The following is a 57,671-nucleotide window of genomic DNA, read 5'->3' as shown; positions in this document are numbered from 1 at the left end:
TCACCTGATCCCGCTGGAAGCTCCGGCCGACCTCGTCGACGCGATCACGGCCTTCGCGCCGACGGTCTCACTCCCTGCCTGACGACTGGCTTACCGTTTCAGGCGTCGTCCAGCTCCGCGGCGACGCGCAAGGCGGCGTGCCTGAGCCAGATGTGGGTGGAGTCGTGCGTGTGGAGGGGGTGCCACCACAAGGCTTCCTGGAGCGGCACGGCCTCGTAGGGCGGTGGCAGGAGGCGTACTGCCGAGAGGTCGTGCATCAGCTCGGCCAGGCGCCTTTGGACCAGGGCGATCCGATGGGTGCCGGCCACCATGAAGGGCAGCATGGCGAAGCTGTCGACCGAGACCTCCACGCGGGGTTCGATGCCGAGCATGCTCAACTGCCGTACGGCGGGCGCGTCGTAGGTGCGCTGGTAGGTGACCCAGGGCAGCTCGGCCAGCTGGGTCCGGGTGAGGTGGTCGCCCACTTCGGTGTTGGATTCCGCGACCAGGAAGACCCACTCGTCGCGGAAGAGGTCGGTGCGGGGCACGTCGCCGACCACGCCGTGAGGCATCAACAGGCCGTCGGTCGTGCTGAGCAGGACACCGAGGTCCTCCACGACGGTCGTCGGTGTCTGGGTGAAGCGGAGTCTGACGTGGGGGGCCTCGGCATGTACGAGGCGGCCGAGGGCGGCACCGAAGACGGCCACCGCGTAGTCGGAGGCCATCAGCGTGAAGGTGCGGCTCTCGGTCGCCGGGTCGAAGTCGGCCTGGCTGCTGAACAGGCGCTCCAGGAGGTCGCAGGCGGTGGAGGTGCGTTCCAGGAGGATCTGCCCCAGGGCGGTCAGTTCGTAGTGGCCGCCGGTGCGGGCCAGCAGGTCGTCGTCGAAGTGGCGGCGCAGGCGGGACAGCGCGGCGCTCATCGCGGGCTGGGACAGGCCCACGCGCTGGCCGGCGCGGGTGACGTTGCGTTCTTCGAGCAGGGCGCGCAGGGCGACGACGAGGTTGAGGTCGAGGCTGGAGAGGTTCACGGGGCCTTCTTCGGCGGTTCTTCGGGCACGGCACCAGTGGTATTCGTCTGCTGGATGAAGACTATCCACAGAATCGATTTCCCTGATCAGGGGTGTGGGGGCCAGATTGGTCACACCGCAATCAGGAGGACTTGTTCGTGAAACCTGAAGCCGTGCCCGCGCACTTCTCCGGCACCGACCTCTCCAGCCCCCACCTCTTCTCCGGCCCATACGCCCTGGCAACCGTCTCGGCCCCCGGCCAGGACGCGTTTCCCGCGCTGGTCCGCCGTGACGGATCCGTGGTCGATCTGCGCCGGGCCCTCGGCGACGCGGGGCTGACGATGCTCGGCGCCTTGGAGGACTGGGACCGACTGTCGGCCACCTTCGCCGAGTTGGCCGACCGCCCCTCCGGTGGTGACCCGCTCGTGAGCGAGTTCCGGGTGCACGCGCCGATCGCACCCCGGCAGGTGCTGCAGTCCGGCGCCAACTACCGGCGGCACGTCATCGATCTGCATGTGGCGCACCGGGACGGCTCGGACGGACTGAGCGAGGAGGAGGCGCGCGCCGAAGCCGCTCGGATCATGGACCGGCGTGCCGCCGACGACCTGCCGTACGTCTTCATGGGGCTGCCGAGTGCGATCACCGGGCCCTTCGACGATGTCGTGCTGCCCGCCTGGGCCGAGAAGCCCGACTGGGAGCTGGAGTTGGCCGCCGTCATCGGTCGGCCCGCCTTCCGGGTCCCGGTCGAGCGGGCGCTGGAGCACGTGGCCGGTTACACGATCGCCAACGACCTCACCGACCGGGCCACCGTCTTCCGCCGTGACATGCCGCAGATCGGCACCGACTGGCTGCGCAGCAAGAACGCCCCCGGGTTCACCCCGCTGGGTCCCTGGATCGTGCCCGCGCAGTCGGTCGCGACCCCGGACGACCTCCAGGTCACGCTGAAGCTGAACGGCGAGGCCATGCAGGACGAGTCGACCAAGGACATGATCTTCTCGGTCGCGCGGCTGATCAGCTACATATCCGACACCGTGCGGTTGATGCCCGGCGACCTGGTGCTGACCGGCAGCCCGGCCGGCAACGGCATGCACTGGGGCCGATTGCTGCGCGACGGCGACGTGATGGACGCGTCCATCACCGGGCTCGGCGCCCAGCGCACCCGATGTGTGGCCGAGGTGTCCGCATGAAGCTCGACCGTCACGACCCGGAAGGCGCCGTCGCCCAGGCCGCCAAGGCCTGCTCGAACTGGGGGCGTTGGGGCAAGGACGACCGCCTGGGCACACTGAACTTCCTCGATGAGGCCAAGCGCGTACAGGGTGCGGCCCTCGTCCGCCGTGGTGCGAGCTTCTCGCTGGCCCAGCCCTTCGACATGAACGGCCCCCAGCGGGGCTGGCGTCGGCGTACCAACCCGGTGCACACCATGCTGGACACCGGCGCCGATGCCGCGCTGGGCACACAGGGTCTGCCGCACGGGATCGGCGGCGCGGACGACGTGGTGTCCATGCCGCTGCAGTGCTCCACCCAGTGGGACGGCCTCGGGCACATCTTCGACCACGGCAAGGCGTGGAACGGGCGCGATGCCGCGACCACCGTCACCTCAGACGGTGACCTCGTCACCGGCATCGAGCACATGGCCGCGCACATCGTGGGTCGTGGCGTGCTGCTGGACGTGGGACGCGCGATCGGCCATGACGGCGAGCTCCAGGACGGGTTCGCCATCACCACCGCCCATCTCGAGGAGACCGCGCTCGCTCAGGGCGTGAGCGTGGAACGCGGCGACATCGTGCTGGTGCGCACCGGCCAGTTGGCCCGGGTGCGGCGCGACGGCTGGGGCGAGTACGCCGGCGGCCCCGCCCCCGGTTTGTCGTTCACTACGGCCGACTGGCTGCACCGCAGTGAGATCGCCGCGATCGCGACGGACACCTGGGGCTTCGAGGTCCGCCCCAACGAGTTCGAGGGCGCCTTCCAGCCCCTGCACCAGGTCGTCATTCCCCACCTGGGCCTGCTCGTGGGCGAGATGTGGGACCTGGAGGCCCTGGGCGAGGACTGCGCCGCGGACGGCGTCTACGAGTTCTTCCTGGCGGCGCCACCGCTGCCCATCACCGGGGCGGTCGGTTCGCCGATCAACCCGCTCGCCATCAAGTAAGCACTGGGACAAAGGAGTTCTCCATGCCCCCCTCGCGCAATGTCCTCGTGATCGGAGGCGGCCCGGCCGGCAACGCCCTGACCATCCTGCTGCGCCGGGCCGGCGTCGCGGTCGATCTCGTCGAGGCGAAGCAGGACTGGAACGCCACCGCCGGATCCGGCATCACCCTGCAGGGCAACGCCCTACGGGTGCTGCGCGACCTGGGTGTGTGGGAGCAGGTCCGCGCCCGCGGCTACGGATTCGGCTCGGTCGGCATCACGGCGCCCGACGGCACGGTGCTGCACGTCCAGGACGACATCCGCACCGGCGGCGACGACCTGCCCGCGACGGTCGGCATGCAGCGCCCGCAGCTGCAGCGGATCCTCATCGACGCGGTCCGTGCAAGCGGCGCCGACGTCCGTCTGGGCACCACCGCGACCATCGTGGATCAGGACGACACCGGCGTGCAGGTGCGCCTGAGCGACGGCCACGAGGCCCGGTACGACCTCGTCGTCGCCGCCGACGGCCTGGGCTCCGCCACCCGCGCGACGATCGGCATCACCGACGCGCCCGAGCCCACGGGCATGGCCATCTGGCGCGTGGCCGCGCCGCGCCCCGAGGGCGTGACCCGCACCGACCTCGCCTACGGCGGGCCCGCCTACATCGCCGGTTACTGCCCCACCGGGGAGACCACGCTGTACGCGTACGTCGCGGAGGCCTGCCGGGACCGGGCCACGCTCCCTCCCGAGCGCTATGCCGACGAAATGGTCCGTCTCGCCTCGGCCTACGGCGGCCACTGGCCCGAGATCACCAGGACCATCACCGACCCCGCGCAGGTCAACTACACCTGGTTCGACCGGCTGCTGGTGGAGGGCTCCTGGCACCGCGGCCGCGTGGTGCTCATCGGCGACGCGGCGCACTGCTGCCCGCCCACGCTGGCCCAGGGCGCGGCGATGTCCCTGGAGGACGCCGCGGTGCTCGCCGAGCTGCTGACCGGCGGCGATGCCTGGGACGACGCACTCCTGAGCGCCTACTACGAGCGCCGTATCGGGCGCGTACGGGCGGTCGTCGAGGCGTCCGTACAACTGGGCCAGTGGCAGCTCGACCAGGTCCGCGACTCCGACGTACCCGGCTTGATGGCCCGCACGATGACCCGGCTCCAGGAGCGCCCGTGACACCGACCGTCGATGTGCACGCCCATGTACTGCTGCCCGAGGTCGAGCACCTGGTCGCCGGACAGCCGGGCCTCGATGAGGCCAAGGCGCTGGATGCGCGGCGCAATGGGCCGACCGCGCTCAAGGTCAGCGGGGAGATGATCAGGGAGCGGTTCGCCCGGCTGACCGACGTCACGGCCCGGCTGGGGGCCATGGACGAGCAGCAGGTCGACGTCCAGCTGGTCAGCCCCTCCCCCTCGCACTACCACTACTGGGCAGGCGAGGAGCTGGCGTCGAAGCTGTTCCAGCTGGCGCACGAGGCCATCGCCGCGCACTGTGCGGCTGCCCCGTCGCGGCTGCGCGGTCTGGGGCTCGTACCGCTGCAGCATCCGCAACTGGCCGTCACTGCGCTGGACCACGCGCTGGAAGCGGGACTGCTGGGCGTGGAGATCTCCAGCCATGCTCCCGGGCGCGAGCTGTCCGACCCCGCCCTTGAGCCCCTGTGGGCGCGGGCCGAGCAGACCGGGGCGCTGCTGTTCCTGCACCCCTTCGGCTGCACGCTGGATGAGCGCCTTGACCAGTGGTACCTGTCCAACTCGGTGGGCCAGCCCACCGAGAACGCCGTCGCCCTGTCCCATCTGATCTTCTCCGGCGTCCTCGACCGCCACCCCGGCCTACGGATCATCGCCGCGCACGGGGGTGGCTACCTGCCCACACACATCGGGCGCGCGGACCACGCCTGGCAGGTACGCCCGGACGCGGGCGCAGGCTGCGCGCAGCCGCCGAGCAGCTACCTCAGGAGCCTGTACTTCGACTCCCTCGTCCATGACCCACATGTGCTGCGCGAGCTCGTGCGCGTGGCGGGCGCGGACCGAGTCCTGCTCGGCTCCGACTTCCCCTTCGACATGGGCTCCCCGGACCCCGTCGGGGCCCTGCGCGCCGCCCGCCTGGACGACACCGGCTTCGAAGCCGTCCGCGGCGCCACCGCTGCCGCGCTGCTCGACCTTCCCTGAAGAAGCCGACCTTCCCTGAAGGAGGACCCTCATGACCTCTCGCCTGCTCACCCACCTGCGGCACGTCGACCTCGCCGTGCCCGACTACGACAAGCAACTCGACTTCTACGCCGGCGTCTGGGGCCTGACCAAGGTCGCCGAGGACTCCGGCATCTCGTTCCTGGCCGCCGAAGGATCGCCCGAACAGTACGTGGTGCGGCTGCGCAAGGCCGACGAGAAGCGCCTCGACCTGGTCTCCTACGGCGCCGCCTCCCGGGCGGACGTCGACACGCTTGCCGAGCAGCTCCTCTCCGGAGGAGTCCAGCTGATCACGCAGCCGGGCACGGTCGACACCCCCGGCGGCGGCTACGGTTTCCGGTTCTTCGACGTCGACGGCCGCACCATCGAGGTCTCCACCGACGTGGCGGCGCGCAGGCACCGCAAGGTGGAGGAGAAGGAGGCCATCCCGGTCAAGCTCTCCCACGTCGTCCTCAACTCCCCCGACCTGAACCGCACTCGCGAGTGGTACGAGCAACACCTCGGATTCCGCCTGTCCGACACGTTGAGCTCGCCGCACATGGGCGAGGTCATGCACTTCATGCGCATCTCCAGCCAGCACCACTCCATGGCGCTGGCACAGGGCCCGCACACGGCGCTGCACCACGTCTCCTTCGAGATGCGCGGCCTGGACGAGTACATGCGCGGCTCGGGCCGCGTGATGCGCGCCGGATTCCGCAAGATCTGGGGCCCTGGCCGGCACATGGCCGGGGACAACACCTTCACGTACTTCCTCGACCCGCACGGCAATACCGTCGAATACACCACCGAGCTGGAAAACCTGGACGAGGACACCTGGCACCCGCACATCTACGACTTCTCGCAGCCCGAGGTAACCGACCAGTGGGGCACGGCCAACCCCATGAACGAACTGGTCGCCAAGGAGTCGTTCAACGATGTCGACCGTGGCGTGTTCGTCGCCCCGCCGGTCTGACCGACCTGGCCCCCGGGCCAATCCGAAGGGGAGCTGCCCCATGCGCTTCGTCACCTACCAACACCACCAGCCCGTACGGCAGTCCGTACAGGTTGCCGTCCTCGATGCGGGCGGCGCCTTGTTCCCGCTTCCCGGGGTGCGGTCCTTGACCGAGGTCATCGCGGCCGGCGGCGGCCTTCCCGCCCTGCTCGACGTGGGCGCGCGGGCTCTGGACGCACCCCCCGGCCCGAACGTGGCCGACGTCCGGCTGCTGCCACCGCTCCAGCCCGCTTCACTGCGCGACTTCGTGACCTTCGAGGAACACGTCGAGGGCGTACGCCGGTCCGTCAACGGCGTCAGCGGCGTTCCCGAACGGTGGTACGCGGCGCCGACGTTCTACTTCAGCAATCCCCATGCGGTGTTCGGCCCGCACGACCCCGTTCCGGTGCCGCCGGGCTCGGCCGTCCTGGACTTCGAACTGGAGGTGGCTGCCGTCATCGGCCGCGAGGGCCGTGACCTCACTCCCGAGCAGGCCCGCGACCACATCGTCGGCTACACCATCCTCAACGACTGGTCCGCCCGGGACCTGCAGTCCGCCGAGATGAACGTCGGCCTGGGGCCCTGCAAGGGAAAGGACACCGCCAACAGCATCGGCCCGTGTCTGGTCACCGCCGACGAACTGGAGCCCCACCGCGACAGCGAGGGATTCCTGCGCCTGGCCCTGACCGCCGAGGTCAACGGCGAGGTCGTCGGCCGCGATCTGCTGTCCAACATGAGCTGGACGTTCGAGGAGATGGCCGCCTACGCCTCACGCGGCACCCGCGTCGTGCCGGGTGATCTGCTCGGGTCGGGGACCTGCGGCAACGGCGGCTGTCTCGCGGAGCTGTGGGGCGTGCGCGGCGAGCGGACTCCCCCGCCGCTCAAGCCCGGCGACACCGTCGCGCTCACCGTGGAGGGCATCGGCACGCTGGCCGTCTCCGTGGTGCCCGGCATCGACCCCGTACCGCTTCCGGCGGGCCGCCGCCGCCTTCGGGAGCGCCCGTGAGCGGCGGGTGACCCCTCGGCCGGCCGACCTCACTCGTCGAAGACCCGCAGCCGGTGCGCGATCGCGGCGGCCTCTCCTCGGCCTGAAGCGCCCAGCTTGGCCAGGATGTTGGAGACGTGCACGCTCGCCGTCTTCGGGGAGATGAACAGCTCCTCCGCGATTCTCCGGTTGCTCCGCCCGGCGGCCACCAGCCGTAGCACCTCTCGCTCCCGGGTGGTCAGCCCCAGCGCCGCCACCGGGGGCGGGGCCGGTTCCGCGTCGGTCGGCTGGAGCTGGATGCGAGCGCGGCCCGCCAGCTTGGTGATCTCCGATGCGAGCGGCTCCGCGCCGAGTTCGCGCGCTGCCGCATCGGCCTGCCGCAGTAGCTCACCGGCCGCGTCGCGGGCCTCGGTGCCGCCTTGAGTGATCAGGGCCTCCGCAAGCCGCAGCCGGGCGGTGGCCGGCAGTACCGGGGCCTCAAGTTGCGCGGTGGCTGCGACGGCTTCCGTCCAGCGAGCGGTGGCGTCCTCGCCTTCGGCGGTGAGCAGTTCGGCCTGGATCATCAGGGCCTGCGCGGACCACAACGGCACGAACTCGGGCATGCCCTTCATGGCCTCGCGGATGCGCTCCACCGCCGCCTCGCGCCCCACTTCGGCCACCGCGAGCCCGCGGGCCCGTGCCTCCGCCGCCGCGGCCTCGTACAGCAACGGCCAGCCGTAGCGATGGTGGCCGGGCGCGACACCCTCGCCGACCGCCGACTCCAGCCGGGAGCGGACGTCGAGGATCCGGCCGTCGGCGGCCGCCAGCGCGATGGCGACCCGGGCCATGGGCAGGGTGTTCTGCGGCTCCGGGTAGCTGCCGGTGGCCCACGTGTCGGGCCCCTCGAGCCACCGCCGGGCCACGTCGTACGCGCCCCGCGCCAGGGCCAGTTCGGCCGCCTGCCCGGCGAGCTGCCCCTGGGTACGGGCACTCACCCCGCGGCGGTCACCGGCCCGTTCGAGCACGTCGTCGGCGTCGTCCCAGCGACCGAGCTCGGTGAGGGACTCGGCGAGATTGCCGTCGATGAACGAGGCGATGTCCGGCAGCCCGTGCCGATCAGCGAGGCCGCTGCCCTCCTCGGCGACCTCGACGGCCTCGGCGTAGCGGCCGATGCCGTGCAGCGCCGTGGACAGGTTGCCGTAGCCGCGCAGCAGGATCTGGGCATTGCCCGGCTCCAGGTTCCGGGCGCACACCTCACGGGCCTGCTCGAGCCCGGTCTCGACGTCGCCCGCGTGGATGGTGAGCCAGGCCAGGATGTGCCGCGCGGCGAGGCCGGTGACCTCGGCGCCCGTCAACCGGCAGAGCTCCACCGCCTGCTGAGCGGTCTCGATCGCCAGCGGCCCCGGCTGGTGATTGATGTACCAGTGCGCCAAATGCGTCAGCACATGGGCATGTACGACGGACGGCGGCAGACCCCTCACCAGCTTCTGGGCGTGGGAGATCTCGTCCCAGCCGTCGGAGCGGCAGAGGTCGCGCATCAGTTGGCAGCGCTCGATCCAGAACCAGGCGGCGCGGATGGCGTCTCCCCCGCCCAAGGGCAGGTCCCCTACCTGAGCTGAGCCGACAACTCGGGGAATGGGAAAGGCACTTATTGTGGGGTCGCCCTCAAGCTGACGCAGCGCCCGCTTACTGATGGCGAGTGCCCGCTCCCGCTCCCCCGCCAGGCGGGCGGCGAGGGTGATCGCGGCGAGCAGGTCCACGAAGTCCCCGGGTGTGTCCGGGGAGATGGCCGGCCACAGGCCGTCGTCGACGCCTTGCCGCATCGCCTGGTGGCGCAGCTCCTCGGGGGTGTCGTCCCACAGCTCCAGCGCCCGCTCCAGGAGTTGGTGCTGCTCGGCGAACGCGTGCCGGCCGCGTGCGACAGCCGCCGCGGCGATCATGGCGGGCAGCGCTCTGGCGGGGTCGCGGGCGTCGAACCAGTAGCCGGCGAGGCGCCCGGCCCGCTCCCCGGACCGTACGAGTGTGGGGTCGTCCTCCAGCGCCTCGGCGTAGCGGCGGCTGAGCCGGGAGCGCTCGCCGGGCAGCAGGTCTCCTGCCACGGCCTCGCGCATCAGGGCGTGCCGGAAGCGGAAGGACTCGCCCTCGTCGGAGGGCTGCAGGACGGCGGCGCCGACCGCGGTACGCAGGGTCTCGATCAGCTCGTCATCGGCGAGGCCCGTCACGGTGGCCAGGAGCCGGAATTCCACCTCGGAGCCGCCTTGGGCGGCGATCCGCACCACGCGCTGCACGTCGTGCGGCAGTGCCTCGGCCCGGACCAGCAACAGGTCGCGCAGGGAGTCGCTGATGCCGCTCGGAGAGCCGCCCTGGATGCTGCTCGCCAGCTCCTCGACGAAGAACGCGTTGCCCTCGGAGCGGTCGAAGACCCGGCCGAGCACCTGCTCGGTCGGGTCCTCGCCGTGGATGGCGGCGAGCTGGAGGCGGACCTCGGTGCGGTCGAAGGCGGGCAGTTCGATGCGGGTGACGGTGCGCAGCCGCTCGTACTCGGCGAGGGCGGGGCGCAGCGGGTGGCGGCGGTGCAGGTCGTCGGAGCGGTACGTGGTGACGATGAGCAGGCGGCTGTCGGTGAGGGCGCGCAGCAGATAGCTGAGCAGCTCCCGGGTGGAGCGGTCCGCCCAGTGCAGGTCCTCCAGGACCAGGACGAGGGTCCGGTGCGCGGCGAGACGCTCCAGGAGGCGGACGGTGAGTTCGAAGAGCCGGGCGCGGCTGTCGGTCTCGGATTGGCCGCGGTCCATCTCGCCGAGTTCGGGCAGCAGTCGGGCGAGTTCGCCCTCCTGACCGGCGACGGCGGCGTCGAGCTCCGCGCCGAGGCGGCGGCGCAGCGAGCGCAGGGCGGTGGAGACAGGGTGGTACGGCAGGGCGTCGGCGCCGGTTTCGACGCAGCCGCCGAGGGCGACGACGGCCCCGCCCGCGTCGGCCCGGCCGAGGAACTCCTGAACCAGCCGGGTCTTGCCGACCCCGGCCTCGCCGCCCACGAAGAGGGCTCCGGGCTCCCCGGCGTCGGCCCGGGACAAGGCCTCGCCAAGGGCAGTCAGTTCGACGCTGCGGCCTACGAAAACGGGGCTGATATGACTGCTGGGCACAGCGCCAAGCATCGCACGTCGTACGAGGTCAGGGGCAAGGGCTTCGGCCCCGGCGAGTGCCGCCGCGGCCGAGGGTATCCGTGGTGAACCCGGGGCCTGCCCCGAACTCGGCGCCACGGAACCAAACTTGATACCCCGGGCCAGGACCAGCATGATTCACGGCACCACACCCCATGGAGGAAGAAGCAGTGAAGCGCATCGGCATCATCGGAGTGGGCGAGATCGGCCGGGCCATCGTTACGGGCCTGTGCGACGAGGGCGGCACGTCGAGCGAGGTGTTCCTCTCGCCCCGAGGGGCCCGCACGGCAGCGGAGTTGTCCGCGCGCTACGAGGGCGTACAAGTCTGTGCCGACAACCAGGCGGTGGTGGACCGCTCGGAGGTGGTGATCATCGCCGTACGCCGTCAGGACCATCACGAAGCCCTGGCCGGCCTGAGGGTGGACGGCGACAAGATCGTGGTCAACGTGATGGCCGGCGTCGCCACCGACGAGCTGCGCCGGACCCTGGCCACCGACGCCCCGCTGATCCGGGCCATCCCCCTGCCCTCCGTACGCGAACGCCGCTCCGTCACGGTGACGTACCCGGCGCACCCAGTCGTGGATCCCCTCTTCGAGAGCCTGGGCGGGGTGCTGCCGGTCGCGGACGAGGCGGCCTTCAACGTCTTTTCGGCGCTGACGGGGACACTGACCACGCACTATTCCTATCTCGCCACGCTCACGTCGTGGGCTGCGGGTCAGGGCATCGCCTCCGGCGACGCCGACCGCTACATTCGCGGCCTCTTCCAGGGCGTCGGCCGTGCCCTGAGCGACGAGACCCGCTCCCTGCATCAACTCGCCGCCGACCACGAGACTCCGAACGGGAACAACGAACGCATCCGCACCACGTGGTTCGGCCCGGCCAACTCCGAAGCGCTCCACAAGGCGCTCGACGGCCTCCTCGCCGATCTGAGGTAGCGGGACCGGTCACGGTCAACGGTCCTCCATCAAGAGTGGAGCAGCTTCACCACACCGACACCGACCAAGGGAGCGGTGCCGGAGGACGGATGCTCAAGGGCCACGTAGACGGTGATACCGCCGACCGGTAAGAGCAGCACTGCCCGCTGATCCATCCGACCGCCCACGGTGATGACCCCTCTGTCGTGTGCGACCGCCAGCAGGTTGGCGGCTCACAGAGGGAGAGGCGGTTGGACGGGATTCTTACACCGGTTTACCGAAGTCGGCCCTGAACAGCGCAAATGCGGGGCCGGAGGTAGCCACGCCGACTAGGGGATGCTCGGCCACGCGGGGGCGTCGTCGCTCGCCCGGCATTGGTTCGACCAGACGGTACCGCGCCCCTTCTGGCCCACTGATCGCACGTGTGAGGATCGGGCCGGGTGCGCCCCGCACGAAGGCGGCTGCACCGGGATCCCATGCAGGGGCAAGGAGGGTGGACATGTTCGCCGGGGGGACAGCGCGGCTGGTGCTCAGCAACGGCGGTGACGCGCAGCTCGAACTGACCGTGGAGCCGTGGGCGGAGATCCACTCGATCCTGCCGAAGGAGACCTGCGTCGTGGTGACCCACTCGCCTGCGGGGGATGGTTCCTGGCCCGGGACCTTGCGTGCGGACGAGCCGTTCGAGGTCGACCATCGGCCCGATTCGGTCACGGTGTGGGCCAACGGCAACTGCTTCCACCTCAGCGACGCGGAGGGAAACGCGATCCACGCGATCGATGACGAGTGCCCTGCCCAGGCCCGCCCCGCCTCCTGAACGCCTAGCGACGCCAGGTAGACCCCTACAACCCTCCCCCCCTTCCCATCCACTTGTCCCACCAGGTATCTTGCATCGCATGGAACCAGGTGATTCGACCAAGCAGGCCCGGGCAGCCGCCCAGCTACGCAAGGGCGTCCTGGAGTACTGCGTGCTCGCCCTGATGCGGGACCGCCCCCGGTACGGCGTGGAACTCCTCCATGCCCTCGAGGACTCCGGCGCCCTGGCCACCAGCCAGGGCACGGTCTACCCGCTGCTGTCCCGGCTCCGCCGCGACGACCTGGTCACCACCACCTGGCAGGAATCCGCCTCCGGACCACCCCGCCGCTACTACGCGCTCACCGACAGCGGCCATGCCGCGCTCGATGAGTTCACCCGTGTCTGGCCCGGCTTCCGCAACGCCGTCGACACCTTCCTGACCACCCCTCATCCCCCCACCGGAGACCTCGCATGAAGACCTCTGCCGATCCCATACGTGACTACCTCTCCGCCGTCGGTCGCGAGGCCTCCGCACTCCCCGCCGACCGCCGCCAGGAACTCCTCGCGGACCTCACGGAACACATCGAGGTGACGCGCACCGAACGCCCCGACGCCACGGTCGGCGAGATCCTCGCGGAGCTGGGTGACCCCCGCACGATCGCGGCAACGGCGCTGGCCGAGGCGGGGACCGGGGCCGCCGGGGTCTCGGCCCGGAGCGGTGCCGCCGCGCCCGCCCGGCGCGGCAAGGTGCACCCCCTGGTCCCGCTCCTCATGCTCACCCTCTCGCTGCCCTTCGTGATGGTCTTCCCCGACCTCCCCGGGCCGGTGTTCGCCATCCTGTTCCGCATCACCGGCGCGGTCCTCCTCTGCACCTCGGTGCACTGGACCACCGTCCAGAAGACCACCGGCGTACTGGTCACCGCCGTCCTGCCGACCGCGGTCATCGCCGCCTGGAACCTGTCCAGCGGCGGCCCGTCGGGCGACACCCCGGCCCTTCTGGCCAACCTGGCGATGTTCGCCCTGCTGGCCGGTACGGCAGTGTGGCTCTGGCGCGCCCGCCGCGCCTGATCGGTTGCCTTCCGGTCCGCGGGTCCGCCGGGAATGAGGTCAAGTACGGAGACCGTCTACCCGGCGCCGCTCGCGATACGGGGGCCAGGCCCCCAGGCCTGTGCCGGATGGAGCTACACCCCTCTCACAACAGGCTTACCGCGTGTCATCCCCCACCCGGGACGTGGAGAGGGGGTCATCACGTCGCGCGCACCGCTGGAATGGCGGCCCACCGCAGGTCAAGAGGCAGCCCGGGTGGGCGGAGCTCGGTCCGGTGCGTCGTGGCGCATCGGCGCACCCGGCCCGCACCGGGCTCAGTGCGAGGCTGCCGGGGGCGTGACACGGGTCCCGTACCAGGGGCAAGCTGACTGGCTGTCACCACGAGCAGTGCACGAGCGGGGGACCCCTCATACAGTCCGTGAACCGACGGGCTCGGCGGCTCCTCCACGTATTCGACTCCACGTGCCCGACTCCACGCACCCGACCCGGGCCCCGAAGCCGTACCGCGAGGAGCCATGAAACCGTCGCGCGGCATGCACAACCGACTTTCGCGTCCGCGCCGCCCCTCTCAGGCAGGCACGCACCGCCCTCCGGCCGACCGGCCGGACCCGCTGGCGCGTCTGATCGAGAAGTACGGCGACGGGCGTGACGTGTGCCGCGCGGATTCGGGCCGGGTGTGGGTGACGGGGGCCGAAGCGGCGCGTGAGGTGATGGGCAACCGGCGGCAGTGGTACGTCGAGACGTCCGACTTCTTCCACACCCGGCACGGGGTCTTCGGCCCCCGGCCCGCGCAGATCGAGATCGGCCGCGCGGCGCGCGTCCTGCTCCAGCGGCAACTGGCTTCCCGCAGGCACGAGTTGGCCGCGCTCGTCGAACGCAGGCTCGCGCCGAAGAGTCACTGGCCGGATGCCGGGAACCTGCTCGTGTTCGAGCACCTGGAGGACGTGCTGCTGTGCCGCGCGGCCCCGGCGTCGCTGCGGGACGCGGTCGTGGGCGTCGTTCATCGTGCGGTGCTGGCCGGGGCCCGCCAACGGCACTCGGCGCTGTCGCGACGGCACTTCCGGCGTGCCGTGATGCGCGCGCTGGCCGAGGAGATAACAGCACGCCGCACCGGCGGGCCGGGCGAGCCGCGCGACCTACTGGACGTCGTCGTCGCGGGTGGCGGCCGTACGACGGATCCGGGAACGCTGGCCGAGGTCTACCTCTCGTTCCTGTTCGCCACGGTCGGCTCGGTCGGCTTCGCGCTGGGCTGGGCGGTCTACCTGGCCGGAACCCACCAGCGGCCCGCGGAGCACGCCCCGCAGTGGGTCGTGCGGGAGGCGCTGCGGCTGTGGCCGGTCGCCTGGCTCTTCACCCGTACTCCGCGCGTGGCGCACGAACTCGCCGGTGTGCCGGTGGGGGCAGGCGACGCGGTGGACGTCTGCACCCTCCTCGTACACCGCAATCCCGGGCAGTGGGACCGGCCCCACGCGTATCTGCCCGGCCGGTGGGAAAGCCCGCCGCCCGAACCCGCGTTCCTGCCCTTCGGGTACGGGCCACACAGCTGCACCGGCGCCGCCGTGGCGCTGGAGCTGCTGGAGGACCTCGTCCGGATCATCACGAACGGCCGGCATCTGTCGGTCACCGCCGAGGGGATCGCTCCCCAGCTCGGCCCCGCGCTGGCTCCGCCACGCTTCACCGCGGAGCTCGGCACCCGCGTCCCCGCCGGGGAAGGGAGGTGAACCTCATGCGCAAGCTCTACCGCTCCGCGCTGTCCGCTCTCAACATCCGCTCCGCCTACGGCGGGCTGCACAACTTCTGGTACCTCTACCACCACATCTGATCGCCCATGCGAGGGCGGGAGGCCGTCCGTGCCGGGCGGCCTCCCGCCCTCGTCGGTAACTCCCGGCAGGTGAAGGGGATTTCGTGACCACACCGGAGCATCCCGACGACTTCCTGCACGACCTGCGCAGGCGCAGCGCGGCCGAGGACGGGGTCTTCTGGGTCAACGACGACCTGCTGGCCGTGTTCGAGCCGGAGGCGGCGCAGCGGATCAGCAGGACGAACTGGCAGGGTTTCGTGATGCCCGACCGCGGCATCGACCTCCTGCGGGGCCGGCGCAGTGCCGTGGTGCCCTGGGCGAAAGTGCGCACGGCGTGGCTGGCCCAGTTGCACCGGCTGGCCGACGTCTCGAACCGGGCGGCGCTGACGGACCGTATGCGGCGGGTCATGGACGCCCGCCTCGGCGAGCACGTCGATCTGGTCAACCTCGCCCAGGACAGCGCCATACGGTCCCTGCTGCCGTGCGCCCTGTCGGGCCTCACTCCCCGCGAAGCCGACTGGATCGTGCGCGACCTGGACCAGAAGCTCCTGCGCCTGATCGACCGCTCCCCCGGTGACGGCCCGGCCCACCGGCTGCATTTCGCCGCCGTGCAGGCACGGGCCGGGCTCGTCGTCCGCAGGGTGCTGCGCGCTCGCGCCGCGGGCCGCCGCGCCCGCGAGTGCGATCTGGCCGACCCCTTCGTCGACCTGCTGCCCCAACTCGGCATGGACCGCGCCCTGAACGTGGTCACCACCGTGCTCACGGCGATCGGCGGCCCTCCCGGCTCGGCGGCGGCCGCCGTGCTGTACGAGTGGGTCCGGCAGCCGGAGTGGGCCCGCCGGGTCACCGCCGAACTGGAGGACGGGGACACGGCCTCGTTCCTGGAGGCGCCCACGAAGGCCGCGCCCCTCACCCACCGCTTCGTCAAGGAGACACTGCGCATGTGGAGCCCGCCGCTGCTCCTCGTCCGGCAGGCTCGACAGGCATTCGACGTGGGCGGCATCACCCTCGAAGCGGGGCGGGGCTACCTCATGAGCCCGCACATGATCCATCGCGACCATCGGTTCTGGAAGGACGCGGACACCTTCGATCCCGACCGCTTCCTGGCCGGCGCTCCGCACGGCCCGGTCGGCCGGAACTCGTACGTGCCCTTCGGCTGGACGCCCAAGAAGTGCGTCGGCGCGGCGCTGGGCACGTTCCAACTGATGGCGCTGTGCCGCCTGATGAGTACCCGTTACCACCTCACCGTGCCCGACCCTGCACATATCACAATGGCGTTTCGCTTCACGCCTGTTCCTCAGGACTTTCACGGCGCACTCACCCTGCGCCGTCCGTCCGGCCTCGGGCCCCTCGGACAGCACGTACCTCACGGCACCTGATCCCGCCAAAGTTACAGCCAAACATTTGAGCCAGATCTTTGCCAACTCCCCTCGATGGCCTGCGGGTTAGCGGCTCCGGTGACCCGGCGGAATCACGTCGTCACAGGTCACACGGCACGCCCTCGTCGCCACGACACCCGCGGGCGGCACCGGCCGGTTGACCAAGCTTCAAAGCTTGAGCACAAATCTCACACATCCCCTCTTCAGAGCGGCGCCAATGGTCTAGATTGACCGTGCTTCACATCTGGACACGAGGCGACAAAAGATGATCTATAGGTCCGGCACCGTGGAAAGCCAGCGATAGCGTCCCGGCGCCAGACGTGGGGGTGGTCGATTTTTTGGGGCCCGGCAGAGGGCTTTGGGTGTTGGGGAACATCCAAGGTTCGACGGGTTCCCGTGCATCTCGAAGGTCCGGCAGGACGTGCGCGTCCGCTGCCGCCTGGGTGGGGTGTTCAAGTAGCGCTGCAATGACCGGGATGTCATCCGCTGGGGGCGGGACCTCTCGGGGAACGACGCGTGGCGCGGGGGGCGGGGGCCTCCCGGGGGAGGAACAGGGTCGGGGGGCGGTGCCTCCCGGGGGGAGGAACCGTGTGGAGCGAACACGTCGAGCCCATTAACGACCTGGGGGGGTCAGTGCAACAGGGGGAATTAGTCAGCCCGTTTCCACCGGCGCACAGGCGTCCGGGGAACGGGTCAATCAGTCGGCCACCGATCGATTGGGAGCAGCGATATCGCCGTGCCGTGATCACCAGCGACACCGTGGTCACCGCCTTCGTGGTGGCGGCGATCGGCGGCTTCTTCGGGGTCCGGGACGCGGCCAACTGGCACGAGAAGTGGCGCATCCTCGCCTTCGGCACCGAACTGCTGGTACTGGGAGCACTTGCTGTGAGCCGGTCGTGGGCGCCTGCCGTGCTCGGCCAGGGCGCCGAGGAGTTCCGCAGACTCGGACGCTCACTGTTCACGGCGGCCGTCGTACTGGCGCTCGGCGGGATCGCCCTCACCTCGCGCAACATCAAGCTCTGGATCTTCGTCGCGATCCCGGCGATCGCACTCATCACCATGACCGAGCGGTATCTGCTGCGCCTCTGGCTGCACAGACAGCGCATGGAGGGGCGCTGCCTGCGCCCGGTGCTCGCTGCCGGGAGCCCGGCCACCGTACGCGACCTGATCACCCGTACCCGCAAGCTCCCGCACCTCGGCTGGCGGGTGGAGGCGGTGTGCACGCCGGACGGCCTCGGTCTTGACGGTGATCACCTGGACGGAGTGCCGGTCGTCGGCAGACTCACGGATGTCGCGGGCCATGTGCGCCGCGACGGCTACCGAGTCGTCGCGGTCACATCCGACCCGCACTGGTCACCGGACCGGCTGCAGCGGCTGGCCTGGAACCTCGAGGGCAGCGATGCCGAGATGGTCGTGGCCCCGGTGCTGATGGAGGTTGCAGGACCACGGCTGCACGTCGACGCGGTGCTCGGCATCCCGCTGCTGCGGGTCAGCATGCCGACTTTCACCGGGGGCCGCCGAGTGGTCAAAGGAGTCGTCGACCGCACGGGCGCGGCCATCCTGCTGATGCTGTTCGCTCCACTGATGGTGCTCGTCGGACTGCTCGTACTGGCGGACAGCCGGGGCGGGGCGCTGTACCGACAGCGCAGGGTCGGCAAGGACGGCCAGGAGTTCACCATCTTCAAATTTCGCACCATGGTCTCCGGGGCCGACAGGGCACGTGACCAGCTGGCCGACCGCAACGAAGGCGCGGGCCTGCTGTTCAAGCTCCGCCGGGATCCGCGGGTGACCCGGGTGGGCGCGGTACTGCGCCGGTACTCGATCGACGAGCTGCCACAGCTCTTCAACGTGCTCACCGGCTCGATGTCGCTCGTCGGTCCGCGGCCTCCGCTGCCGGAGGAGTCCGCCGCCTACGGCCCGGACATCCGGCGGCGACTGCTCGTCAAGCCCGGGCTCACCGGCCTGTGGCAGATCAGCGGACGCAGCGACCTGCCGTGGGAGGAAGCGGTCCGGCTCGATCTGCGGTACGTGGAGGACTGGTCGCTGGCCCTGGACACAGTGATCTTGTGGAAGACGCTGCGTGCGGTGCTCCAGGGGCAAGGGGCCTATTGATGCGCGGGGGTCGTCGGATCGGCGCACGGAAGGCAGGCCACAAGGGCCTGCCTGGGGGGAGGAACGGGATATGAGGATCAGCGTCTTAGGGCTTGGTTACGTGGGCTGCGTGTCGGCCGCGTGCCTGGCGGGCCTGGGTCATGAGGTCATCGGAGTGGACGTCAACCAGGTGAAGGTCGACCTGGTCAACGACGGCAAGGCCCCGGTGGTCGAGGAGCGGATCGGCGAGCTCATCGCCGAGGTCGTGCGGACCGGTGCGCTGCGCGCCACCACCGACGTCCGCGAGGCGATCATGGGCAGCGATGTGTCGCTGATCTGTGTGGGCACGCCGTCGGAGCCCAACGGCAGTCTGTGCACCACCTACTTGGAGCGGGTCACCGAGCAGATCGGCGCCGCGCTGGCCGAGCGGGAGGGACGGCACACCGTCGTGTTCCGCAGCACGATGCTCCCGGGCACCTGCTTGAACCTGCTGGTGCCCATTCTGGAGAAGAACGTCGGCGGCACGGCGGGAGTGGACTTCGGCGTCGCGGTCAACCCGGAGTTCCTGCGCGAGGGCACGAGCGTGCGGGACTTCTTCGACCCGCCGAAGACCGTCATCGGCCAGTTCGACGAGGCGAGCGGCGACGTGGTCGCGGCGCTGTACGACGGCCTGCCCGGCGAAGTGTTCCGGGTGCCGGTCCCGACGGCCGAGGCGATCAAGTACGCGGACAACGCGTTCCACGGCCTCAAGATCGGCTTCGCGAACGAACTGGGCGCGGTGTGCCAGGCGCTCGGGGTGGACTCGCACCAGGTGATGGACGTGTTTCTGGCCGACCGCAAGCTGAACATCAGCCCCGCCTATCTGCGGCCCGGCTTCGCCTTCGGCGGCTCCTGCCTGCCCAAGGACCTGCGCAGCCTGCTCTACGCGGCGCAACGTGCCGACGTCTCGGTGCCCATCCTCTCCCATGTGCTGCCCTCCAACTCCGACCATCTGCAGCGTGCGGTGGAGCTGGTGGAGCGCACCGGCAAGCGCAAGGTGGGCATCTTCGGTCTTTCCTTCAAGCCCGGCACCGACGACCTGCGCGAGAGCCCGCTCGTCGAGCTGGCGGAGAGACTCTTCGGCAAGGGGTACGACCTGCGGATCTACGACGCCAACGTGAGCCTCTCCCGGCTGCTCGGCGCGAACCGCGAGTACATCGAGACCCGGCTGCCGCACATCGCGCAACTCCTCGTGGACTCCGTGGACGAAGTCCTGGAGCACGCCGACGTGTGCCTGGTCGGCACCAAGGATCCAGCTGTCCTTTCGGCGCTGCCCCATGGCGACAGCCCCGTGATCGTCGATCTCATCCGCCTTCCCGACGCGGAGACGCGCCGAACCGAACCGGGGTACATAGGCCTTGCTTGGTAACAACGCGACCAGCGACGACCGGCCGAACCGGAGCGCGCTGATCCTCGTGGAAAACCTGTCGGTGCCGTTCGACCGGCGGGTGTGGCAGGAATGCACGACACTGCGCGACGCGGGTTGGAAAGTACACGTCATCTGCCCCCAGGGGGTGAAGCGGGACACCGAGCCGGAGGCGGAGATCGACGGGGTGCGGATCCACCGCTACCCCTTGCGCGCGGCCACCGGAGGTCCTTCCGGCTACCTGCGGGAGTACGGATCCGCGCTGTGGCACACGGTCCGGCTGGCCCGGAAGGTCGGCCCGGTCGACGTGGTCCACGCGTGCAACCCGCCCGACCTGCTGTTCCTGCCCGCGCTGTGGATGAAGCGGCGTGGCGCGCGGTTCATCTTCGACCAGCACGACCTGGTGCCGGAGTTGTACCTTTCGCGGTTCGACCGCGGCGAAGATCTGCTCTACCGCGCCGTGTGCGCGCTGGAACGGCGGACCTACCGGGCCGCGAACGTCGTGCTCGCCACGAACGAGAGCTACCGGGACGTCGCGGTGCGCCGCGGCGGCCGGCGGCCGGAGGACGTCTTCGTGGTGCGCAGCGCACCCGACATCGACCGGTTCGCTCCCGTACCGCCCGAGCCGGAGCTGAAGCGCGGCAAGCCTCATCTGCTGTGCTACCTCGGCGTCATGGGCCCGCAGGACGGCGTCGACTACGCCTTGCGTTCGCTCGCGAAGCTGCGCGACGAGCTCGGGCGGACGGACTGGCATGCGGTGTTCGTCGGCGGCGGCGACACCTTCGACGCGATGGTGGAACTGTCCCGGCAGCTCGGGCTCACGGAGCAGGTGGAGTTCACCGGGCGCATACCGGATGCCGACCTGGTGCGGTATCTGTCCACCGCGGACGTGTGCCTCTCCCCCGACCCGCACAATCCGCTCAACGACGTGTCGACCATGAACAAGGTCCTCGAGTACATGGTGATGGGCCGGCCGATCGTCTCGTTCGACCTCAGGGAGGCGAGAGTCTCCGCCGGTGACGCCGCGGTCTACGCGCCCGCCAACGACGAGGCCGAATTCGCCAAGCTCGTCGCGCTTCTCCTCGACGATCCGGAGCAGCGGGCCCGGATGGGCGAGATCGGCCGGGAGCGGATCAGCGGTCAGCTTTCCTGGCGGAACTCCCAGCGCTCGCTGCTCGCCGCGTACGCCGCTGCCTGCCGTGACCAGATTCCGGTGTCGGCGGGCGGCCCGGTCCGGACAGGGCGGAGGCCGCGGCGTTGAGCGACGACACGATACGCCTGGTCACGCTCGGGCGGATTTTCCGTCGGCGGTGGCGGCTCCTCGCCGCCCTCGCCGTGGTGGGCGCCCTCGTCGGCTACGGCGCCTCCTTGCTGTTCCCCCCGAGCTACACGACCTCGGCATCGGTACTGCTGCCGGGGCAGTGGGAGGAGCGTGAACTGCTGACCCAGGCGGAGATCGCGAGCAGCTCGGAGGTGGTCGACCGTGCCGCCGACACGCTCCACTGGAGCGGCGTCAACGGCACCGACCTGCGGGATCAGGTGAGCGCCAAGGCCGCCGACGGCAACATCATCAAGATCTCGGGGACGGCCGAGACCCCGGGGCGCGCGCAGCGGCTCTCCGACGAGGTGGCCCAGCAGTTCGTCACCTTCGCCGCGCGGATCGCGGGCGACAACCCCGACTCCGAATCGGCGACGGGGCCCAATGCGCTGCGGCAGAAGGTGGTGCAGACCAACCGCCGCATCTCCGACCTGGCCAACGCGGCCGATCCGGGGCAGACCGTGGAGAGCGTGCAGGCCCGCACCGAGCTCGAGAAGCTGCGCACCGCGCTGGCGGAGGCCATGAAGAAGCTGGACCAGGCCGACCCGGCGGCGAACAAGGCCAGCATGGTCGTCATGGGTTCGGCGGCCCGGCCGACCGGCGAGGCTCCGCCGACGAGGATGCAACTGATCGTCGCCGGGGCTCTGTTGTCCTTCCTGCTCGCGGTCATCGGTCATCTCGCCGCCACGCGGATGAACCGTCGGCTGCGCACCGAACCGGAGATCACCGCGGCGCTTGGCGCGGCACTCATCGGCACCGTCGACGTACCTGGTGAAGGCCTCGCGCACGGGTCGGAGGGCGGTGGCCCGCGGGCCTGGATCCGCCGGCTGCTCGGCATCGACACGCGGTGGGACATGCCGACCCCGCGGGCATCGGGCGATGAGGCCAGCAGACGCACCCGCTTCCGGCGGGTGTGCGCCCGCCTCCGGAACCAACTGCCCGCCCCCCGACGACTGCTGGTCGTCGTACCGGACGGCGACGAGATCGCCCGCCGGGCAGCCGACCAGCTCTCCGCCGAGGCCACGAACGATCCGCTGCTGCGGGTGGCCGACGTCTCGGTGGACCGTCCGATGGTGCCCGACCGCGACACCGAGTCCGGTGTCCTGGTCGTGCTCAGCGCGGGCAGTCGGACCACGGGAGAGCTCGCCGGCATCGCCGGGGCGTGCAAGGACGCGGGGCACGAGGTCGTCGGCATCGTCGTCGCCGACGCGGTCCGGGCCCGTCCGGCACGGACGTCCGGCCGTCCTCCGCAGCACGCCGCGATGGCGGTCGGCGACGACGCGCGGGGAGGTTCGGCGTGACCACGAGCAAGACTTCGGAGCCGTCGGCCGCCGCTCCGCTCCTCGATCTTCAGGCACTGGTGGTCGCGGTGCGCAGGCGCCGCCGCCTCTGGTCCTCCCTGGCGCTGCTCGGGCTGCTGATCGGCGCCGCGGTGGCGGTCCTGATGCCGCCGCCGCCGACCGCGGTGGCCAAGGTGCTCGTCACACATCAGGAGGACCAGGCGAACGACACCGGCACGCTGATCCGTACCGACGTCGAGCTGCTGGGGACGACGCGGATCGCCGGCCAGGCCCTGAAGTCCCTCAAGTCCCCGGAAAAGCCGGAGGACTTCATGCAGGACTACCGCGGTACCGGCGTGACCAACAACCTGCTGCAGATCGACGTGACGGCCGACACCGAAGCGCAAGCGGTGGCCCGGGCCAAGGCGCTGGCCGACGCGTTCATCGCAGACCATGTGCGGCGGATGCGGGAGACCGCGAAGGCCGAGTCCAAGGCACTGCTCGAACAGCGTGACCGCATGCGGGTCGAACTCGCCAAGGTCAACAAGGAGATCGGCGACCGGTCTCCGGACAGCGACCCGAAGTCGTCGGCGAGCGTCGAGTCGCTCTTCGCGCGCCGGGCCGAACTCAACTCGCGGATCGCGGACTTCGACCAGCGTGCCGCGGAGGCGCGCACCGGCACACCGAAGATCATCGCCGGTACGCAGGTCGTCGACGCCCCCCGCGCGCTGCGGTACTCCCTGCCCAAGGCCGCCGTCACCAACGCCGCGATCGGGTTCATCCTCGGGCTCGTCCTCGGCCTCGCGGTGGCCGCGGTCGGCGCGGTGGTGGCCGGCCGGCCCGTACTGCGCCGGGAGATCTCGGCGAACCTGGGTGCTTCGGTCATCGCGGAGCTGCATCGTGCGCGCCGCCGGCCGGCCAAGCTGTGGCAGCGCCGACGGAACCGGGCGGCACGTGAACGGCTCACGGCGACCCTGGCCCGCACCGTACGCGGCTCCGCGGAACCGGTGTCGCTGCTCGAACTGGGCTGTGCGCGCACCACGAGCGTGATCGCACTGGACGTCGCCAGGGCACTGGCGGCGGATGGGCCGGTGGTCATCGTCGACGGTCTGCCAGGACCGCAGCTCGCCAACAGCCGCCGGGATCCCGGAGATCCGGCCGTGGTCAGCGGCGAGCGTGCCGCGGCCGTGGACCATCAGGTGCGCCGGCTCGGCGTCGGCTCGGTCGCGCCCGGCACGGCGTGGACCGACCTCCAGTACCTCGGTGGCCGGACCGTGCTCGTCGTGCGTGCCGGGCACGGCAGCGCCACATGGCTGCACACCGTGGCGCGGCAACTCGCCGACCAGCGCATTCCGGTGCTCGGTGTGGTGCTGATCGACCCCGACCCGCGCGACCGGACCGACGGCACGCTCTGGGACGGGCTGCACGTCGCGCTGCGAGGACGCGGCGAGCGGCCGGCCCGGCAGAACGAGATGGGCCAGCCGCCGACGGAGCGGCAGCCGATGTGGGCCGCACGAGTCCCCGACAGTGACCAGGAGGCGCGCTAGATATGTGTGGCATCGCAGGTACGTACCGATGGCCGGACGGGAAGGCCGTGACCGACCGGCTCACCGATACCCTCGCCCACCGCGGGCCGGACGGGGCGGGCCGGTACAGCCACGCCACCGGTGACGGCGAAGTGCACCTGGGGCACCGCCGGCTGGCCATCATCGACCTGTCCGAGACCGGCGCCCAGCCGATGGTCTCGGACGGCCTCGCCCTCACGTACAACGGCGAGCTGTACAACGCGCCCGAGCTGCGTGCCGAGCTGGCAGCGGCCGGGGTGCGCTTCCGCGGTACCTCCGACACCGAGGTGCTGCTCGAGGCATGGCGGCGGTGGGGCACCGACTGCCTGCCGCGGCTGCGCGGCATGTTCGCGTTCGGGATCTTCGACGAGCGCACCGGTGAACTGGTGCTCGCCCGCGACCAGCTCGGCATCAAGCCGCTGTTCCTGCTCCGGCGCGGCGGGGGTGTGGTGTTCGCCTCCGAGCTCAAGGCGCTCGCCACCGCCACCGGCGGGTCCCTGGAGGTGGACCATGCGGCGCTGGTTGCCTCGCTGCTGTACTACTGGGTGCCGGACTCGCGCTGCGCGTTCCGCGAAGCGGAGAAGCTGCCGCCGGGGAGCTGGCTCAGGTGCCGGCCCGACGGCCAGGTGGACCGCGGCCGGTACTGGCACCTGAAGGACGTCGCCGCCGAGGGCCGCGAGCGGGCCCGCAGCGGCGAGCTGCCGGACCTGGCCGCCATCGTCGAGGAGTCGACCCGGCAGCACCTGCTGTCCGACGTACCCGTGGCGACCTTCCTCTCCGGCGGTCTCGACTCCAGCTATCTGACCGCGCTCGCGGCCCGCGACCGGCCCGGGATCTCCGCGTACACGATCGGGTTCCGTGCCGAGGACGCCAAGTTCGAGGCGATGCCGGACGACCTGCGCTATGCCCGGCAGGTGGCCGAGCAGTTCGGCGTCGACCTGCACGAGATCGAGATCGCTCCGAATGTGCTCGACCTGCTCCCCCAGATGACGTACCACCTGGATGAGCCGATCGGTGACCCCGCCGCGATCAACACCTACCTGATCTGCTCGGCCGCCCGGGAGGCCGGGGTCAAGGTGATGCTCTCGGGGATGGGTGCCGACGAGCTGTTCGCCGGGTACCGCAAGCACTTGGCCAACCTGCTCGCGCTGCGCTACCAGCGCGTCCCGCGCCCCCTGCGGCGCGGGGTGTCCGCGGCCGTGGACCGGCTGCCGGTCGCCTCGGCCCGCCGGGGGTACCGGTCGGTGCGCTTCGCGAAGCGATTCCTGTCCTTCGCCGATCTGCCGGAGGAGACCGCGTTCCGGCGCAGCTACACGATGTACGACCAGGACGAGCTGCTCGCCCTGGTCAATCCGGACCTGGCCGGGACGGTCGACGACGTGCTGACCGAGCATGCGGACATCTACGAGGACAACGAACTCGACGACTTCGTCAACCGCATGTGCCTCGGCGATGCCCGGATGTTCCTGCCGGGCCTGAACCTCGCTTACACGGACCGGTCGAGCATGGCCGCGTCGACCGAGGTGCGGGTTCCGTACGTGGACGTCGAGGTGGTCAAGGCGGCGTTCGCCGTGCCCGGCGATCGCAAGATCGTCGGACGGCAGGGCAAGGCCGTCCTCAAGGAGGCGGCCACCTCGGTCCTGCCCAAGGAGATCGTGTACCGGCCCAAGGGGCTGTTCAGCGCTCCGCTGCGCGCCTGGATGAGCCGGGATCTGGCACCGCTGGTGCGCGAGGTGGTGAACGACGGGGTCCTCGTCAACTCCGGGTTCCTGCGCCGGGACGCGCTGGCACGGATGGTCGCCGAGGACGCCGCGGGTCAGCGGGACTTCTCCAAGCATCTGTGGCACGTGCTGACCCTTGAGTACTGGTATCGCAACGCGACCTCTGGCTCCGGCCAGAGACAAGCGGCTTGACGGCTTTGAACGTAGAAACAAGAGGAGCTCGGGTGAAACAGGTCGTTCAGAACTACAAGAGTGGCGAACTGACGCTGCTCGACGTGCCCGTGCCGGGGTGCAAGGCGGACGGCGTGCTGGTGCGCAGCGCCTTCTCGCTGATCTCCACCGGAACCGAGCTCATGAAGGTGTCCGAGGCCGGCATGTCGATGGTGGGCAAGGCCCGCTCCCGGCCGGACCAGGTGGCCAAGGTCATGCAGAGCGTGGCCACCAACGGGGTGCCCGCCACGTACCGCAAGGTGATGGGAAAGCTGGACTCCTACACGCCGCTGGGGTACTCGCTGTGCGGCGTGGTCGAGCAGGTCGGCAGCGGGATCGACGACGTGTCGGTGGGTGACCTCGTGGCCTGCGCGGGCAATGAGCACGCGCTGCACGCCGAGCTGAACTGGGTGCCGAAGAACCTCTACACCCCGGTGCCGGACGGCCTGGCGCCCCGCCACGCGGCCTTCGGCACCGTCGGTTCGATCGCGATGCAGGGCGTCCGTCAGGGCGAGCCGCAGCTCGGCGAGGTGGCCCTGGTCATCGGCCTCGGTCTGATCGGGCAGCTGGTGGTCCAGCTCCTCGTCGCCGCGGGGGTCCGCGTCGTCGGGGTCGACCCCGACCCGACGCGCTGCGAGCTCGCCGAGCGTCTGGGCGCGGCGGCCTGCGGCGATCCCTCGTCCGCGGCCGTGGAAGCGGCCGTCGCCGAACTCACCGCCGGGCACGGCGTGGACCAGGTGTACCTGGCCGCCGGCGGCGGCAGCAACGAGCCCGTCGAGCTGGCCGCCCGGCTCTGCCGGGACCGCGGCCGGGTCGTCGACATCGGCAAGTGCCGCCTGGACCTGCCGTGGAACGCGTACTACGAGAAGGAGCTCGACGTACGGTTCTCCCGCTCGTACGGCCCCGGGCGCTATGACCCTTCGTACGAGCTGGAAGGGCGCGACTACCCGATCGGCTACGTGCGCTGGACCGAGCGCCGCAACCTGGCGTGCTTCCTCGATCTCGCCGCGCGCGGCAGCGTCGACGTGGAGCCGCTGATCTCGCACATAGCCGACTTCGACGACGCCGTCGAGACATACCAGCGCCTGAAGGACGGCGACCTGAAGGCCGTGGCCGTGCTGTTCCGCTACCCCGGCTCCGTTGAGAGCCCAGCGGAAGCGGTCGCCCCGGCGGTGACCGTGCCCGAGGTGAAGCGACGCAGCGGCGCGGCGGCCACCCCGGCCCGGGCCACCAGGACGCCGGTGCGTCTCGCGTTCGTCGGCGCGGGGAACTACGCGACGTCGATGCTGCTGCCGCACCTGGCGAACCGCGAGGGCGTCGCCCTGTCGACGGTGGTCACCACGACGGCACTCTCCGCGGCCAACGCGCAGCGTAAGTTCGGCTTCGCCCAGGCGACCACCGACCTGGACGCCGTGCTCGGCGACAAGTCCATCGACGCGGTGTTCGTGGTCACCCGGCACAGCTCGCACGCCGAACTGACCCGCCAGGCACTCCTTGCGGGCAAGACCGTGTTCGTGGAGAAGCCCCTGGCCCTCACCGAGGACGAGCTGGCCGGCGTGCTCGCGGCGGTGGAGGAGTCCGGCAACGACCGGCTGCAGGTGGGCTTCAACCGCCGGTTCTCGCCGCTGCTGCAGGAGGCCAAGAAGCGGTTCGGCACCCGGACCGGCCCGGCGAGCCTCCGCTACCTGGTGAACGCGGGCCAGCTCGGGCACGGCAGCTGGTACCTCCAACAGGGCACCGAGGGCTCGCGGTTCGCCGGGGAGGGCGGACACTTCATCGACACGGCGAGCTGGCTGCTCGGGGCCGACCCGGTGTCGGTGTACTCGATCGGCACGTCCGGCAACGAGGACCTGCAGATCGTGCTGCGCTACCCGGACGGGTCCACCGCCACGATCAGCTACGTCACCTCCGGTCCCGCGGCCTTCCCCAAAGAGACGCTGGACATGGTCGCGGACGGACACGCACTGCGGCTCGACGACTTCGTCCGTGCCTCGGTCTACGGCCGTAAGCGCTGGGTGAGTTCGCGGCTGCCCAAGGCCAGGGACAAGGGCCAGTCCGCCGAACTGGCCGCGTTCATCAAGGCCGTGCGGACCGGGGGGCCGATGCCGGTGCCGCTGGAGTCGCTCGTCGCCACCACGGCGGCCACCCTCGCCGTGCAGACCGGCCTGGCCGGCGGAGCGCCGGTGACGTTGGCGAGGACACGATGACCGTGAAGTCAGGTAGTCCGGGCTGGTACCTGCGGCGGCTGTCCCGGATGGGACCGCGGGAGGTCGGCGGCCGGGTGGGCGACACGGTGCGCAGGCGGCGGTGGCGGTCGGCGCGGCCGCACTGCCCGAGCGTGACCGGCGCCCGGTTCACCGCGGTGCTGCCCGCCGGGACGCTCGCCGAAGTCCCGCCGGACGCGGCGAAACGTCTCATCGCCGAGGCGGATCGCCTGATGGCCGGGCACGCCGAGTACTTCGGCGTGGAGCGCGACGACCTGGTCGACCCGGACTGGTGGAGCGACCCGAAGACCGGGCGCCGCGCTCCGTGGGGCTACGCCTTCGACGTGCCCTACCGCAACGAGGACGCGGTCGGGGACATCAAGCAGATCTGGGAGCTGTCCCGGCACCAGTACCTCACCGTGCTGGCCGCCGCGTACGCGCTCACCGGGAACGAGCGGTACGCCGAGCGCGTGGCCGAGCACCTGCGCTCGTGGTGGTCGGCCAATCCTCCGCTGCGCGGTGTGCACTGGATCAGCGGCATCGAGCTGGGGATCCGGCTGCTTTCCTGGGTGTGGGTCCGGCGGCTGCTCGACGGCTGGTCGGGCGTGGCCGGGCTGTTCGAGGAGAACCCGGTGGCGCTGAACCAGATCTGGCACCACCAGCGCTGGCTGGCCGCTTTCCCCAGCCGGGGATCTTCGGCGAACAACCACGTCATCGCCGAGGCCGCCGGTCAGCTCGCCGCAGCCTGCGCGTTCGGTTGGTTTCCCTCGTCGGCACGCTGGCGTGCGGGCGCGCTGCGGTCGCTGGAGCGGCACCTGCGCGGCAACACCTTCGACTCCGGCCTCAACCGCGAGCTGGCCACCGAGTATCACGGGCTCGTCCTTGAGCTGGGCCTGGCCGCGGTGGCCGAGGCGGACGCCGCCGACGTGCCGGTCCCCGCGTCGATCCGGCTCGTGCTGCTGCGGATGACCGACGCGCTCGCGGCCATCGTGGACAGCCGGTTGCGGCCTCCCCGCCAGGGGGACGCCGACGACGGGCACGGTCTGATCGTGGACGGGGCGGGCACCGACCGCTGGGCCTCGCTGCTCGCCACCGGAGACGCCGTGTTCGGCCGGCTCGACTGGTGGCCGACGGTGACCGGCTCCGATGTGCGCACGCCGCTTCTTGCCGCGCTCATCCGGCCGTACGCGAAGAAGGGAAGCGCACCGGCCGAGGCGCGCCCGGCAAGCCGGCCGGGGCACTTCGCCGACGCGGGCATGACCATACTGCGCGGTCCGGCAGGGATCTGGTGCCGCTGCGACGGTGGTCCGCACGGCTTCCTCTCCATCGCCGCGCACGCCCACGCGGACGCGCTCTCGGTGGAGGTCCGGCACGACGGGGTCGACGTGCTCGCCGACCCGGGGACCTTCTGCTACCACGGGCAGCCGGAGTGGCGGCAGTACTTCCGGTCGACCCTCGGCCACAACACCCTGCAACTGGACGGCGGCGACCAGTCCGTCTCCGGCGGCCCGTTCCTCTGGACCCGGCACGCCCGCACCCGCGTGCTGACCGCGGACCCGTCCGAAGAAGGCGTGTCCCGCTGGTGTGCCGAGCACGACGGCTACCAGGACTCCGTGCACCGCCGCCGGGTGGAGCTGACGGCCGCGAACCACGAGCTGAAGGTGGTCGACGAGATACGCGGGCCGCGCCGGGCCGTGCACCTCACCTTCCACCTCGGCCCGACGATCGCCGCGGACCTGGTGGGGAACTGGGCCGTGCTCACCTGGACCCGCGAGGGCGAGGACCGCTTCGCCGTGCTCGATCTGCCCGGGCAGCTGCGCTGGCGCGCGCACCGCGGCGAGAGTGACCCGCCGCTGGGCTGGTACTCCACCGGCTTCGGCCGCAAGGAACCCGCGACAACGCTGGTCGGCACCGGTTTCGCCGACGGCACCGAGGGGTTCACCACCGTACTCAGGTTCCGTGACTAGGGAGGGAGGAGGAGTGACGATGAAGTGGCGGCACTGGGCATGGCCTGCGGCACCGCTGGCGCTGGTCCTGCTGGCGGCGACCGGCTGTGAGGGCACGTCGGGCTCCCCGTCGGCCGAGCCGACCGCCCAGCCCTCCACGTCCGGTGCCCGCCCCGTGGCGCGGGTGTGCGCCAAGCCCGCGGCCGGACCGGCCAAGGCGCCGAAGGGCGCGGTGACGGTCGACCCGGCGAAGGTCGGTGATCTGACCGCGAAGACCAAGAGCAACCCCCCGAAGACCACGTTCTGGCTCCGGCCGGGCAAGCACAGGCTCGATCCTGACCGCTACTCCCAGGTCATCCCCAAGAAGGGGAACCGCTACCTCGGCGCGCCGGGCGCGGTGTTCGACGGCGGGAAGACCAACCAGTACGCGTTCGGGGGCAAGGCAGCCGACGTCACCATCCGCCACCTGACCGTGCAGCGTTTCGTGGCGCCGCCGGACGAGGGCGTGGTCAACCACGACTCGGCCGACGGGTGGCTGATCGAGCACGCGACGATCCAGAAGAACTCCGGTGCCGGGCTGATGGCCGGTGCCCGCCAGCGGGTCCGCGCCAGCTGCCTGCGCGACAACGGCCAGTACGGCATGAACGCGTACAAGGCCAAGGGCCGTATCACCGGCCTGGTGGTCGAGGGCAACGAGATCGTGGGCAACAACACCGGCGACTGGGAGCGGCGGCGCAAGGGCTGCGGCTGTACCGGAGCCATCAAGTTCTGGGCCGTGAACGGCGCCGACGTGCGCGGCAACTGGGTGCACGACAACCGCGGGACCGGCCTGTGGGCGGACACCAACAACAACGACTTCCGCATCGAGAACAATGTGCTCGAAGCCAACGACGGCGCCGCGCTGATCTACGAGACCAGCTACAACGCGGTCATCCGGAAGAACACGATCCGGCGGAACAACTGGGTCGAGGGCCGCAAGTACGCCGACCGCGACGACAACTTCCCGTACGCGACCGTCTACTTGTCCGAGTCCGGCGGCGAACCACGGGTCAAGGCCCGCACGGACAAGATCGAGGTCTCCGGGAACGTACTGGAGAACAACTGGTCCGGCATCACCCTGTGGGAGAACGCCGACCGGTTCTGCAACAGCCCGGCCAACACCTCCTCCGGCGACTGCACGCTGCTGGTACGGGACACCGATCGCTGCGCGAAGCCTGCGATCTCCAAAGCACCGCTCTACGCCGACTGCCGGTGGAAGACCCAGCGGGTGGACATCCACGGCAACCGCTTCGTCCTCGACAAGTCCGTCGTCGAGTGCACGGTGATGTGCGACCGGATGGCGGTGCTCGCCAACTACGGCACCTATCCGGACTGGTCGCCCTACCAGGGCGAGCGGGTGGCCGAGGCGATCACCCGCAAGCAGCACAACCGCTGGCACGACAACGTCTACGTCGGGCCCTGGAAGTTCGTGGCCCACGACCCGAGCCGGGTTCTGGACTCGGGGCAGTGGCAGGGGCCGTCGTACCGCCAGGACAAGGGCAGCACCTTCCGCGCGCGGGAGGGGGATTGAGATGGGCGGGGAACACACGCCGAAGCTCGTCGGGGCGGCCTGGGGGCTGCTGATCCTCAACACCCTCGGCTCCGCCGGGGCGGTGACCATCGTGCCGCTCCCCCGCTCGCTCATCCAGATGGTCACCATGGGTGCGCTGGTCGCGGCGTTCGCGCTGGCGCTGGCGGTCAATCTCCGGCTGAGCATCCGGCCCAGCGCCTTCGTGCTCCTGCTCACCCTGCTGGTCGTGCCGAGCGTGATCTCCAGCGTGAACCTGGAGTCCGGGTTCGGCGCGCTGTTCCGCTGCGGCAGGCTGGCCCTCTTCGTCGCCACGCTGTGGCTGCTCAGCCGCTGGTGGAACGGTGGCCTGGAGTTCGTCCGGACGCACATCCGGGTGTACTTCGCTGTCCTCGGGTCGGTGGCCGCAGGCCTGGTCATCTCGCCGGGCGCGGCCATGCCCGAGCTCTACGGCGGACGCCTGGTCGGCGCGCTGTGGCCGCTCACCCCGCCGCAGATCGGTCAGTACGCCGCGGTGATCATCGGGCTCACCGTGCTGCTCGTCCTGGGCCGCCGGATCGACAGGGCCAGCGCTGTGGTGGTCATCGTGCCGTCACTCATCCTGCTCGCGCTGACCCATACGCGGACGGCCACGCTCGGCCTGTTCCTCGGGCTGACGCTGGCGGTCGGCTCTCTCCTGCTCACCAGCGCCGCCGCCCGCCGGTTCTTCACCTGGGCGGTGGTGTGCGCCGTGGTGGCCGGGGTGGGATTCGCCTCCGCGCTGCAGGTGTGGTTCCTGCGCGGACAGAGCCAGGAGGGCCTGTCCAGCCTGACCGGTCGGGCCAAGGTCTGGGACGCCCTGCTTGCGGCGCCCCGGTCGGCCTCGGAGCAGTTGTTCGGCATGGGGCTTGGCGACAAATCGTTCGGCGGGCTGCCGATCGACAACAGCTGGCTTGCCGTTTACCACGAACAGGGCTGGATCGGCGTCACGTTGGTGGCAGCGATCTTCATCGTGCTCGGCGGCGTCGCGTTGCTGCGGCCGCCGTCGCTGGCGAGGGCCTGTGCGATCTTCCTGATCAGTTACTGCGCGATCGCGTCGTACACCGAGGCCGGTCTCGGCGACGCCTCGCCGTATTTGCTGCATCTGGGCCTGGCCGCCTCGCTGCTCGCGGCGCCCGCCGCGGCCGCTCCCCTCTCGACACCCGCAGTTCCACGACGACGCGTCCCGCGATGGGCCCAGAGAGCGGAGGTGAGCTGAGCATGCACGTTCTCGTGGTGCACAACCGCTACGGCTCGGCGCAGCCGAGCGGGGAGAACAAGGTCGTCGACCAGGAGGTGGCGGTGCTGCGCGCGGCCGGCCACCGGGTCGAGGTGTTCGAGCGGCGCAGCGACGACATCGCCGCCCGGTCCCTGCCGAGCAAGGCCGCGCTGCCGCTTCTCGTGCCGTGGAACCCCGCGGTGCGCGCGGAGTTGGCGGCCAGGCTTCGGAGGGAGCGGCCGGACGTGGTGCACGTCCACAACGTCTTCCCGCTCCTGTCACCCGCGGTGCTCGCGGCCTGCGCCGACGCCGGCGTGCCCGCGGTCGCCACGCTGCACAACTACACCCAGATCTGCCCGCCCGGCACCCTGCAGCGGGACGGCCGGCCGTGCACCGAGTGCGTCGGGTCCACGCCGCTGCCCGCCGTCCGGCACGGCTGCTACCGCAACTCCCGCCTTGCCACAGTGCCGCTCGCGGTCAGCCTGTCGGTCAACCGGCGGCGCTGGTGGTCCGGTGTGGAGCGGTTCTTCTGCATCTCCGCGGCACAGCGCGACGTCCTGGTGCGGGCCGGCATGCCGGGCGAGCGCCTCGCGGTGAAGCACAACTTCGTGCCCGACCCGGACGCCCGCCGGTCGGGCACGGGCCAACACGTGCTCTATCTCGGACGGCTCGCCGAGGCCAAGGGCGTACGGCTGCTCATGACCGCGTGGGACGAGATCGCCGCGGACGGCGGTGTGGGCGTGCCGCTCGTCATCGCCGGCACCGGGCCGCTGGAGCAAGAGGTGCGCGGCTGGGCGGCGGGCCGGGACGACGTGCGCTACGTCGGCCTGTACGACACGGCGGAGTGCCAGAAGGCCATCGCACAGTCGGTGGCCGTGGTGGCTCCTTCGACGTGGCTCGAGGCGTTCGGCCTGGTGGTCGTGGAGGCGATGGCGGCCGGGGTCCCGACCGTCGCCGCCGGTCACGGCGCCTTCGTCGAACTCGTCGACGAAGGGGTGACGGGGCTGCTGCACGAGCCGGGCGAGGCCGCCTCGCTCGCGTCCTGCATACGCCGGATCGCGGCCGAACCGGCCCGCAACCGGGAGATGGGCCAGGCGGCCAGGCGACGTTACGAGCAGGGCTTCAGCCCGGCCGTCGGCCTTGAGCGCCTGGTGGAGGGGTACCGCACCGCGATCGCGGGTCGGTCAGGCGGCGGGGACAGCCCGCCGCCGTCAGGAAATGGAAACGCTGGCTCGCGATGGGGCATCCGCGCGAGCAGGGATGGGGGCAGTAAATGACACGATGCCGACTCTGCGGCTCGGTGGCGCTTGCGAGCGTCGTCGATCTGGGGGCGACCCCGCCGTGCGAGAGCTTTCTCGCCGCGGATCAACTGGACAAGCCGGAACCGGCTTACCCGCTGCACCTGCAGGTCTGCACCGACTGCTGGCTCGCGCAGATTCCGCCGCTGATCACGCCGGAGGAGACGTTCAGCGAGTACGCGTACTTCTCCTCCTTCTCCACCTCCTGGGTGGAGCACGCGCGTACGTTCGTCGCCGACGCCGTACAAAAGGTGGATCTGGGCCCCGACGCCTTCGTGGTCGAGGTCGCGAGCAACGACGGGTACCTGCTCAAGCACGTGGTGGACCGGGGGATCCGCTGCCTCGGCATCGAGCCGTCGGTGAACGTCGGCGCGACGGCGCGGGACGCGGGGGTGCCCACACTCACGGAGTTCCTGAGCCCGGACACCGGATCGGCGGTCCGCGCCGAACACGGCCCGGCGGACCTGGTCGTGGCCAACAACGTGTACGCGCACATCCCCGACGTGGTCGGGTTCACGCAGGGGCTGCGCGCCCTGGTCGCCGACGACGGCTGGGTCTCCATCGAGGTGCAGCACCTGCTGACCCTGATCGAGGACAACCAGTACGACACGATCTACCACGAGCACTTCCAGTACTACACGGTCGCGTCCGCGATCCGGGCGCTCGCCAGCGGTGGACTCACGCTCGTGGACGTCGAGTTGCTGCCCACGCACGGCGGCTCCATCAGGTTGTGGGCCCGGCCCGCCGAGGCGGCGGGAGAACCTTCGCAGCGGGTGGCCGAGGTCCTCGACCGGGAGAAGGCCGCCGGGCTGCAGGAGCTGTCCGGGTACACCGAGTTCTCCGCGCGGGTGGCCAAGGTGCGCCGGGACCTCCTCAAGTTCCTCATCGAGGCGGCCGAGCGCGGCCAGACGGTCGTCGGCTACGGCGCCCCCGGCAAGGGCAACACCCTGCTCAACCACTGCGGTATCCGGCCCGACCTGCTCGCGTACACGGTCGACCGCAACCCCTACAAGCACGGCAGGTTCACCCCGGGCACCCGGATCCCGATCCTGGCGCCCGAGCGGATAGCCGCCGACCAGCCGGACTACGTGCTCATCCTGCCGTGGAACCTGCGGGCCGAGCTCGTCGAGCAGCTGTCCTTCGTGCACGAATGGGGCGGCCGCCTTGTCTTTCCCATCCCGGAACTGAGCATTGTCGAGGGCACATCATGAAGGTCGTACTGTTCTGCGGTGGTTACGGGATGCGCATGCGCAGCGGCGCTGCCGACGACGTGCCCAAGCCGATGGCCATGGTCGGCCCCCGGCCGCTGATCTGGCATGTCATGCGCTACTACGCGCACTTCGGGCACACGGAGTTCATCCTGTGCCTCGGATACGGGGCTCACCACATCAAGAACTTCTTCCTCAACTACGAGGAGACGACGTCCAACGACTTCGTGCTGCGTGGCGGGCGGCCCGAGTTACTGTCCACCGACATCTCGGACTGGACGATCACGTTCGCGCAGACCGGCATCGAGTCCCCCATCGGGGAGCGGCTGCGCCGGGTACGCCACCACCTGGACGGCGACGAGATGTTCCTCGCCAACTACGCGGACGTACTGACCGATGCACCGCTGCCGGAGATGATCGAGAAGTTCGCCGGGCGCGACGCCGGTGCGTCGATGATGGTGGTGCCGCCGCAGTCCTCGTTCCACTGCGTGGAGCTGGGCGAGGACGGTCTGGTCGGCGGCATCACCCCGGTGAGCGAACTGCCCATGTGGGAGAACGGCGGCTACTTCGTGCTCCGCCAGGAGGTCTTCGACCACATACCGGAGAACGGGGACCTGGTCGCCGACGGTTGCGCCCAACTGGCCAAGCAGGGCCGCCTCGTGGCGCACCAGCACCGCGGTTTCTGGAAGCCGACGGACACCGTGAAGGAGCGGGCCGCGCTGGACGAGGCCCATGCCCGGGGTGACCGCCCGTGGGCCGTGTGGGAGCGGGACAGTGCCGGGGTGAGCGCGTGATCCGGCTCGGGGCCGGGCGCCTGGAGCGGGTCGTCGCGGTGGGCGCGCACTGCGACGACATCGCCATCGGCGCCGGCGGCACACTCCTCACGCTGTGCCTCGCGCACCCGGGTATCCGCGTCGACGCGCTGGTGCTCTCCGGCGGTGGCAGCGAGCGCGAGCAGGAGGAGCGGGCCGCGCTCGCCGCTTTCTGCCCGGGCGCCGACCTGCGCCTCACCGTGCTCAAGCTGCCGGACGGCCGAATGCCCGTGCACTGGGACGAGGCCAAGGCCGCGGTCGAGGAACTGCGCCAGGAGACCGAGCCGGATCTGATCCTGGCCCCGCGCGTCGATGACGCGCACCAGGATCACCGCGGCCTGGCCCAGCTGATACCCACCGCGTTCCGCGACCACCTCGTGCTCGGCTACGAGATCGTCAAGTGGGACGGCGATCTCGGCCGTATGGGGGCGTACCAGCCCCTGACCCCGGAGATCGCCGAACAGAAGGTGGGGCTGCTGCACGAGCACTACTCCTCGCAGCGGCACCGCCCCTGGTACGACCGGGAGGCCTTCCTCGGCCTCGCCCGGATCCGCGGAATCGAATGCCACGCGCGCTACGCCGAGGCGTTCGCCGTCACCAAACTCACTCTCGACCTGGGGGAATGAACCTTGCGCGTACTGCTCACCGGACACCAGGGATACCTGGGCACCGTCATGGCCCCGGTACTCACGGCCGCCGGACACGAGGTCGTCGGCCTTGACGCAGGCCTTTTCGCCGACTGCGTCCTTGGTCCGCCGCCCGCTGACCCGTCAGGGCACCGGGTGGACCTGCGCGACATCACGGCCGAGCACGTGGCCGACGTGGACGCCGTGATCCACCTGGCCGCGCTGTCCAACGACCCGTTGGGATCGCTTGCGCCGGAGCTCACCTACGACATCAATCACCACGCCTCCGTGCAGCTCGCCCGGCTGGCCCGCGAGGCGGGAGTGCGGCGCTTCCTGTACGCGTCGACCTGCTCGGTCTATGGAGCCGCCGGGGGCGGCGACCTGGTGACCGAGGACGCCCCGCTGCGCCCTGTGACGCCGTACGCGGAGTCCAAGGTGCGGGTGGAGGACGACCTGCACGCGCTGGCCGACGGCGACTTCAGCCCGGTCTACATGCGCAACGCCACCGCCTTCGGCTACTCCCCCAGGCTGCGCGCCGACATCGTGCTGAACAACCTGGTGGGCCACGCACTCCTGTCCGGCGAGGTCCTCGTGCTCTCCGACGGCACCCCGTGGCGTCCGCTGGTGCACGCCGCCGACATCGCACGGGCCTTCACGGCCGCGCTGGACGCGCCGCGGGAAGCGGTGCACGACCGGGCGTTCAACATCGGCAGCGAGGTCAACAACGTCACGGTCGCCGAGATCGCCGAGCAGGTCGCCGCGGCGGTGTCCGGCTCGAAGGTGGTCATCACCGGCGAGAACGGTGCCGATCCACGCTCGTACCGGGTGGACTTCTCCCGGTTCCGCGCCGCGATCCCCGGCTTCGACTGCGAGTGGACCGTGAAGCAGGGCGCCCTCGAACTCGCCGACGCCTATCGGAAGTTCGGGCTGACCCGGGAGGACTTCGAGCAACGCTTCACCCGCCTCGCCGTGCTGCGCGCGGCGTCCGAGGCCGGCTCCGTCGACGACACGCTGCGGCGGCGCGGATGAGCACGGCCGGCGAAGAAATGCACACCCTGGTGGAGCGGTTGTACCCGCTGTGCCGGAGCATCACCGGCGACGGGGTGCGCGCCACCCTGGAGATCGTCGGCGAGTACATCCCGCTGCAGGTGCACGAGGTGCCGACCGGGACGCAAGTGCTCGACTGGACGGTGCCCCAGGAGTGGAACATCCGCGACGCGTACATCGCGGACATGGCAGGCAACCGGGTCGTCGACTTCGCCGAGTCCAGCCTGCACGTGCTCGGCTACAGCGTGCCGGTGTCGGCGACCATGCCCCTCTCCGAGCTGCGTGAGCACCTGCACACCTTGCCGGACCATCCGAGCTGGGTGCCGTACCGCACCAGCTACTACAAGCCGGAGTGGGGATTCTGCCTGGCCCAGGAGACCCTGGACGCGATGCCGGACGGTGAGTACGAGGTCCGCATCGACTCGACCATCGCCGACGGTCACCTCACCTACGCCGAGCACGTGGTCCCCGGGCAGGTCCCGGACGAGGTGATCGTCTCCTGCCACGTCTGCCACCCGTCTCTGGCCAACGACAACCTGGCCGGCATCGCGGTGGCGACGTTCCTGGCGCGGGCGCTCGCGGAGCAGACGCCTTACTACACCTACCGGTTCATCTTCGCGCCCGGCACCGTCGGGGCGATCACTTGGCTGGCGCGCAACGCGGAGCGGGTGGAGCGGGTCAAGCACGGCCTTGTGCTGGCCTGCGCCGGTGACTCGGGCCAGTTGACGTACAAGCAGAGCAGGCGCGGCGACGCGGAGATCGACCGGGTGATGCGGCACGTGCTCACCGCGTCCGAACGCCCGCACCACGTCAACGAGTTCACGCCGTACGGCTACGACGAGCGGCAGTACTGCTCCCCCGGGTTCGATCTCGGCGTGGGCTCGCTCAGCCGGACGCCGTACGCGGGCTACCCCGAGTACCACACCTCGGCGGACAACCCGGACTTCGTCTCCCCGGAGGCGATGGCGGACACCCTCGCCGTCTGCCGCGAGGCATTCGCCGTGCTCGACCGCAATCGGAGGTACATCAACCTCAGCCCTTACGGCGAACCCCAGCTGGGCAGGCGTGGGTTGTACGACGCGCTCGGCGGTCGCAGCGACACGAAGCAGGCCCAGATGGCCATGCTCTGGGTGCTCAGCCTCTCCGACGGCGAGCACGGTCTTCTTGACGTGGCCGAGCGCTCCGGGCTGCCGTTCGACACCGTCGCCGCCGCGGCCGACGCCCTGCACGCCGCCGCGCTGATCAAGGAATGACGCCGATGACCACCGAGGAGGACAAGACGACGACACCGGCAGGACCCGCCCGCCGGGCCATCGTCGGCCGGCTGTCCTGGGGGCTCGCCGACCAGGCGGCCTCGAGCTTGTCCAACTTCGTGGTGGGCATCTACGTGGCCCGCTCGCTGGGGCTGACCGCGTTCGGCGTGTTCAGCCTGGCCTGGGTGACGTACGGCGTGGTGCTCAGCGTCTCCCGCGGCCTTGCCACCGACCCGCTCGTGGTGCGCTTCAGCGGGGTGCCGGACGACTCCTGGCGCGGTGCGGTGGCCCGGTCCTCGGGCACCGCGCTCGGTGTCGGTACCGCCATCGGCGCGGCGTGTCTGGTGATCGGCCTCGCCCTCGGCGGGAGTGTCGGGCCCGCGTTCGCCTGCCTCGGCGTCATGCTGCCGGGGCTGCTGTTGCAGGACGCCTGGCGGTACGCGTTCTTCGCCGCGGGCGCCGGGCGCAAGGCGTTCGTCAACGACGTCGTGTGGGGCGTCGCGCTCGTCCCCGCCATGGTGGTCGCGGCCCGCGTGGGCAGCGTGTCCGCTTTCGTGCTCGCCTGGGGCGCGTCCGCCGCGGTGGCCGCGGTGTACGGCTGCTTCCAGTCCGGGATCCGGCCGCGGTTGACCGGGGGACGCGAGTGGCTTCGTGTGCACCGCGATCTCAGCTACCGGTACCTGGTCGAGAACGTCGGTGTCAGCGGCGCGAGCCAACTGCGGGCGTACGGGCTCGGCGCGATCGTCGGGGTCAGCGCGGTGGGTGTGGTCCGCGGCGCCGAGCTCCTGCTCGGCCCGTTCATGGCCGTACTGATGGGCCTCTCGCTGGTCACCGTCGCGGAGGCGGCACGCGTGCTGCGGCAGGCCCCGCACCGCCTCGGCGTCTTCTGTCTCCTGCTCGGCGGCGTACAGGCCGTCGCCGCGCTGCTCTGGGGCGCGGCGCTGCTCCTGATGCCGGACCGGCTCGGCGAGTTCGTGCTCGGCGACGTCTGGGGCTCGGCGTCGGAGCTCATCGTGCCGGTCACGCTCGGTGTCGCGGGCGCCGGCCTCGGCACCGGCGCGGCTGCCGGTCTCCGCGCGCTCGCCGCGGCCCGGCGCAGCCTGCGCAGCCAGTTGTTCGCCTCCGCCTGCTACGTCGCCGGCGGGCTCGGCGGGGCGGCCCTGGCCGGCACGGTCGGCTCGGCCTGGGGCGTCGCCGCCGCGACCGTCTGCGGCTCGGCCGTGTGGTGGCTGCAGTTGCGGGCCGCCCTGCGCGAGCGCCACCACAACTCCATTCCCGAAGTGAGGACTTCATGACCGCGCAACCCAGGCTGAGCATCGGCCTGCCCGTGTACAACGGCGAGGAGTATCTCGCCGAGTCGCTCGACGCCCTGCTCGGCCAGACCTACGAGGACTTCGAGCTGGTCATCTCCGACAACGCCTCGACCGACGGAACCCAGGACATCTGCCGCAAGTACGCCGCGCAGGACTCACGCATCCGCTACATCCGCCTCCTGCGCAACATCGGCGCCGCGCCGAACCACAACTACGTGTTCACCCGGTGCCAGGGCGAGCTGTTCAAGTGGGCCTCGCACGACGACCTCTACGCCCGGGACCTGCTGCTGCGCTGCGTGGAGGCGCTGGACGAGCGGCCGGACGTGGTCCTCGCGCACTCCGGCCAGGCGGTCATCGACGGCGAGGGGCAGGTGAAGGTCCCCTACGAGTACGGGATCGCCACCGACTCGCCGCACGCGCCGGAGCGGTTCCGCAGTTTCCTGTTCGAGCCCGGGGGCGACGACTTCTACGGGGTGATGCGGGCCGACATGCTGCGCCGGGTGAAGCCGCACGACAGCTACCACCACGCGGACCGCACGTTCGTCGCCGAGATCGTCCTGCACGGGCCCTTCCACCAGGTGCCCGAGCTCCTCTACTTCCGCCGCGACCACCCCACCCGCGCCGAGCGGGCCAACCCGAGCAAGCGCTCCCGGTGCGTCAACCTGGACCCGCGCCGGGCGGGCCCGCTGCACCCGACGCCCCGACTGCTCGCCGAGTACGTCTGGGGCTTCACCTCGGCGATCCGGCGGGCGCCGCTGTCCGCGGCCGACCGGCGCGCCTGCTATCGCCACCTGGCCGCGTGGATGACGAGCCGGGTCCGTCCCGGCGCGGGCGAGCGGGTCGAGGACCGCGCGCCGGCCGACCCGGGCGGCCTCACCGTCTCCGTCGACGACGTCGTCGCGGGCCGTGAAGGCCGTGGAGGTGGGCAGGCATGAGGTCCGCGGACGAACCCCCGGTGCGCGTGGGGGTGTTCGGCCTGCTCGGCTCCGGCAACCTCGGCAACGACGGATCGCTCGAGGCCGTGCTCGGCTACCTTCGCGCCGAGCACCCGGAGGCTGCCGTGGACGCGCTGTGCGGTGGCCCCGAAGTCGTCGCGAGCAGGTATCGGATCCCCGCGACGCGGCTGCACTGGTACCGCGGGGAGTACCGGACCGCGTCCCGTGCGGGCGCGATCGCGGCCAAGGGTCTGGGCAAACTCGTCGACGTCGTACGCACCGCCGCCTGGGTGCGCAGGCACGACGTGGTGATCGTGCCGGGCATGGGCGTCCTGGAGGCCACGCTGCCGCTGCGCCCGTGGGGCTTCCCGTACTCGCTGTTCCTGCTCTGCGCGAGCGGCCGTCTGGTCGGCACCCGGGTCGCGCTGGTCGGCGTCGGCGCGGACACGATCAGCGACCGGCCGACCCGGGCGCTGGTGCGCTGGGCGGCGCGGCTTGCCACGTACCGGTCGTACCGGGACGCCCTGTCCCGCGACGCGATGCGGGCGATGGGCGTGAACACCACGCGGGACGAGGTGTATCCGGACCTCGCCTTCGCCCTGCCGACGCAGCCGGCGAGCGCGCCCTCAGGTGCGCCGGGCCCGGTATGTGTCGGTGTCATGGCGTTCCACGGCGGCAACGACGACCGCGACCGGGCCGAGGAGATCTACCGGCGTTACCTCGACGGGACGACCCGTTTCGTCCGCGCGCTGGTGGAGGACGGCAGGCCGGTCCGGCTGGTCACCGGCGACGCGTGCGATGCGCCGGTGGTCACGGCGATCATCGACGCGGTGGACTCGCCGCTGGTCACCGCCTCCGACGCGGCCTCCCTCGCCGACCTGATGAAGGAGATGGCGGCTGCCGACTCCGTGGTGGCGACCCGCTATCACAACCTGATCTGCGCCCTGAAGGTCGGCACACCGACGCTCGCGCTCAGCTACGCGGCGAAGAGCGACGCGCTCATGACCGAGATGGGCCTTGCCGCGTACCGCCACCCGGCCCGCGAGGTCGACGCCGACCGGCTGCTCGAACAGTTCCGTGAGCTGGAGCAGCGGTCGGCGGAGCTGCGGCGGACGCTCGCCGAGCGGAACGCGGCCGCCGCCCGGCGTCTGGAGCACCAATTCACCGCCCTGACCGCGGCCTTGTTCCCGACGGCCGACCGCACCTATGCCCACGCCCATGCAAAGCGGGAGACCCCATGAAAGCGACCGAAGTCCCGGCGATCGACGGCGCGTACCTCTTCGAGCCGACGCCGTACGCCGACGAGCGCGGCTTCTTCAGCCGCACCTTCGACGCCGACGTGGTCCGCTCGGTGGGCCTCGACCCGAACGCCTTCATCCAGGACAGCCTGTCCCGCTCGGTCCGGGGCGTGCTGCGCGGCCTGCACCTGCGCTCCGGTGCCGGGGAGGCCAAGCTCGTGCGGTGCTCGTACGGGAAGATCTTCGATGTCGTCGTGGACCTGCGGACGGACTCGCCGACCTACCGCAACCGGGCCTTCTTCGAACTGTCCGACGAGACGCAGGCGACCCTGTACATCCCGGCGGGGTGCGCGCACGGCTTCCAGGCCCTGACCGAGACCGCCGACACCTCGTACCGGATCGACCGCCCGCACGATCCGGCCGAGGACGTGACGATCGCCTTCGACGATCCGGAGCTCGCCATTCCGTGGCCGCTGCCGGTCACGTCGATGTCCCAGCGGGACCGGGAGGCCCCGAGCCTCGCCGAGGTCCTGAAGCACAAGGAGAGTTGAGGCCGGCGTGGACACCGAACACACCGAAGACACCGAAAGCCCTGACAGCACCGAGGAGTTCCTCCTCCCCCGGTCGCGGCGGGCGAACGAGCGGCTGCACGCCATGGTCCCCGGGGGCGCTCACACCTACGCCAAGGGCGACGACCAGTACCCCGAGGACCTGGCCCCGGTCATCAGCCACGGCAGCGGCGCACACGTGTGGGACGTCGACGGCAACCGCTACATCGAGTACGGCTCCGGCCTGCGGTCGGTGAGCCTCGGCCACGCCCACCCGCGCGTGATCGAGGCGGTGCGACGGGAGATCGGCCGAGGGAGCAACTTCGTCCGGCCCTCCTTCGTGGAGGTCGAGGCCGCGGAACGCTTCCTGGCCACGGTACCGACCGCCGAGATGGTGAAGTTCACGAAGAACGGCTCCGACGCCACCACCGCCGCGGTACGTCTCGCCCGCGCCGCCACCGGACGCCCGCGGGTGGCCATCTGCGGTGACCATCCGTTCTTCTCCGTCGACGACTGGTTCATCGGCACCACTCCGATGTCCGCCGGTATTCCGGCGTCGACCACTGAGCTCACCGTGGCGTTCCCGTACGGGGACCTGGCCGCCACGGAGGAGTTGCTCACCCGGTACCAGGGGGAGGTCGCCTGCCTGATCCTCGAACCCGCGGGCCACACCGAGCCTCCGCCCGGGTATCTCGCCGGCCTGCGTGATCTTGCCGACCGGCACGGCTGCGTACTGGTCTTCGACGAGATGATCACCGGGTTCCGCTGGTCCGAGGCGGGCGCGCAGGGCCTGTACGGCGTCGTCCCCGACCTCTCCACGTTCGGCAAGGCGCTGGGCAACGGGTTCGCCGTCTCCGCCCTTGCCGGGCGCCGCGATCTGATGGAGCGGGGCGGGCTGCGCCACTCCGGCGAGCGAGTGTTCCTGCTGTCCACCACGCACGGTGCGGAAACGCACTCGCTGGCAGCCGCGATGGCCGTGCAGGCCACCTACGTCGAAGAGGGTGTCACCGCGCGGCTGCACGCCCTCGGCGAGCGTTTGGCCGCCGGTGTCCGCGATGCCGCGGCCGGCATGGGCGTCGGCGAGCACATCGTTGTCCGGGGCCGGGCCAGCAACTTGGTCTTCGCCACCCTCGACGAGAACGGGCAGCCGTCGCAGGAGTACCGCACCCTGTTCCTGCGCCGGCTCCTGGCGGGCGGCGTGCTCGCCCCGTCGTTCGTGGTGAGCAGCGCGCTCAGCGACGCCGACATCGACCGCACCGTCGAGGTGGTGGCCCAGGCGTGCGCGGTGTACCGGAAGGCCCTGGACGCCACCGACCCCACCCCCTGGCTGGGCGGGCGACCGGTGAAGCCGGTGTTCCGCCGCTTGGCGTGAGGTGATGCGGCACGGCGTGACGTGACGTCAGCGATGCTCCTGCCGACCGGCGTCGGCCGTCCGGTCGGCCCGCCGGTCGGCCGTCCGGTCGACCAGCCACGCGGTCGCCGGTGTCACCGCCAGCGCCGTGCACCAGCCTCCGAGGACGTCGGTCGGGTAGTGGGCGCCCAGGGCGACCTGCGCCCAGCCCATGGCGGCACCGGCAACCAGCGCGGCGGCGAGCACGAGCAGCGTCCCGGCCGTCCTGCCGAGGCCGAGCCGGCCCGCCGCGAGCAGCGCCATCATGAGGACGAGCGCGGTGAGGAAGGCGGTGTGCCCGCTGGGGTAGGACAGGTTGTCGTCACCGTGGATGGTGCGTCCCACAAGGAACTTGAGCAGCGTCGCCGTCACGACGGTCACGCCTACTCCCACAACGACGAACACAGCTGCTCGAGGGCGCCGAAGCAACAGGCAGCCCGCCACGACGGCCACGATCAGCGTCGCCGACCCGGCGGGCTCCCCCAGGAAGTCCGTGGCCAGAGCGACGTACCGCCACGGCGGCCGCACGCTGTCCGCCGTCGGCTCGATGACCCATCTGTCCACCGTGCCGGGCTCGCTGTGGCCGGCGTACAGCACTCCGAGCAGGACGACCACCAGCGCGGCGAGGGCCGCGATCAGCCCGAGCCAGGCGCGTAGCGCGGCGGGCAGCACCGCGGGCTCCGAATCCGCTCCGGCCAGGCGATCCAACGCGAGCCCCCCGTCATGTCCGACCCACCGTCCGGCGACCCTGTTCGCCGGCCCGGCCGTCACCCTGGTCAAGGGCATCGGGATCATCCTCTGCTCGTCACCCTAACCAGCATGTTCTGATGGCGCCAAGACCACACGTCACCGAAGCCGCCCTGCCTGACGAGGAGTTCACTGCTCCATGGAGCACGTGGAGGGGCCCTGGTGCCTTACTCGCACCAGGGCCCCGAAGGAACTGCTACACCATCTGTCGGCCCTACAACTGCGCCGGCCTTATGTTTCCGCCTGCCCGGCCGAGGCGGCCGCTGTGGTCAACGGCTGCTCGCGGACACCTCGTTCGGCGCGGTGACCGCATCCGGGTCGGTGGAGCGTTGCGGCGCCGCGGAGCCTTCCGCGGGCTGGGACCTCGCCAGCCACAGGCCGGTGAACACGGCGGTGGCCAAGGTGACGGCACCGGCCGCGACGAAGGCACTGTTGAGGCCGGTCTCGAAGGAGGCGCCGCCGGATTGCCGGGTGCGGACGATGGCTCCGAGTACCGCCACGCCCAGCACCGCGCCGATCTGCCGGGTGGTGCTGCTGATGCCGGAGGCGAGGCCGCCTTCCTGCGGGCTGACCGCTTGGATCGCTGCGCCTGTCAGTGGGGACATGGTCAGGGCGAAGCCGGTGCCGACGACTGCCAACCGCCACCACACGTTCCCGTAACCGGTGTCGGCGTGCACCATGCCCAGCGCAAGCAGCCCCAGACCTGCCAGGGCCAGACCGATGGTGACCAGGATCCGGAAGCCGTAGCGGGCGGCGAACCGGCCCGCGAACGGGCTGACGATCACCATGGCGAGGGAGACGGGAAGGGTCTGCAGGCCGGCGCGCAGGATCGAGCTGCCCTGGACGTACACGAAGAACTGGGAGAAGAAGAACGACGAACCCATGAGCGCGAACCCCACCACGACCATGGCGGTGTTGGACACGGTGAACAGCCGCTGCCGGAACAGCCGCAGCGGCAGCATCGGAGCGGGGCGACGCGCTTCGACGGCGACGAACGCGGCGAGGAGGATCACCGCGGCGGTGAAGCTGCCCAGGATCACCGGCGCCGTCCAGCCGCGGGCACCGCCCTCGATCAGCCCGTAGGTCAGCGCCCCCACCCCCAGGACGGACAGCACCGTCCCCGGGATGTCGATGGCGGGGGCACTCGGATTGCGGGCCTCTTCAAGGCTGCGCAGTCCGACCACCAGAAGGACCACGCCGATGGGCAGATTGACCAGGAAGATGGCGGGCCAGCCGAAGGCCTCCGTCAGCACGCCACCGGCCACGGGGCCTGCGGCCAAGCCGATTCCGCTGAATCCGGCCCACAGCCCGATCGCCTTCATTCGTTCTTGCGGCACGGGATAGGCGGCGGCGAGCAGGGCCAGCGAGGCGGGGCTCAGCGCCGCGGCGCCGATGCCCTGCAGCACCCGTCCCGCGACCAGCCAGCCGACCGAGGGCGCGAGGGTGCACAGCACCGACGCGACGGTGAACACCGCCACGCCGATCAGGTACACCCGTTTGCGGCCGAACCGGTCGGCGAAGATGCCGCCGGACAGCAGCAGCATGGCGACCAGCAGTACGTACGCGTCGACGATCCATTGCAGACCGGTCAACTCGGTGTGCAGCCGCTGCTGCATGTCGGGCAGCGCCGCTCCAACAATCGTGTTGTCGAGCAGGACCATGAACTGGCCCAGGCAGGTCACCGTGAGCAGCACGGCCCGGTTCGATCGACTGCCTGCGGCCACAAGCGATGCGGTGATGGGGATTCCTCTCGATCGTCAGGTGCGCCCGGCCACGGTCGACGCGGGTGGCGATACACCTGAACCCTCTAACGCAGTCAGCGACTGCGTTAGGAGACTATAGGGAGGGTTACCTCGTAAACGCAAGTGCTGACTGCGTTAAGGTGGGAGGCATGAACGAGCGACAGCGAGTCCGTCGGCCCGGCGGGCGCAGCGCCCGCGTCGGCGCCGAGGTGCACCAGGCCGTCACCGACCTGATCAGCGAGCGCGGTTACGGCAACTTCACCGTCGGCGAGGTCGCGGCCCGCGCGGGCGTGGCCGACAGCAGCATCTACCGCCGGTGGGGCAGCCTGGAAGCCCTGCTCAGTGACGTGGCGCTCAACCGCCTCAATGCCCGGTCACCGATGCCCGACACCGGGACCCTGGAGGGCGACCTGCGTGCTTACGCGGCCCAAGTGGCCCGCGAGATCACCGGACCCGACGGTCTGGCGCTGGTTCGCCTGGCCGTCGCCCTGTCCAGCAACGGCCAGGAGGGCCTGCAGGCGAGTGACCACCTTCGCGCCGAACGCACGCGGCAACTGCAGTCCATGCTCGATCGCGCCCGCGAACGTGGCGAGCAAGCACCCGACGCGTTCGGCGTCCTGGACCACATCCTGGCCCCGATGTACATCCGCGTCCTGTTCGGCATGCTCCCGCTCACCCCGGACTACATCGACGGGCTGGTCGACCGATTGCTGTGACCTCACCCCAGCCTTGGGACCAGCCGCGGCCACCGCGACCCTCAGAGGGGTGGCGGTGGCCGCGGAGGTTCTGTGGTGCCGTTACGCCTTGGCCTTGATCAGGCGCCAGTCGCCGACGTTGCTCGAACGGTTCCAGTAGGCGCTGGTGCACACGTCGTACTTGCCGCCGGATGCCGTGGTGCCGCCGTTCGTCTCCAGGAAACTGCCCGTGGGCGAGTACAGGTTCCACAGGATGACGACGTCGTTGGTCCGTACGAACTGGTCGGCCGGGGCCGACGTCTGGGCGAAGATCCGCCAGCTCGCGGTGCCGACTGACGCCCGGTCCTTGTCCTTGTGGGTGGTCACGTCGTACTTGGCGGCCGCCGTCTGGTCGGGGCTGGCCCCGCCGTTGGTGTCCAGATAGCCGCCATCGTTGGCATACAGGTTGCGCAGGTGAATGACGTCCCCGCTCATTACCTGCTCGCCGGCGTTCTTGCCGGTCGCGGAAATGATCTCCCAAGTGCCGGTGCCCTTGCCCCGGGTGGGAGTGTCGGCGGTGGAGACCCCATACAGGGATCCGCTCTGGCTGCTGCCGCCGTTGGTGTCGAGGTACCCGCCCTTCCAGCCGTCGTAGCCGTTCTGGATGTGCACCTTGTCGCCGTACTTGAGCACGTCCGCCATGATGGCCCCCTCCGTCGCTGAGTGATCCCCCTGATGAACAGACCCGTCTGAAGGCCCGTCACCCAAGGGAGTAGCGAAGCAGTGCGCGACAGATGACGAAAGGGGGCTATCCGGCCAAGGCTCGTATTTAGTTTATCCCGCCACAATTACCCAGAAGGAGCGCGAGCCGCCCGAGGTACAGCGGGTAGCGGTGGCTGTCACGGGGCTTCTTGGAGAGACTCCTTGGCATGTCCGACAACTCCCTGTTCATCGCCGGCCTCACGGGTGTGACGGCGATCGCGGCCAGCTCGCTCGCGAGTTGGCTGACCAGCAGGGGCAACGCGCACGCCGCCCGGGTCCAGGTCGACGCCACCACCGAGGCGCAGCGCCGCGACGGCATCCGTCAGACCCGGCGGGCCGCCTACCTGTGCCTCATCGAGCAGGCTCAGGTCCTGGCCGACGGGCTCCGTGGAGTTGACGGCCTCTCACCCGACGCCGACGGGGCCGCCTTGGCCGCTCACCGCGACCGGCATCAGCAACTGCGCCGGGCGGTGACACTGATCGACCTGGAAGGCCCTGCCACGGTGCAGGTCGCGGCCTCGAACCTGTTGATCATGTCTGGCACCCTCTCCACCGCCCTGGCGGCCCTGACCGAAAACGCCGCCCGGGAGAACCGCCGCGAGTTCCAAGAGACGTTGCGCGCCTACATACGCCTGATCGGGCCCTTCGTCGCCGCTGCCGCCGCGGCACTGGAAGAGACGTAGGCGCGGCTGGGTCCGGAGCTCGCCGCACCCTGCAAGTGGGCCGCCCGCAGTGCGTCATGACTTGCAGCAACCGGCTGGAAAGGCCGTGTCCGCCGCGGGCGAGCGCGGGCCGGCCTGGCTCACGCAGGCCGCTTCGTCCCATCCGTGCCCCAACTCGGGCCTGACGAGCAGTAATCGAGCCGAGACGAACCCGACCACCACCCATGCGAGCCCGCCCCTGACGTGCCCTGCCCGAACCACCGGGTCCGGTCCGGGCACGGCGTGGCGTCCCGCGCGGGCGAACACCACGCCGGAGAATGCGGTCCTCGCCTGCTGCCCGCCCTCTCACCCCACAGGCTGTAGGGTCAGCACGGACCCTACAAGGCGTAGGGTCCGCTGGGGAGAGCGAAAGGGGGCAGCCATGCACTCAGTGCCCGTGCGTACGGCGCCCTGCACGTCCGGCCCTCACCACGCGGAGGTCGCTGAGGTCTGGCCCCGCGACGGACAGATCCTGCTGTGGCTGACGCTCGCCGGCGCCGAGGCCGAGCAGGCCGATCTCGTGCTCGAAGTCCGGGGCCGTGACGGCGAGATGCGCCTCCCCACGACCGGGTGCGGCAGCCGTTTCGAGGCGCGTATCCCGCTGGTCCGCCTGGCCGCCCCAGGCGGACCCCGGACCGGCGCGCCCGAAGGAGACCGCGAGTGGGTCTGGGATCTCCACCTCGCCCCCCGCACCGGCCGTGAGCGGCTGCGCCTGGGCAGGCACCTCGATGACGTCAGGGGCAAGAAGGGGATCTTCGTCTATCCGGCTCAGCGCACCGAAGACACTTGGGTGGAGCCGTACTTCACGGTCAAGGACAATCTCTCGATCCGCTGCCACCGGGGGCCCCGGTGAAGATCCGCTTCCTGCTGCTCAACGCGTACGCGGTCGGCGGCACCGTACGCACCGTCGTCAACCAGGCGAACGCGCTCGCCGAGGCCGGACACGACGTGGAGATCACCAGCGTCCGCCGGCACCGCCCTGCCCCCGTCTTCGCCCTGCACGGGCGGGTACGGCTGCGGGCACTCGTGGACGACACGGCCACCCCGGACACCGGCGCCACCATCGTCTCCTGGCCGCGCCGCCGCATCGAGGCGTGGCTGGGCGCCCGCCCCAGCCGGCTGGTGCCCGCCGCCGAGGTGAAGTACCACCGTTTCAACCGACTCACTGACCGGCGTCTCGTCCGCTACCTGCGCTCCCTGGACGGCGGCGTCCTCATCACCACCCGACCCGCCCTCAATCTGCTCTCGGCCCGCTTCACACCCGCGTCCGTCATCGGCATCGGCCAGGAGCACCTGCACCATGCCCACCACAAGCCGGCCCTGGACCAGCAGATCGGCCTCTGGTACCCGCGACTCGACGCCCTGACCGTACTGACGGAGGCGGACCGGCGCGCCTACACCGCCCGCCTGGGCAGCGACGGCCCCCGCATCATCGGCATCCCGAACCCGCTCCCGGCCGGCTCACCCGCCCGTTCGGCCCTCGACCGGCCACTCGTCCTGAGCGCCGGACGCCTGGTGAAGGCCAAGGGCTTCGACTCCCTGATCGAGGCCTTCGCGCCCGTCGCCGAGGCTCATCCCGACTGGCAGTTGAGAATCTACGGGTCCGGCCCCGAGCGCGACCGCCTGCGGTCCCTCATCCACCGGCGGCACCTCTACAACCACGTCTATCTCATGGGCAGTACGCCTCACCTGGATGCCGAGCTCGCCAAGGCCTCCGTCTTCGCCCTGGCCTCCCGGCACGAAGGCTTCGGCATGGTGCTGGCCGAGGCGATGAGCCACGGCGTCCCGCCGGTCAGCTTCGACTGTCCGCACGGGCCCCGCGAGATCATCACGGGCGGTGACGGGCTGCTCATCAGCCCCGGCGACACCACAGCCCTCACCCAGGCCGTCACCAACCTGATCGAACGGCCCAAGATGCGGGCCGAGTTGGGCGAGCAAGCCGCCTCCTCCGCCCTGCGCTACCGGCCGGAGCGCATCCGCGCCCAATGGGAGACACTCATCGCCGAGCTGGCGGCGAGGCCGGGCAGCGAGCGCCCCCGCAGCCGCCGCTGACACCGGACCCTACGCGCCGTAAGGTGAAGGCATGGCAGGCAAGGACCCCCGCGGCATACCCGGACGACACAGCGCCACCGGTTCCGAACGGCGCGGCGCGGGCCAGCTGGAGAGCGAGGTCCTGGCCACCCTGTGGGCCACCGACGAGTCCCTGACACCGGGCGAGGTCCAGGCCGAACTGGGCAGCGGCCTCGCCTACAACACGGTGCACACCATCCTCCGGCGCCTCTACGACAAGGGCCTGGTCATCCGCGACGCCCACGGCCGCCGAGGCTCCTACCGCCCGGCGAGGAACGCCGCCGAGAGCACCGCCGATGCCATGCACCAGGCCCTGGACCGCGGGCCGGACCCCATCGCCGCGCTCCAGCAGTTCGTCAGCGGACTCAGCCCGGACGAGGAGCGCGCCCTGCGCGACTTCCTCGCCGGGGACCACCCATGAGACTCGACGTATACGTCCCCCCTCGCTCTCTCCATGCTGCTCGCCGCGATCAGCACGCGCATCGCCCGACACCTGGTGCCCGCCCCCGCCACCCGAGCCCTCACCCTCGGGGCCGCCGACGCCACCGACGACCTGGTGGAACTGGTGGCCGGCGCCCTGCCCTGGTGAATCCCCGTCGTCAACCCTCGTATGAGCGTGTTGACTTCCTCGTATAGTGCAGATTCACTAGAGAGCAACTGGTGCCCTCACACTATGCGGCCATGAGGTAGTGATGCTGCAGCCGACAACCGGGGGACCCCTCCGCGGGAAGGGCTTATGGGACCGTGCCGCGCGGATGCGCGCCGCACGTGAGCACGGAGAGGTGCGGGACGCTGTGACCTTTTACCCGTTCACGTCGCAAGCCGTTGTTCGATCGGGCATCGCCCGAGTGACTCTCGTGGGCGAACTCGACCTGGACACCGCACCCTTCGTCCGGGAGGCGGTCGCGGAGTGTCTGGCGAAGCAGCCGACGAGTCTCTGCCTCGATCTGACCGGCATCTCGTTCTGCGACTGCGCCGGCCTGAACGCCTTGCTCACCGTACGGATCTCCGCTCTTCAGGCAGGCGTGGATCTTTACGTCGAAGGGGTCGGAACGCAGGTGGCGCGGCTGCTCTCCCTCATCGGGGCCGACGACATCTTCACCGAGGGGAACACACCGGCGAACGCGACGCCGGCCCGCTCCCCCTCGGACACGATCGCCACTGGGCGTGATGCGGCGGTGGCCATCGACAAGTCGCCTCTCCGGGACCTTCTGGCATGATCGTGCAATCCGCCACCTGCAAGGATGCACTGATGCCTTCACCTCCCCCGCACAGCCGTACGATCAGAGTCCTGCTGGTGGAGGACCACGACATGGTGGCCGAGGCGATATGCCTCGCCCTGGAGCGTTCACCCGACCTGCGGATCGTGGGCCACGCGACGTCGGTGGCCTCGGCGCTGACCGACGCGAGACGATGCGAGCCGGATGTCGTGCTGATGGACCGGCGCCTGCCGGACGGTGACGGGGTCACCGCCATTGCCGATTTGCTGGTGCTCATGCCGGACGTGCGCGTACTGGTCCTGGCGGGCGAAGGGAGCGGGTCGGTGGCCGCGCGTGTCGCGGAGGCGGGCGGGGCCGGTCTGATCCTGAAGGCCCGCGGACTGAGCGAGCTGGAGGACGCCGTACGCCGGGTGGCAGCGGGCGAAATGGTGTTCAGCCAGGACCTGTTGGGCGACGTGCTGGGCCGACTGACCGGCAGGGTCCCGAGTCTGGGCGCGAACCTGACCCCGCGGGAGCGGGAGGCACTTCAGCTGCTGGGGCAAGGGCACACCACCACGGAGATCAGCGATCAGCTGGGGGTCGCTCTCAACACAGGGCGCAACCACGTCCAGCGGGTGCTGGAAAAGCTGGGCGCGCGTTCCCAGCTGGAGGCCGTGACGATCGCGCGACGTGAAGGGCTTCTCACGTGACGCGGGAGCCGCGACAGCAGAAGCGGGCGCGGAAGCAGGCGGCTCCGATGTCGGAAGCGGCTTTCACACTGCTGGTTCAGGGCGTGCTGGACTACGGCATTTTCATGCTCGACCCGCAGGGCCACATCGTCAGCTGGAACGCGGGGGCCGAGCGGATCAAGGGATACACGGCCGAGGACATCGTCGGACAGCACTTCTCGGTCTTCTACCCGCCCGAAGACCAGGCCTCCGGCAAACCGAAGTGGGAGCTGGAGACCGCCGTGGCCGACGGCAGACTGGAGGACGAGGGCTGGCGGGTCCGCAAGGACGGATCCCGGTTCTGGGCGAACGTGGTCATCACCGCCCTGTGGGACGACGACGGCGTACTGCGGGGATTCGGCAAGGTCACCCGTGACATGTCCGAACGGCGGGCAGCGCAGCATGCCCTCAGCGAGCGACGACGGTTGTTCGATCACCTGGTCCAGGCGCAGGAGACGGAACGACGCCGCATCGCGTGGGATGTCCACGACGACTCCATCCAGGCCATGGTCGCCGTCGGAATGCGGCTGGAATTGCTGGCGGACCGAATTCCGGAGTCGTACTCCGCCGAACTGCGGCGTCTCGACGCATCGGTGCGCGAGGCGATCGGCCGCCTCCGCAGTCTGACCTTCCGGCTGCATCCACCCGGCATCGACAGGCACGGCCTGGTCGAAGGCCTTTCCAGCCACTTGGAGGACGTCGTGGGCTCCTCGTGGGGGATGGCCTACTCGTTCGAGCACCAGCTGGACCGCGATCCCACGCCCGAGACGGCCATCACCATCTTCCGCATCGTCCAAGAAGCACTGCTGAACGTGCATAAGCACGCGCGCGGGAGCAGGGTCGACGTCAGTGTCTCGTCCGCTGACGGGGGCATCGTGACGCGGGTCGCGGACGACGGAACCGGCGTGCCGGTGTCCCGGGACGACACCCGCGATCATTTCGGCGTCATCGAGATGCGGGAGAGAGCCGAGACAGCGGGCGGGTGGTGGTCCATGCACAGCCGCCCCGGAACGGGAACGACAGTCGAGTTCTGGGTACCGAACCCACTTCCGACCCCGACATCGACCCCGACATCGACATCGACATCGACATCGACATCGACATCGACGGATGATGCGCCGTGAGCGCGGCGGCCGAGGACGGCTGCCCACGTTCACTCCTCAGTGTGATCCTGTGTGATGACAACACGATGCTCCTGGAGATCCTGAGCGAGGTCGTACAAGCACAGCCCGATCTGGAGGTCGTCGGCACAGCGCGCAACGCCGAGCAGGCGCTTGAACTCGCGTATCGCCATCAACCGGACCTCGTCATCCTGGATGTCCGCTTCCCCGGTGGCGGCCACTCCGTCGCCAAGGGCATCGCACGGTGTTCACCGGACAGCCGAATCGTGGCGTTCTCCGCGTATGACGACAAGGGCTCCATGGAGCAGATGAGGAACGCCGGCGTTCTGGAGTACGTGCTCAAAGGCGCGAGCAATCGGGAACTCCTCGCCGCTCTGCGCCGGGTGGCAGAACCTCGATGAGGGCCGGCTGAGTCCATTTCGCGGGCAGTTGGACGACGAGCCGGGGTTAAGCGCGGTTACGGGGGTAGTCGGTCCGCGTGAGGCCGGGCTGCTCGGGAGCAAGGCGGACTGTATGGGCCAGACAGCGGGCGATGACGGACAGCCGCCGATATCGACAAGGTCCGTGTCGGTTTCCCAGCTGTTCGAGGACGACGAGGGCATCGCACCCGCGCGGCATCTGGCCCGGGCCTTCCTGGCGGACGTGCGATCCGTTCACGGGCTTCCCATGTCCGGCCGGGCCATGAGCATGGTGGAACTGGTGGTCAGCGAGCTGGTGACCAACGCCCGCAAATATGCCCCGGGGCCATGTCTGCTCAGCCTGGAGGTGCAGGGCGACGTCATCGAAGTCACCGTACGGGACGGCAACGTCGTCCTCCCCGCGGTTTCGGCGCCGGATCCGAGCCGCATCGGACAGCACGGCCTGGAAGTCGTGATGGCCGTGTGCCGGAACTTCCACGTGCACCAGGAGCCGATGGGCAAGCGCATCACGGCGACACTCGGTCTTGCCGACGACCCGGACGTGCGTCCGGCCGACAGCCACCCGTGAACGGAAGCCGACAGCCGCCTGTGAACAGAAGAAGAGCCCCGGCCTCAGGGCCGGGGCTCTCTCGTGATCACCACTCAGCGGGCCTGCGCCAGCTCCCAGGTCATGGCCGCCGCGTCAAGACCCGTTCGTACTCCGTGGACGACCTCGCCGGGGCTGTGCGGGAGGTTGATCCGTCCGTTGTCGCCGGGGACGTCGTCCGCCTCGGCGGGTCCGGCCGTGGCAAGGGCGGCAGCGGCAAGGGTCAGGGCAACGACGGCGCGTTTGGTGTTCTTCATGCCTAGCTGAACGATCATGAGGGGCTCAGGATGCGTTCGCCCCGCAACTCAGTTCATACGCCAGTCGACCTGGCGTCACGCGACGGCGGTCCCCTCCAGCTCGACCAGCTGCCCGGGGATCGCCAGCCGCGTCACCCCGAGCATCGTGGTGGTCGGCGCCACTCTCGCGGCGCCCAACCGCGCCGCAAGTACGCCGTAGTGCTGGAAGAGCACATCGATGTCGGTGCTGTAGACGTTGAGCCGGACGAGGTTCGCGAGAGACATCCCGGCCTCCCCCAGCACGGCCTCCAAGTTGTCGATGGCCAGCACCAGTTGTGCCGCCATGTCGCCCTCATGCTGGGGCTTGCCGTCACTGCTCATCGCCGTCTGCCCGGAGCAGTACAGGGTCCGTGTGTGCCCAGAGACCACCTCGCCCTGGTTGAATCCCATCTCCTGCGACCACGTCACCGGGTTGACTGCCGTTCGTTCCATTGCCACATCCATTTCAGTCGGTTCATCGGGAGCAGGAAACAGGGAGTACGGACGTCCGTCGGCTCGGTGGCCGCCGGCCTCGACGTCATGGAAACGAGCCTCCCAACAAATCACGACACCCTTGGTCATGTATTTGGATAACCTCTCCGCATGCGTGCCGACCGGCTGGTCTCGCTTGTGCTGCTGCTGCGCCAACGCGGTCGGCTGACCGCGGACACGCTGGCCCGCGAGCTTGAGGTGTCCACCCGCACCGTGCTGCGCGACATCGAGGCACTGTCCACGGCGGGCGTCCCGGTCCATGCCGAACGCGGTCGGCACGGCGGTTTCGCGTTGCTGCCCGGTTTCCGGACCGAACTCACCGGCCTGAACCACGACGAGGCCCTTGCCGTGCTGACCGCCGGATCGGGACGCGGCGAGCAGGCGTTCGGCCTCGGCTCGGCGCTCGCCTCGGCGATGCGGAAGGTGGTGGACGCGCTGCCCGAAAGCCACCGGGTCACCGCGAGCGACGCGGCCCAGCGCATGCTCGTCGACCCGGAGACCGACCTGCTCTCACGCCGCCTTGTCACCGAGGAGGTGGCCGACACCACCATGATCGAGGTCCGGCGCGCGGTGCTCGCCGGACACAAGCTGCGCATCCACTACGCGGCCACGGGCCAGGCGCCACAGTGGCGCACGGTGGATCCGGTCGGCCTGGTCACCGTACGAGACCGGGCCTATCTGCTTGCCACGAGATCCGGTGCGGACCGCACCTACCGGCTGTCGCGGGTGCTGGCCGCCGAGGAGCTCCCCGAACCGGCGCAGCGACCGGACGAGGTCGATCTGGACCGGGTCTGGCGGGAGCGCTCGGCGCGGTTCCTGTCCGGCAGCGAGCACATCACCGTGCTGGTGCGGGTGAACCCGGTACGGCGGGAGGACCTGCTGGACACCGCGCTGGCCGTCCGTGCGGAAGAACCCGACGCGGACGGCTGGCTGCGGCTGGAGGTGACCTTCCAGGATGCACGGCACGCGGAATGGGCACTGTGGCAGCTCAGCTCGGATGCGGAAGCCCTGACCCCGCAGTCGCTGCGTACCGCCCTGCGCAACCGCGCCACCATGATCGTCTCCCGCTATGGAGACCCGTCCTGAGCGCCCGGCGGGGCCACTGGATGGACCAAGCGACCGATTTGATCATCCTCCGGGCGGGTAGCAGGGCGACATGGTCACCGACAGCGCCACTCCCCCGAGCGGATACGTGCAGCCCGACGTCGACGTACCGGCTCTTGCCGAGTTGCTCGACGGCGAGTACGCCGAGGTCCGCAACCTGGTCCGCACCAACCTGACGACGTACGCGGGTGTACTGGACGACGCGGAGCAGCTCGGCTTCGACGAGTTCCGCGAGCGCGTGCGTGAGCTCGTCGTCGAGATGGCGGCAACGGGCCAGACAGGCATGGGCTTTCCGAAGGAGTACGGCGGGGGCGGCGACGTCGGGGCGTCGATCGCCGCGTTCGAGACGCTCGCGTTCGGCGATCTGTCCGTGCTGGTGAAGGTCGGCGTGCAGTTCGGGCTCTTCGGCGGCGCGATCCTGCACCTGGGCACGGAACGCCACCACGAGGCCTACCTGCCGCGTCTGATCACCGGGGAGCTGATGGGCTGCTTCGCGATGACCGAGACCGGACACGGC

Annotated in this window: 54 protein-coding genes (2 of these 54 only partly in view); 47 read left to right on the top strand and 7 right to left on the bottom strand. The window is 70.5% G+C overall.

The features are described 5' to 3' along the window. On the top strand, window positions 1–82 hold the 3' portion of the coding sequence (locus tag OG302_RS40575; protein ID WP_371749761.1) for an alpha/beta fold hydrolase. It extends 707 nt beyond the left edge of the window; only the last 82 of its 789 coding nucleotides appear in the window; its start codon lies off the left edge, out of view; its stop codon occupies window positions 80–82. A 16-nt stretch (window positions 83–98) separates the two neighbouring features. On the opposite strand, the gene OG302_RS40570 is transcribed toward OG302_RS40575, so the two are convergent. Next, window positions 99–1,007, bottom strand: a complete 909-nt coding sequence (locus tag OG302_RS40570) for a LysR family transcriptional regulator (protein ID WP_371749760.1) — start codon at window positions 1,005–1,007, stop codon at window positions 99–101. Window positions 1,008–1,138: 131 nt separating this feature from the next. On the opposite strand from OG302_RS40570, the gene OG302_RS40565 reads away from it, so the two are divergent. The 6 genes from OG302_RS40565 to OG302_RS40540 are packed head-to-tail and all read left to right on the top strand — an operon-like array spanning window position 1,139 to window position 7,272. Then, complete coding sequence (locus tag OG302_RS40565) at window positions 1,139–2,173, top strand: fumarylacetoacetate hydrolase family protein (RefSeq protein ID WP_371749759.1); 1,035 nt, start codon at window positions 1,139–1,141, stop codon at window positions 2,171–2,173. Continuing rightward, window positions 2,170–3,132 carry a cyclase family protein gene (locus tag OG302_RS40560; RefSeq protein WP_371749758.1) on the top strand — a complete coding sequence of 321 codons (963 nt, stop codon included), beginning with the start codon at window positions 2,170–2,172 and terminating at the stop codon, window positions 3,130–3,132. Before OG302_RS40565 ends, OG302_RS40560 begins: the two co-directional genes overlap by 4 nt. 23 nt (window positions 3,133–3,155) lie before the next feature. Continuing rightward, a complete protein-coding gene (locus OG302_RS40555; protein WP_371749757.1) occupies window positions 3,156–4,286 on the top strand; it encodes an FAD-dependent oxidoreductase in 1,131 nt (376 codons plus the stop codon). Then, the gene (locus OG302_RS40550) at window positions 4,283–5,278 is read left to right on the top strand and encodes an amidohydrolase family protein (RefSeq protein ID WP_371749756.1); all 996 of its coding nucleotides are present in this window, start codon (window positions 4,283–4,285) and stop codon (window positions 5,276–5,278) included. Before OG302_RS40555 ends, OG302_RS40550 begins: the two co-directional genes overlap by 4 nt. 31 nt (window positions 5,279–5,309) lie before the next feature. After that, the gene (locus tag OG302_RS40545; protein WP_371749755.1) at window positions 5,310–6,248 is read left to right on the top strand and encodes a VOC family protein; all 939 of its coding nucleotides are present in this window, start codon (window positions 5,310–5,312) and stop codon (window positions 6,246–6,248) included. A 40-nt stretch (window positions 6,249–6,288) separates the two neighbouring features. Next, window positions 6,289–7,272, top strand: coding sequence for a fumarylacetoacetate hydrolase family protein (locus OG302_RS40540; protein WP_371749754.1), 984 nt, complete (start codon window positions 6,289–6,291; stop codon window positions 7,270–7,272). A 29-nt stretch (window positions 7,273–7,301) separates the two neighbouring features. Here OG302_RS40540 and OG302_RS40535 read toward each other — a convergent pair whose 3' ends face one another. After that, the gene (locus OG302_RS40535; RefSeq protein WP_371749753.1) at window positions 7,302–10,370 is read right to left on the bottom strand and encodes an AAA family ATPase; all 3,069 of its coding nucleotides are present in this window, start codon (window positions 10,368–10,370) and stop codon (window positions 7,302–7,304) included. A gap of 173 nt (window positions 10,371–10,543) precedes the next feature. Between OG302_RS40535 and OG302_RS40530 the strand changes: the two genes are divergently transcribed. The 27 genes from OG302_RS40530 (at window position 10,544) to OG302_RS40400 (ending at window position 44,516) form a co-directional block, all read left to right on the top strand. Further along, window positions 10,544–11,323, top strand: a complete 780-nt coding sequence (locus tag OG302_RS40530; protein WP_371749752.1) for an NAD(P)-binding domain-containing protein — start codon at window positions 10,544–10,546, stop codon at window positions 11,321–11,323. A gap of 478 nt (window positions 11,324–11,801) precedes the next feature. Next, window positions 11,802–12,116 (top strand): hypothetical protein, encoded by a 315-nt coding sequence (locus OG302_RS40525; protein ID WP_371749751.1) that lies wholly within the window; start codon window positions 11,802–11,804, stop codon window positions 12,114–12,116. A 79-nt stretch (window positions 12,117–12,195) separates the two neighbouring features. Next, window positions 12,196–12,570: a PadR family transcriptional regulator gene (locus tag OG302_RS40520; RefSeq protein ID WP_371749750.1), complete on the top strand. Its 375-nt coding sequence runs from the start codon at window positions 12,196–12,198 to the stop codon at window positions 12,568–12,570. Next, window positions 12,567–13,163 carry a hypothetical protein gene (locus tag OG302_RS40515; RefSeq protein ID WP_371749749.1) on the top strand — a complete coding sequence of 199 codons (597 nt, stop codon included), beginning with the start codon at window positions 12,567–12,569 and terminating at the stop codon, window positions 13,161–13,163. The genes OG302_RS40520 and OG302_RS40515 overlap by 4 nt, the downstream gene beginning before the upstream one ends. Before the next feature lie 494 nt (window positions 13,164–13,657). Continuing rightward, window positions 13,658–14,863 (top strand): cytochrome P450, encoded by a 1,206-nt coding sequence (locus tag OG302_RS40510; RefSeq protein ID WP_371749748.1) that lies wholly within the window; start codon window positions 13,658–13,660, stop codon window positions 14,861–14,863. Window positions 14,864–15,047: 184 nt separating this feature from the next. Next, complete coding sequence (locus OG302_RS40505; protein ID WP_371749747.1) at window positions 15,048–16,322, top strand: cytochrome P450; 1,275 nt, start codon at window positions 15,048–15,050, stop codon at window positions 16,320–16,322. A 633-nt stretch (window positions 16,323–16,955) separates the two neighbouring features. Next, a complete protein-coding gene (locus tag OG302_RS40500) occupies window positions 16,956–18,434 on the top strand; it encodes a sugar transferase (RefSeq protein ID WP_371749746.1) in 1,479 nt (492 codons plus the stop codon). 70 nt (window positions 18,435–18,504) lie between these two features. Beyond that, window positions 18,505–19,821, top strand: coding sequence for a nucleotide sugar dehydrogenase (locus OG302_RS40495; protein ID WP_371749745.1), 1,317 nt, complete (start codon window positions 18,505–18,507; stop codon window positions 19,819–19,821). Beyond that, entirely contained in the window at window positions 19,811–21,079 is a 1,269-nt protein-coding gene (locus OG302_RS40490) for a glycosyltransferase family 4 protein (protein WP_371749744.1), read from the top strand. Before OG302_RS40495 ends, OG302_RS40490 begins: the two co-directional genes overlap by 11 nt. Further along, window positions 21,076–22,437, top strand: a complete 1,362-nt coding sequence (locus OG302_RS40485; RefSeq protein WP_371749743.1) for a Wzz/FepE/Etk N-terminal domain-containing protein — start codon at window positions 21,076–21,078, stop codon at window positions 22,435–22,437. Before OG302_RS40490 ends, OG302_RS40485 begins: the two co-directional genes overlap by 4 nt. Beyond that, on the top strand, window positions 22,434–23,963 hold the full coding sequence (locus OG302_RS40480; protein ID WP_371749742.1) for a Wzz/FepE/Etk N-terminal domain-containing protein: 1,530 nt from the start codon (window positions 22,434–22,436) through the stop codon (window positions 23,961–23,963). The genes OG302_RS40485 and OG302_RS40480 overlap by 4 nt, the downstream gene beginning before the upstream one ends. Window positions 23,964–23,965: 2 nt before the next feature. Further along, on the top strand, window positions 23,966–25,894 hold the full coding sequence (gene asnB, locus OG302_RS40475; RefSeq protein ID WP_371749741.1) for an asparagine synthase (glutamine-hydrolyzing): 1,929 nt from the start codon (window positions 23,966–23,968) through the stop codon (window positions 25,892–25,894). 32 nt (window positions 25,895–25,926) lie between these two features. Next, complete coding sequence (locus tag OG302_RS40470; protein WP_371749740.1) at window positions 25,927–28,119, top strand: bi-domain-containing oxidoreductase; 2,193 nt, start codon at window positions 25,927–25,929, stop codon at window positions 28,117–28,119. Then, window positions 28,116–30,083: an alginate lyase family protein gene (locus OG302_RS40465; protein WP_371749739.1), complete on the top strand. Its 1,968-nt coding sequence runs from the start codon at window positions 28,116–28,118 to the stop codon at window positions 30,081–30,083. The genes OG302_RS40470 and OG302_RS40465 overlap by 4 nt, the downstream gene beginning before the upstream one ends. Window positions 30,084–30,096: 13 nt before the next feature. Further along, on the top strand, window positions 30,097–31,632 hold the full coding sequence (locus OG302_RS40460) for a right-handed parallel beta-helix repeat-containing protein (RefSeq protein ID WP_371749738.1): 1,536 nt from the start codon (window positions 30,097–30,099) through the stop codon (window positions 31,630–31,632). Window position 31,633: 1 nt separating this feature from the next. Beyond that, window positions 31,634–32,866 carry an O-antigen ligase domain-containing protein gene (locus tag OG302_RS40455; protein ID WP_371749737.1) on the top strand — a complete coding sequence of 411 codons (1,233 nt, stop codon included), beginning with the start codon at window positions 31,634–31,636 and terminating at the stop codon, window positions 32,864–32,866. Window positions 32,867–32,868: 2 nt separating this feature from the next. Further along, the gene (locus tag OG302_RS40450) at window positions 32,869–34,143 is read left to right on the top strand and encodes a glycosyltransferase (RefSeq protein WP_371749736.1); all 1,275 of its coding nucleotides are present in this window, start codon (window positions 32,869–32,871) and stop codon (window positions 34,141–34,143) included. Beyond that, window positions 34,140–35,375 carry a class I SAM-dependent methyltransferase gene (locus tag OG302_RS40445; protein WP_371749735.1) on the top strand — a complete coding sequence of 412 codons (1,236 nt, stop codon included), beginning with the start codon at window positions 34,140–34,142 and terminating at the stop codon, window positions 35,373–35,375. Before OG302_RS40450 ends, OG302_RS40445 begins: the two co-directional genes overlap by 4 nt. Next, complete coding sequence (locus tag OG302_RS40440; protein ID WP_371749734.1) at window positions 35,372–36,166, top strand: glucose-1-phosphate cytidylyltransferase; 795 nt, start codon at window positions 35,372–35,374, stop codon at window positions 36,164–36,166. Before OG302_RS40445 ends, OG302_RS40440 begins: the two co-directional genes overlap by 4 nt. Further along, window positions 36,163–36,810, top strand: a complete 648-nt coding sequence (locus OG302_RS40435; RefSeq protein ID WP_371749733.1) for a PIG-L deacetylase family protein — start codon at window positions 36,163–36,165, stop codon at window positions 36,808–36,810. The genes OG302_RS40440 and OG302_RS40435 overlap by 4 nt, the downstream gene beginning before the upstream one ends. A 3-nt stretch (window positions 36,811–36,813) precedes the next feature. After that, window positions 36,814–37,839 (top strand): NAD-dependent epimerase/dehydratase family protein, encoded by a 1,026-nt coding sequence (locus tag OG302_RS40430; RefSeq protein WP_371749732.1) that lies wholly within the window; start codon window positions 36,814–36,816, stop codon window positions 37,837–37,839. Further along, window positions 37,836–39,110, top strand: a complete 1,275-nt coding sequence (locus OG302_RS40425; RefSeq protein ID WP_371749731.1) for a DUF4910 domain-containing protein — start codon at window positions 37,836–37,838, stop codon at window positions 39,108–39,110. Before OG302_RS40430 ends, OG302_RS40425 begins: the two co-directional genes overlap by 4 nt. Window positions 39,111–39,115: 5 nt before the next feature. Further along, window positions 39,116–40,405, top strand: coding sequence for a hypothetical protein (locus tag OG302_RS40420; RefSeq protein WP_371749730.1), 1,290 nt, complete (start codon window positions 39,116–39,118; stop codon window positions 40,403–40,405). Continuing rightward, window positions 40,402–41,358 (top strand): glycosyltransferase family 2 protein, encoded by a 957-nt coding sequence (locus OG302_RS40415; RefSeq protein WP_371749729.1) that lies wholly within the window; start codon window positions 40,402–40,404, stop codon window positions 41,356–41,358. Before OG302_RS40420 ends, OG302_RS40415 begins: the two co-directional genes overlap by 4 nt. Then, the gene (locus tag OG302_RS40410; RefSeq protein ID WP_371749728.1) at window positions 41,355–42,599 is read left to right on the top strand and encodes a polysaccharide pyruvyl transferase family protein; all 1,245 of its coding nucleotides are present in this window, start codon (window positions 41,355–41,357) and stop codon (window positions 42,597–42,599) included. The genes OG302_RS40415 and OG302_RS40410 overlap by 4 nt, the downstream gene beginning before the upstream one ends. Further along, complete coding sequence (gene rfbC, locus OG302_RS40405) at window positions 42,596–43,147, top strand: dTDP-4-dehydrorhamnose 3,5-epimerase (RefSeq protein WP_371749727.1); 552 nt, start codon at window positions 42,596–42,598, stop codon at window positions 43,145–43,147. The genes OG302_RS40410 and rfbC overlap by 4 nt, the downstream gene beginning before the upstream one ends. A gap of 7 nt (window positions 43,148–43,154) precedes the next feature. Further along, entirely contained in the window at window positions 43,155–44,516 is a 1,362-nt protein-coding gene (locus OG302_RS40400) for a glutamate-1-semialdehyde 2,1-aminomutase (protein WP_371749726.1), read from the top strand. A gap of 27 nt (window positions 44,517–44,543) precedes the next feature. Here OG302_RS40400 and OG302_RS40395 read toward each other — a convergent pair whose 3' ends face one another. Together OG302_RS40395 and OG302_RS40390 are read right to left on the bottom strand one after the other, a co-directional pair. Then, window positions 44,544–45,320 carry a phosphatase PAP2 family protein gene (locus OG302_RS40395; RefSeq protein WP_371749725.1) on the bottom strand — a complete coding sequence of 259 codons (777 nt, stop codon included), beginning with the start codon at window positions 45,318–45,320 and terminating at the stop codon, window positions 44,544–44,546. Between the two features lie 230 nt (window positions 45,321–45,550). Further along, complete coding sequence (locus tag OG302_RS40390; protein WP_371749724.1) at window positions 45,551–46,975, bottom strand: DHA2 family efflux MFS transporter permease subunit; 1,425 nt, start codon at window positions 46,973–46,975, stop codon at window positions 45,551–45,553. Window positions 46,976–47,172: 197 nt separating this feature from the next. Between OG302_RS40390 and OG302_RS40385 the strand changes: the two genes are divergently transcribed. Further along, window positions 47,173–47,739, top strand: coding sequence for a TetR/AcrR family transcriptional regulator (locus OG302_RS40385; protein ID WP_371749723.1), 567 nt, complete (start codon window positions 47,173–47,175; stop codon window positions 47,737–47,739). A gap of 81 nt (window positions 47,740–47,820) precedes the next feature. On the opposite strand, the gene OG302_RS40380 is transcribed toward OG302_RS40385, so the two are convergent. Next, a complete protein-coding gene (locus tag OG302_RS40380; protein ID WP_371749722.1) occupies window positions 47,821–48,399 on the bottom strand; it encodes a hypothetical protein in 579 nt (192 codons plus the stop codon). A 227-nt stretch (window positions 48,400–48,626) separates the two neighbouring features. Between OG302_RS40380 and OG302_RS40375 the strand changes: the two genes are divergently transcribed. The 10 genes from OG302_RS40375 (at window position 48,627) to OG302_RS40330 (ending at window position 55,265) form a co-directional block, all read left to right on the top strand. Further along, window positions 48,627–49,142: a hypothetical protein gene (locus tag OG302_RS40375; RefSeq protein ID WP_371749721.1), complete on the top strand. Its 516-nt coding sequence runs from the start codon at window positions 48,627–48,629 to the stop codon at window positions 49,140–49,142. Window positions 49,143–49,542: 400 nt separating this feature from the next. Continuing rightward, a complete protein-coding gene (locus OG302_RS40370) occupies window positions 49,543–50,013 on the top strand; it encodes a hypothetical protein (protein WP_371749720.1) in 471 nt (156 codons plus the stop codon). Beyond that, window positions 50,010–51,212 (top strand): glycosyltransferase family 4 protein, encoded by a 1,203-nt coding sequence (locus OG302_RS40365; RefSeq protein WP_371749719.1) that lies wholly within the window; start codon window positions 50,010–50,012, stop codon window positions 51,210–51,212. Before OG302_RS40370 ends, OG302_RS40365 begins: the two co-directional genes overlap by 4 nt. Before the next feature lie 31 nt (window positions 51,213–51,243). Further along, window positions 51,244–51,651, top strand: a complete 408-nt coding sequence (locus OG302_RS40360) for a BlaI/MecI/CopY family transcriptional regulator (RefSeq protein WP_371749718.1) — start codon at window positions 51,244–51,246, stop codon at window positions 51,649–51,651. A gap of 33 nt (window positions 51,652–51,684) precedes the next feature. Beyond that, the gene (locus OG302_RS40355) at window positions 51,685–51,819 is read left to right on the top strand and encodes a hypothetical protein (protein WP_371749717.1); all 135 of its coding nucleotides are present in this window, start codon (window positions 51,685–51,687) and stop codon (window positions 51,817–51,819) included. A 103-nt stretch (window positions 51,820–51,922) separates the two neighbouring features. Then, entirely contained in the window at window positions 51,923–52,450 is a 528-nt protein-coding gene (locus tag OG302_RS40350; RefSeq protein WP_371749716.1) for an STAS domain-containing protein, read from the top strand. Window positions 52,451–52,482: 32 nt separating this feature from the next. After that, complete coding sequence (locus OG302_RS40345; RefSeq protein WP_371749715.1) at window positions 52,483–53,139, top strand: response regulator; 657 nt, start codon at window positions 52,483–52,485, stop codon at window positions 53,137–53,139. A gap of 47 nt (window positions 53,140–53,186) precedes the next feature. Further along, window positions 53,187–54,281, top strand: coding sequence for a PAS domain-containing sensor histidine kinase (locus OG302_RS40340; RefSeq protein WP_371749714.1), 1,095 nt, complete (start codon window positions 53,187–53,189; stop codon window positions 54,279–54,281). Further along, window positions 54,278–54,679, top strand: a complete 402-nt coding sequence (locus tag OG302_RS40335; protein ID WP_371749713.1) for a response regulator transcription factor — start codon at window positions 54,278–54,280, stop codon at window positions 54,677–54,679. Before OG302_RS40340 ends, OG302_RS40335 begins: the two co-directional genes overlap by 4 nt. Window positions 54,680–54,791: 112 nt before the next feature. Further along, complete coding sequence (locus OG302_RS40330; protein ID WP_371749712.1) at window positions 54,792–55,265, top strand: ATP-binding protein; 474 nt, start codon at window positions 54,792–54,794, stop codon at window positions 55,263–55,265. 74 nt (window positions 55,266–55,339) lie between these two features. On the opposite strand, the gene OG302_RS40325 is transcribed toward OG302_RS40330, so the two are convergent. Then, window positions 55,340–55,540 (bottom strand): hypothetical protein, encoded by a 201-nt coding sequence (locus OG302_RS40325; RefSeq protein WP_371749711.1) that lies wholly within the window; start codon window positions 55,538–55,540, stop codon window positions 55,340–55,342. Window positions 55,541–55,615: 75 nt separating this feature from the next. Continuing rightward, complete coding sequence (locus OG302_RS40320; RefSeq protein WP_371749710.1) at window positions 55,616–56,011, bottom strand: RidA family protein; 396 nt, start codon at window positions 56,009–56,011, stop codon at window positions 55,616–55,618. Window positions 56,012–56,161: 150 nt separating this feature from the next. On the opposite strand from OG302_RS40320, the gene OG302_RS40315 reads away from it, so the two are divergent. Further along, complete coding sequence (locus OG302_RS40315; RefSeq protein WP_371749709.1) at window positions 56,162–57,136, top strand: helix-turn-helix transcriptional regulator; 975 nt, start codon at window positions 56,162–56,164, stop codon at window positions 57,134–57,136. A gap of 70 nt (window positions 57,137–57,206) precedes the next feature. Then, window positions 57,207–57,671, top strand: the 5' portion of a protein-coding gene (locus tag OG302_RS40310) for an acyl-CoA dehydrogenase family protein (protein ID WP_371749708.1). It continues 1,494 nt past the right edge of the window; the window shows 465 of its 1,959 coding nt (coding positions 1–465); the start codon lies at window positions 57,207–57,209; the stop codon falls past the right edge of the window.

It is taken from the genome of Streptomyces sp. NBC_01283, assembly GCF_041435335.1.
Taxonomy (GTDB): domain Bacteria; phylum Actinomycetota; class Actinomycetes; order Streptomycetales; family Streptomycetaceae; genus Streptomyces.
This window is presented reverse-complemented; position numbering and strand designations above follow the sequence as displayed.

Excerpts from the sequence above, each read along its gene's own strand:
- OG302_RS40560 (WP_371749758.1), top strand. The coding sequence starts at position 2,170 with ATGAAGCTCGACCGTCACGACCCGGAAGGCGCCGTCGCCCAGGCCGCC.
- OG302_RS40555 (WP_371749757.1), top strand. The coding sequence starts at position 3,156 with ATGCCCCCCTCGCGCAATGTCCTCGTGATCGGAGGCGGCCCGGCCGGC.
- OG302_RS40545 (WP_371749755.1), top strand. The coding sequence starts at position 5,310 with ATGACCTCTCGCCTGCTCACCCACCTGCGGCACGTCGACCTCGCCGTG.
- OG302_RS40540 (WP_371749754.1), top strand. The coding sequence starts at position 6,289 with ATGCGCTTCGTCACCTACCAACACCACCAGCCCGTACGGCAGTCCGTA.
- OG302_RS40530 (WP_371749752.1), top strand. The coding sequence starts at position 10,544 with ATGGAGGAAGAAGCAGTGAAGCGCATCGGCATCATCGGAGTGGGCGAG.
- OG302_RS40525 (WP_371749751.1), top strand. The coding sequence starts at position 11,802 with ATGTTCGCCGGGGGGACAGCGCGGCTGGTGCTCAGCAACGGCGGTGAC.
- OG302_RS40520 (WP_371749750.1), top strand. The coding sequence starts at position 12,196 with ATGGAACCAGGTGATTCGACCAAGCAGGCCCGGGCAGCCGCCCAGCTA.
- OG302_RS40515 (WP_371749749.1), top strand. The coding sequence starts at position 12,567 with ATGAAGACCTCTGCCGATCCCATACGTGACTACCTCTCCGCCGTCGGT.
- OG302_RS40510 (WP_371749748.1), top strand. The coding sequence starts at position 13,658 with ATGAAACCGTCGCGCGGCATGCACAACCGACTTTCGCGTCCGCGCCGC.
- OG302_RS40495 (WP_371749745.1), top strand. The coding sequence starts at position 18,505 with ATGAGGATCAGCGTCTTAGGGCTTGGTTACGTGGGCTGCGTGTCGGCC.
- asnB (WP_371749741.1), top strand. The coding sequence starts at position 23,966 with ATGTGTGGCATCGCAGGTACGTACCGATGGCCGGACGGGAAGGCCGTG.
- OG302_RS40465 (WP_371749739.1), top strand. The coding sequence starts at position 28,116 with ATGACCGTGAAGTCAGGTAGTCCGGGCTGGTACCTGCGGCGGCTGTCC.
- OG302_RS40455 (WP_371749737.1), top strand. The coding sequence starts at position 31,634 with ATGGGCGGGGAACACACGCCGAAGCTCGTCGGGGCGGCCTGGGGGCTG.
- OG302_RS40450 (WP_371749736.1), top strand. The coding sequence starts at position 32,869 with ATGCACGTTCTCGTGGTGCACAACCGCTACGGCTCGGCGCAGCCGAGC.
- OG302_RS40445 (WP_371749735.1), top strand. The coding sequence starts at position 34,140 with ATGACACGATGCCGACTCTGCGGCTCGGTGGCGCTTGCGAGCGTCGTC.
- OG302_RS40440 (WP_371749734.1), top strand. The coding sequence starts at position 35,372 with ATGAAGGTCGTACTGTTCTGCGGTGGTTACGGGATGCGCATGCGCAGC.
- OG302_RS40425 (WP_371749731.1), top strand. The coding sequence starts at position 37,836 with ATGAGCACGGCCGGCGAAGAAATGCACACCCTGGTGGAGCGGTTGTAC.
- OG302_RS40420 (WP_371749730.1), top strand. The coding sequence starts at position 39,116 with ATGACCACCGAGGAGGACAAGACGACGACACCGGCAGGACCCGCCCGC.
- OG302_RS40415 (WP_371749729.1), top strand. The coding sequence starts at position 40,402 with ATGACCGCGCAACCCAGGCTGAGCATCGGCCTGCCCGTGTACAACGGC.
- OG302_RS40410 (WP_371749728.1), top strand. The coding sequence starts at position 41,355 with ATGAGGTCCGCGGACGAACCCCCGGTGCGCGTGGGGGTGTTCGGCCTG.
- rfbC (WP_371749727.1), top strand. The coding sequence starts at position 42,596 with ATGAAAGCGACCGAAGTCCCGGCGATCGACGGCGCGTACCTCTTCGAG.
- OG302_RS40395 (WP_371749725.1), bottom strand. The coding sequence starts at position 45,320 with ATGCCCTTGACCAGGGTGACGGCCGGGCCGGCGAACAGGGTCGCCGGA.
- OG302_RS40385 (WP_371749723.1), top strand. The coding sequence starts at position 47,173 with ATGAACGAGCGACAGCGAGTCCGTCGGCCCGGCGGGCGCAGCGCCCGC.
- OG302_RS40380 (WP_371749722.1), bottom strand. The coding sequence starts at position 48,399 with ATGGCGGACGTGCTCAAGTACGGCGACAAGGTGCACATCCAGAACGGC.
- OG302_RS40375 (WP_371749721.1), top strand. The coding sequence starts at position 48,627 with ATGTCCGACAACTCCCTGTTCATCGCCGGCCTCACGGGTGTGACGGCG.
- OG302_RS40370 (WP_371749720.1), top strand. The coding sequence starts at position 49,543 with ATGCACTCAGTGCCCGTGCGTACGGCGCCCTGCACGTCCGGCCCTCAC.
- OG302_RS40360 (WP_371749718.1), top strand. The coding sequence starts at position 51,244 with ATGGCAGGCAAGGACCCCCGCGGCATACCCGGACGACACAGCGCCACC.
- OG302_RS40355 (WP_371749717.1), top strand. The coding sequence starts at position 51,685 with ATGCTGCTCGCCGCGATCAGCACGCGCATCGCCCGACACCTGGTGCCC.
- OG302_RS40350 (WP_371749716.1), top strand. The coding sequence starts at position 51,923 with ATGCTGCAGCCGACAACCGGGGGACCCCTCCGCGGGAAGGGCTTATGG.
- OG302_RS40345 (WP_371749715.1), top strand. The coding sequence starts at position 52,483 with ATGCCTTCACCTCCCCCGCACAGCCGTACGATCAGAGTCCTGCTGGTG.
- OG302_RS40340 (WP_371749714.1), top strand. The coding sequence starts at position 53,187 with ATGTCGGAAGCGGCTTTCACACTGCTGGTTCAGGGCGTGCTGGACTAC.
- OG302_RS40330 (WP_371749712.1), top strand. The coding sequence starts at position 54,792 with ATGGGCCAGACAGCGGGCGATGACGGACAGCCGCCGATATCGACAAGG.
- OG302_RS40325 (WP_371749711.1), bottom strand. The coding sequence starts at position 55,540 with ATGAAGAACACCAAACGCGCCGTCGTTGCCCTGACCCTTGCCGCTGCC.
- OG302_RS40320 (WP_371749710.1), bottom strand. The coding sequence starts at position 56,011 with ATGGAACGAACGGCAGTCAACCCGGTGACGTGGTCGCAGGAGATGGGA.
- OG302_RS40315 (WP_371749709.1), top strand. The coding sequence starts at position 56,162 with ATGCGTGCCGACCGGCTGGTCTCGCTTGTGCTGCTGCTGCGCCAACGC.